Raw genomic sequence first — 56,345 nt, forward strand, 5'->3', positions numbered from 1 at the left:
AAAGTGGTGATGCATTCACCGCCTGAACCTACCACTTGAATAGTTTTGAGATGTGCATGAGGGCAGTCGGCCCCCATCTGGGGCATTGATATAGCGGTGTTCAGTCATGAGCTTGGCTTACGGCCATATTTTAACGACCATTTGGTACCTGTTCATATCGTGAAAAGGCAACTCAAGAATGTGTAAGAAGTATTAAGAGAGAGCCCGTTTGGTGAGTAATCTTCTTCCGAGGAAAACCTGCCAATTCATAGTCGGAAGGCAAACATGAAAATTGTATTTAGAGCAATGCTGGGTGCCGCAATTATTTTTGAAGGAGTTCTTTTCCTTCTTATGAATGTGGTATCTGGTTTGCCGGGTTGGGTATTCCTGTTACCACTTGCCGTGGTGGTTGCGGCTTTTCTCTTACTGTTTGGAGGTATGTGGCAAGACTATCTCAGAAATGGCAGGTCATGGGCTTCTTCGCTGTCCGAGACGTCAAAGAAATTTGGCGTACCTCGAAAAATACTAGCGTTACTCGTTTCGGAAGTTGGTTCGCTGCTAGCTGCTTTCACCTTTTTTAAGCCTCAGAGAAATGTCGACAGTGAAGTCAGATCCTTCACAGCATATAGAAACCTTCGAACTGTTGTTTTTATGATACTGGCGCTGAGCGTTGCAGAAATAAGCATAGTGCATTTTGCTATTTCTAATGCGTTTTGGCGATATTTATTGCTGGTAATTAGTGTTTATGCCGTAGTTCTTTTATCTGGATTTTACGTAACTGTTCGGGATCATCCACATCTAATGACACCGCAAGGACTCGTACTGCGAAATGGGCGAAGGCTTATTTGCGAAATTCCGTGGTCACACTTACGTCATGCGAGCTCCGTAACGGCAGGTGAAGGAGGGGACGTAGCAATTGACGAGCACGGCAATCTCAGGGTGCCTGTTTTGAGTGAAGTGAACGTCAAGTTAGAAGTCGATTCGCAGGTCGTGGCAGAAGATCTTTACAAGGGACCAATGATGGTTTCCTCGATTGAGATTTACTGCGACGACAAAGACACATTCCTGCGTGATCTCGCTGAGGAAAGGAATGCTCATTAAGTGCTTGGCAGCTTCCAGGGCTGGTAATCAACCCCGACCTACCGCCAGAACTTGGTCATCCCGCGCTTGTCCTCGATGTTGAACTCAATCATTTTGGCCAGCAGGTCGAGCGGCATGGACTCGGCCTTGCCATCCTTTGGCCAGGGGAAGCGGACCATCATTTTTCCGTAGGAGAGGCCGCGGGCATCGAACTCGTCGGAGAACTTTTCAATACCTGCGCGGGTCGAAGATGGACGGCCTTTATTGATGAGGATGCCCTGGCGGATTTAGCGATGTAGGTAGGGGCTAGCGCTTAGCGTACTTCTCCAGGTGAGCTGCGAAGCGAGCGGCGAAATGTTCAATTGTCTCGACCTCAGGAAGAAAAGTAATCCGGACATATGTCCCGCCTTTCACATTGAAAGCGCTGCCTTGGACGATGTGAATGTGTTCTGCTTCCAGAAACGAGAGAACGAAGTCCTCATCCTTATCAATTTCGTAAATATTGCCGTCTAGTCGAATGAAAATGTACAGCGCCCCTTGCGGCTCGATGAACGAGATTCCGGGAATCTTGCTGAGTGCTGTAGTGGCAGCAACTTTTTGTTCGAAGAGGCGGCCACCGGGTCGTACTAAATTGTCGATGCTGTGTTCTTTGCCCAGCACGGCAGCAATCGCGTGCTGGGCTGGAATTGAGGCGCACATCCGCATTGAGGCCAGTAGTCGAATTCCTTTAAGCAGGGTGTCCTGTTCGCGAAATCCAGTTGCAGTCACCCATCCAGCTCTCAATCCGGCCAAGCGATGCGTCTTGGAAAGGCCGGAGAACGTTAAGCAGGGGACATCCTGCGCTAGGCAAGCTGTTGGAGTGAACGAGGCTCCAGGGTACACAATGCGGTCGTAGATTTCGTCGGAAAGCAGCACTAGATTGTGCTCACGTGCGAGCTGGGCAATCTGGGAGAGAGTCTCCGGTGAGTAGATGGCGCCTGTGGGATTGTTTGGATTGATGATGACAATCGCCCGAGTTTTGGCTGTGATGGACTCGCGTATGGCATCGACGTCTGGCTGCCAATTATTTTCTTCTAGGCAGGAATAGTGCACGGGGACTCCGCCGGCGAGGGTGGTGGATGCGGTCCAGAGTGGATAGTCGGGTGAGGGGATGAGGATTTCATCACCGTCGTTGATGAGAGCTTGTAGACATAGGTTTACCAGCTCCGAGACACCATTTCCGACAAGAACGTGATTGCTATCGAGGGCGGGGAAGTCCTCATTCTGCGAGTAGTAGTCCACGACAGTCTGACGGGTGTCGCTCAGGCCGAGGGAATTTGAGTATCCAGAAGTTTCCTCGAGGCCACGGTGCATAGCGGAAAGTACCTCTGCAGATGGCCGGAAGCCGAATGGGGCAGGATTTCCGACATTGAGGGGAATGACCTTTACGCCCTGGCGCTGTAGCTCGTCGGCCTTGTCCTGAATTGGTCCGCGCAGGTCATAGAGAACATTATCGAGGTGATGCGAAAAATGGATTGGGCAGGATAGCACTGCGCGCTTCGATACGATAGCGCTACTATGTATATTCATGGTTAACAGTAGCACGTCTATGTTGGTCGGCGAGCTGGAAACGTGGATTGCGCAACACAAAGCCGGAGAAAAGCTGCCATCCAGCCGTGAAATCACACGGTCGTATTCGGTTAGCCCGGTGACAGTGCGAAACGCTATCCACGAACTGGCTACCCGCGGACTGGTAGAAGTGCGAGTCGGCGTGGGGGTATTCGTCAGGCATCGCCAACAACTCCCACGGGCGGACTTTAGCTGGCAAGTCGGAGCGCTGGGACCTCAGCCCAATACCGGAAGGGTTCTGGCCGCCACCCAGAGAGCTTCCACTGATGAGGCAATCAGTCTGCATTCCGGTTATCCGGATGAATCTCTGCTGCCAACGAACTTGGTACGAAGAGCGCTTACCAGAGTCAGTAAATCGTGCGATGCCTATCGACGAGCACCGGTGCGGGGGATGGCAGAACTGCGGCAGTGGTTTGCTTCGCAACTGGTACGGGCAAATGAGCGCGATGTGGTTATTGTTCCGGGCACACAGAGCGGGCTCGGTGCCATTTTTCGTGCCATTTCACCGAAGGAACTCATCATTGAGTCGCCTTCATATTGGGGTGCAATCCTGGCTGCTCGGCAGGCTGGGATTTCTCTACTACCAGTGGAAAGTGATGATGAGGGGCCAATCCCCGAGAGTTTGGAGAGGCTGCTACGAACGAGTTCTGCACGAGCTTTTTATGGTCAACCCACGTTCGGTAACCCTCATGGGAAACGGTGGTCGACAGCTCGTCGTAAAACAATTATTGAAATCATAAGAGCGTTCAACGCTTTCCTCATTGAGGACGATTGGGCACATGATTTCGCATTCGACGCACCTGATGTTCCGATAGCGGCGGATGATGCCGAAGGGCATGTCATCTATCTGCGATCGCTGACAAAGGTGATTTCGCCTGCAGTTCGGGTAGGGGCAGTAATTGCCAAGGGGCCGGTTCTTCAGCGGATACTCGCAGAAGTTTCAGCCGAAGCGTTGTACACCAGTGGAATTTTGCAGGCCGTGGCGCTGGACGTCGTCAAGCAAAGTGCGTACGCGACGCACCTCAAAAATATGCAGGTCGCACTGCGACAGCGACGAAATGATTTGCTTGAAGCTTTATCCAGATATGCGCCGTCGGTGGAAACTCCACACGTGCCTCAAGGAGGACTCAACTTGTGGTGCAGGCTTCCCGATGGCACAGACCCCCAAGAGGTTGCCGAACGTTGCGAAGGACGGGGACTGATAGTTGCGCCAGGACGGGACTGGTTTCCCTCCGAGGAAATCGGCCCGTATTTACGCCTGAACTTCGCGGGTCCCCATCCCGAGAGATTTGTTGATGCTGCGATGATTCTGGACAGCGTGGTTTCGGGCTAGCCACTAAATTCGACGGAGACCTTCCTACCGCCAAAACTTGGTCATCCCGCGCTTGTCCTCGATGTTGAACTCAATCATCTTGGCCAGCAGGTCCAGCGGCATGGACTCGGCTTTGCCATCTTTTGGCCAGGGGAAACGGACCATCATTTTGCCATAGGAGAGGCCGCGGTCATCGAACTCGTCGGAGAACTTCACAATGCCGTCGCGCTCTGGGGCGATGGACATGTGTTTCTTGGCGTAGGAAAAACCGATGATAAAAGTGCCATCGAGCGTGAACATCGGCTGATTCCAGGCAATGCGAACGCCGAGTTCCGGGTACTTTTCATGAACCCATTCCAACACCTCGAGAGCGACAGTGCGCTGCGTGTCATCATCTACCCGCGAGAGGTGATTGGCGAAGAACTCGGCGGTGGTTTCATCGGTCATATGCTGAACAGCCATGGCCTGGATTTTACTGTGCCATCAACTAACACCCGAGCCATCAACTAACATGACTCCGAGTGGCTACAGATTTGAATACTCAGTTTGATCCCAAAAAGGCGTGGCCAGCGCTATGGACCGTTTTGCTCGGCTTCTTCATGATTCTGGTCGACGCCACCATTGTCACTGTTGGCATCAACACCATCCAGCATGAACTGGGCGGTGAGCTCAACCAGGTCATGTGGGTGACCAGTGGTTATCTGCTGGCCTATGCTGTGCCGTTGCTTATTACCGGCAGGCTTGGTGACCTCTGGGGAGTCAAGCACACCTATGTAGCGGGCCTGGTTATCTTCGTGTTGGCGTCGCTGGCGTGTGGGTTGGCGCCGTCGTTAAGCATGCTGATCATTGCCCGTGTGGTGCAGGGACTGGGGGCCGCGCTGCTGACGCCGCAGACGATGGCGCTGATTACGCAGATGTTTCCGCCGGCGCATCGCGGTGCGGCGATGGGCCTGTGGGGTGCGGCGGCCGGAATTGCCTCGCTGACGGGGCCGCTGGCCGGTGGTGTGTTGATTGAGCTGCTGAGTTGGCGCTGGATTTTCCTCATTAATGTGCCGATTGGGCTGATCGGGCTCGTTTTTGCGTTCCGCTATCTGCCGACCTTTGAGACACACCGCAACAAGATTGATTATCTCGGTGTTGTACTCAGCGCGATTGGTATGTTCCTGCTGGTCTTCGGCATTCAGGAGGGGGAGAGTGCCGGCTGGTCCGGTTGGATCTGGGCACTGATTGCCGGTGGCGTGGTGGTTCTTGGACTATTCACCGCGTGGGAGGCCAAGACCACGGCCGAACCGTTGATGCCACTGTCCCTTTTTAAGGATCGCAACTTCACCATCTCCTCGCTGGCGATTGCTGTGACGGGGGCGCTGGTGGTCGCGGTTGGTTTCCCGATCATCCTCTTCGCCCAGAATGCCCGCGACCTATCGACCATCCAAGCCTCACTACTGCTCGTGCCGCAGGCGCTCATTTCCGGTGTCATGGCGCCATGGACTGGGCGAATGCTGGACCGGCTGAAGTTCCGCGAGTTCGCGCTGATCGGTTTTGGGTCCTCGCTGGTGGGCATGCTCGGGTTCCACTGCCTCATCCACGAGGACCTCTCCGTGCTGTGGCTGCTACTGCCGGGCGCCGCATTCGGTGTGGCAAACGCGTTTATTTGGGGCACGCTGTCGACGGCTGCCACCCGCAACATCGACCCGTCCCTCGCCGGTGCCGCCTCCGGTGTGTACAACACCATCCGCCAGATTGGCAGTGTGCTGGGCAGCGCGCTGATTGCTACCGTCATGGCCGCAGCTCTCAGCAGCAACCGTGGCGACTTCACCACCGCCATGAGTGACGCGATGTGGTTGCCGGTGGCACTGTCGGCCCTGGGCGTCGTGGCGGCGCTGGGGCTTAAGAATCCGACGTAAAACGCTCCACCATGTAGTCCGCGATGCCGACCGGATCGGCCAGGAAATCCCTGGTCGCCCGTACCGCGAGGGTGTCTTCGAAGTGGGTGGTGTCGGCGTCGTCAAGCGAAATAATCGTTGCTTCTGGCGTGGCGAGCAGGATGGGGGAATGCGTCGCCATGATGATTTGTGCGCCGGCTTCCGCGAGCGCGCCGAGGCGGCCGAGGAGCTCCAGTTGGCGTAGGACCGACAGTCCCGCCTCGGGTTCGTCAAGGAAAATCAGTGATTCGGGACTGAAGCGGCGTTCGGCCAGCGTCATGATGGATTGGCCGTGGCTCATCTGGGTGAGGTCTGCCATTTCTCTGCCACCTGGTAGCTGCCCAAGCGACTCGTAATAGCGCGCGAGGTTCAGGTGCGCGTCGCCGCGAAAGAAAAACGTATCCGGGGGATTGCGCCTGGTCAGCGCCAGTGGGACCGGGGAGGTACGCTCTTGCGTCTTGTACCGCGAGCCGCCGTCCGTATCGACACCCATCGCCGACGCTAACGCCTCCAGTACCGTCGACTTTCCCTTGCCGTTTTCGCCGGTCAGGATGGTAATCGGCGTGGTGAAGGTCATGGGGAAGGGCAGCGCGAGCTTTACGACGTACGCCGGGAGCTCGGCATCATCGTGAATACGGGCATGGCGGAGGTAGATCATGGTTGCGGCAGCTGGTCAATCTGTTTGAGCAGTTCATAGCCGTCGGCGCCCTCGATGAACGGGACCTCCTTGTTCTCCAGCTTTTCAATTGGCACCGCCGTGCCGTGAGAGAGCACGTGCTCGCTGGGAGTGAGGTTGCGGATTGCGATGGCCGCGACCTTGTCCGGATGCTCCGCCGCGGCCGTGCCGTAGATGAGCGGGTCGTACTGGCCATCATCGCCGACGAGAATCCAGTTGATTTCGGGGAAGTCAATAAACAGGTCGCGAAGTCGCACCTTCTTGTGTTCCTTGCCCGAGCGGAACAGGCCGGTGGGCGTTGGCCCCCAGTCGGTGAGCAGCAGTGGGCCCTTCGGCAGGTTGTTGCGGTGTAGGAACTTTTTTAGTGTGCTGAAGGTGTTCCACGCTCCGGTGGAGAGATAGATGACGGGAACGTCCGTGTCCTCGTCGGTTTTGCTCGCGTAACGACGGCGAAGTTGCGCATAGAACTCGCTGAAGCCAGCGACGGCCTTGCGCTCGTCTGTCTCCTTGACCCAGGAGTTGTAGGCGGCGATGAGGGCGCGCGGCAGCATAGTGACCAAAACGGTGTCATCAATATCGGAGACGATGCCGTATTTGGTCTCCGGGGAGAGGATGAGGACCTCTGCAGGAGTGTCGTTGATGGTGATTTCGTGCCAGCCGGGTTCCAGGCCGTGATTCCTGATTAGTACCTCGATATAGCCGTTGCTATCCGTGGTGGTTTCCACCGTGCGGTCGCCGGCAGTGATGGTGACGGGAAAGTCCGCGAGTTCGACGGTAAAGAACTGCCAAAATCCGCGTTTTTTGTTTCGTTCTTCGTCTCGTTTTTTGGCCGGATCCTTCAGGAGGACACGGCCGAATACGCGCACGCGCTCTGCATTTCCGTACCCGGTGAAACCGATGATTTCCGGTTCCCAACCAGCGTTTTTGGAACGCTTGGCGGCCAGCGCGTTGATCCTTCTCTCGGTCTTGCGGACGACATCTGCCACGGACATGCTTTCCAGGATACGGGTTGACAGGACGGGGGAGGGTGCGCGTAGGTTGGTCGCCCAAGAGAAAAGTCAACCCTTTAGGAGTGTTCTCTTTTTATGCGTTTTTCCGGTAAGTTCATCGCATCCGCCGCTGTGGCAGCAGGCATGATTGCTGCCCCGACCGCGGCCGCTAACGCTGCATCAGTTAGCGCCTGGGATCAGGTTGCGGCTTGTGAGTCCGGCGGAAATTGGCAGACCAATACCGGTAACGGCTACTACGGCGGACTGCAGTTCTCGCAGCAGACCTGGAGCGGCCACGGCGGTGACCAGTACGCACCGACGGCTGACCAGGCCACTAAGGAGCAGCAGATTGAGATTGGCGAGCGCGTGCTTGCCTCCCAGGGTGCTGGCGCATGGCCGAACTGCGGTGGTCCGCTGGGTTAATCCTCCCCATCATCAAAGACCAGATCTGGCACAGCCGCGAATGACAGCCACCACTTCATGTAGTGGTCATGGCGTGCTTTCGTCTTCTGGGTAGCGCGTTTGTCAAAAGTCTGTCGGCCGAACCCGGCTAATGGTCCGGCCGGGACGGTCGCCGCGGTAACGCCGTCGGCAGAGGACCACACCTCTGAGCCGTCCTCATAAGCGGTGATATCCCAGAGCTTGTGGGTTTTCAGGTTGTGGTGCTTCCTGCATAGGCAGTGCAGATTCTGCGTGTCGGTGGGACCACCGGCTTCGGGGTCTTCCTGGTTGTACGGCGCGATATGGTCAATATCGCACTTGTACGCTGGGACTTCGCAGCCGGGGAAGCGACATGTTCCATCGCGACCGTGGACGCGGGCGACCTGCGCTGGAGTTGGGCGGTAACCATTGGTGGCGCTGTCTGCTGAGAGGCGGACATGCGTCACCTTTTGCATCCACTCCTCCGTGACCAGCGCGCCTAGCCAGCCGGCACCGTCCAGCCAGGCGTCATCACTGTGGGGCTCGCGGAAAACATTGAGCACAACTTCCGCATTGGTGCGCTGGTGGATGAGTTCCACAAATGCATCCGCCTGCGTCATTTCCTCATTCGCGCGGAAGACCGTTTCAATTGCGCACATGGCGAAATAGGCGCGGTCCGGCCGCAGTGTGAGAATGATTTGGGAGTAGCTGTCGGGACGTTCCACCAGAGTCACCGATTCCGTGTCGGTGATGGTGGGAATTGTGCCGTCGGCGCGAGCACGGTCATCCAAGTCCGCAGCAATATCACCAATTTTGGTGGTGAGCGTGCGAGGACCAATCATTGCTTGACGACGCTTCCGTGGCGTAACCAATGCCAGAATCTTCTTCTCTGCATCGGGTATTTGATCAGGCTCGATGCCGACTACGCCATGTGCAATGATGCCGAGTTGCCGCATGGATAATGCGCAGCTTTCCCGGGCGTATTCCGCCAACTGTGGCATTTTCTCCAGCAACAGGCCAATGTCACAGATACGCAGTGCTTCACTGCGGGTGATTCCCAGCCGAATGCTGATGCGAGCGGCATGGTTTTCAACGTCATCATCACCTGCAGGGCAGCAGGCTTCAATCAACTCAAGTTGGGCGCGGTTGGTAGCCCGCGCGAGTGCTGAGAGCTCATCTTCAGGATTTTCGTGAGCCCAATATGGTTCGGGTACTTGTTCGGACTTCATTGGATCCCCCTGGTGCTCCAATGGTTGTCAGTTTTCTTTCGAACTTACTTGCTATCATACGGGCATGTTTCTAGTTTGTAAAGAGAAATGAAAAGAAATATTGGGGAGTTCTCGAAGACGATTAGTCGACCATAAAAGCACATGTTACCTGGGTGTTTGTGGGTTGTTCGCGGGGTAGCGTACCAAAATACAAATAAAACACCCGTTCGAAATTGAAAGCTTGGTAATCTCGCTTTCATAAAAGCGGAGTTGTAGAAAACAGCACAGAAACAGCGCAGACAGCGGGGAGCAAAACCATGATCATCCGACAGGCAACGCGGGAGGACGCCGCGGCAATCGCGGAGATCTACAACGAAGCCGTAATCAACACCGTCGCCATCTGGAACGATGACACCGTCAGCGCGGAGAATCGCATCGCATGGCTGGAGGCGCACTGGGACAAGGGCTACCCGGTTTTCGTCGCCACGCTTGACGACGAAGTCGCTGGATATGCCACCTTTAGCGATTTCCGTGACTTCGACGGGTTTCAGTACACGGTGGAAAACTCCATCTACGTGCATCCGAACTTTCAAGGCAGGGGAATTGGAGGCGCACTGTTAAGCGCGACCATCGATGCTGCTCGTGAGGCGAGAAAGCACGTCTTGGTTGCGGCGATTGAAGGCAGTAACGAGGGGTCGACTGCGCTGCACAAAAAGTATGGCTTTCAGCGTGTTGGGCTACTGCCGCAGGTGGGGACGAAGAACGGGCGATGGTTGGACATGCTGTTGATGCAGGTCATGCTGACAGACGGGCAGCCACCCGCTCGGCCGCGCGCTTAGCAAAGGGGCCAACACCCATGATCGTGGCGGCACCGGGGCCAACCCAGTCGCCGTAGCCGACGAACTCGATGAGGTCAGAGTCGATGCTGCGGAAAGGGTCGAGCGCTGGGCGGAAACCGGTGCACCAGATGAGGTGGTCCGCGTGGACGTCGTCAAGCGAAGAAAACATGGGTGTCCAGGTGAGTGCGCCGGAGTCGCGGGCTTTGCGGACGGGCGGTAGGGCAACGATGTCGCCAATGCTGTCGGTGGCGCCCTGGCGGTAGCGTTTGAACAGGACGCGGCCGTCGACGTCGTCGGGCATCCAGCGTGGTTCGTGGCGGGTGAACCAGGTGGTGTCGATGCCGGAAAGCACCAGTTCAGAGGCTATTTGGGCGCCGGAGTTCGCCGCGCCGACAACGGCAACGCGGGAGCCTTCGAATGGCTCGGGACCTGGGTAGTTGGCCGAATGCCACTGTTTCGCGGAGGTCGTGCCGGGGTAATACGGGACGAAGGGCCGGTTGCCGGTGGCGGCGATGAGCTGTCGGGATTCGAAGTCGCCGGCATCGCTGGTGAGCTGGAAGGTGCCGTCATGGGAGACGTGCGTGACGGTGACCGGGCGCTGGACGCGCAGTTCGTAGCGCTTTTCGTAGGAGCTGAGGTAGTCAATCACGTGGGAAGCGGGCGGGAAACCGTCATAATCGGGCATCTGGATGCCCGGAAGGTTGGAAAAGTCCGGGGTGGAAAAGAGCGTCAGTGAGGGCCAGACATTGCGCCAGGAGCCGCCGGGAGCGGGCTGATTGTCCAGAATGAGCGGATCAATGCCGCGTTTGTGCAAGTAATAGGCGGTAGCGAGGGCAGCTTGGCCGCCACCGACGATGATGACATCCTCAAGCATGCTCCCAGCTTAACGACGAGTGCCGCACCTCGAGCTGTACTACCGTGGAGCACCATGAGCTCGCTGTTTGATCTTTCGGACAAGCCTATCGACGAACTACCCGGTTACCAGCGCACATTCGCGCCGGGCCGACTCACGGTAGGGCTGAGTCTGCCCATCGAGCAGGACGCCGAAGCCGAGCCCAGGGACGCGCTGAGCAACCAGATTCGGCTGATTCAGAAAGTCGAACGCGCAGGCATCGCGGCGGTCTGGGCACGCGACATCCCGCTGCGCGTGGAAACATTTGGCGACGTCGGCCAGGTCTACGACCCCTGGATGTACCTCAGCTACATCGCCGCACACACCACCGATATCGCGCTCGGCACCGGTGCAGTCGTCGTGCCCTTCCAGCATCCGCTGGTGATGGCCAAGCGCGCTGCCACACTGGACAGGCTTTCCGACGGCCGTTTCCTCTTTGGCGTTGCCACCGGTGACCGACCCGAGGAGTTCCCCGCCTTTAACCAGGGCAAAGGCAAGCGCGGTGAGCGTTTCCGCGAGCATATCGAGGTCTATGAAAAGGCCCTGAGTACCAGCTACCGGCCTATCCGGTGGTCTGAAGGCAAGATGGGCGGATCCGATGTGGTGCCCAAGCCGCTGGCCCGCCGAGTTCCGCTGTTGGCCACCGGCTCCTGTCAGCAGAGCCTGGAGTGGAAGGCCGCGCATACCGACGGTTGGTTCATGTACCACAAGGGCCTGGAGATGCAGAAGAAAAACATCGCCAACTGGCAGGAAGCGGTGGCGCAGGAGTGTGGCGAGGGCGTGTTCAAGCCATTCCTGGAATCACTGTGGATTGACCTGCATGAAGACCCCGATGCACCCGCACAGGGCGGCCACTTTGGGTACCGACTTGGACGCAACAAGCTCATTGAACTGCTGCAATCCCAGCGACAGCTCGGCATCAACCACGTCAGCATCAACTTCCGCACCTCCAAACGGGATGCGGAAGAGCAGATTGATGAGCTGATTGAATATGTGCTGCCGGCGCTCGATGAGCTCCCTACACAGACTCCGTAGCGCCCTGCCACTGATTAATCCCGCGGTCGACGGCCCACTTGTCGATCTCCGCGAGTTCTTCATCGCTAAACGGCGCAGCCTCCAGGGCGCCGAGGCTGTTCTTCAGCTGCTCCACCGAGGATGCGCCGATCAGGGCGGAGGTCACTTCGTCACGGCGGAGCACCCACGAGATGGCCATCTGTGCCAGGGACTGGCCTCGTCGTGAAGCAATGGCGTTGAGCTCGCGGATGGCGGTGAGCGTGTCGTCGTTGAGGAACCCCGAGTTCATCTTGTGCGCCCCGAGACGCGAGGACTCCGGCACGCCATCCAAGTAGCGGTCGGTGAGAAGCCCCTGCGCAAGCGCGGAAAAGGCGATGACGCCCATGCCTTCGTCGGCGCAGGTTGCCAGCAGCTCGTCCTCGATCCAGCGGTTGAACATGGAGTAGCTCGGCTGGTGAATGGTCAGCGGTGTGCCCAGCTCACGGGCAATTTTCTGCGCGCGGCGAGTGAGCTCAGGGGAGTAGGAGCTCACGCCGACGTAGAGCGCGCGACCCGACCGGACGAGGAAATCGAGGGCGGCGACGGTTTCCTCGATAGGCGTATCCGGGTCGGGGCGGTGGTGGTAGAAAATGTCCACATAATCCAGGCCCATGCGCTTCAGCGAGGCATCGCAACTGGCCACGAGGTACTTCCGCGAGCCGCCGAAGCCGTAGGGACCATCCTGCATGTACCAACCGGCTTTGGAGGAAATGATCATTTCATCGCGGTAAGGAGCGAAATCCTTGGCCATGATGCGACCGAAATTCGCCTCCGCAGAGCCCTGCGGTGGGCCGTAATTGTTGGCGAGGTCGAAGTGCGTGACGCCGTGGTCGAACGCGGTGCGCAGGATTTCACGCTGCGTCTCGAGCGGTCGGTCATCACCAAAGTTATGCCAAAGTCCCAGCGTAATGGCTGGAAGCTTCAGCCCCGTGCTGCCGGAGCGGTTGTACGGCATTGTCTCATAGCGGTTGTCATCGGCGTGGTACACGTCTGGATAAGCCATGTCTACGAGGGTACGCGTGCTTAACGACGGGTAGTTGCGCACAAGGTGGCCGACAACGAGGTGCGTGGCCGAATGGCTACCCCTGGAAGTAATAAAAGTGAGCTTGCTGGGGAACAACTGGGGCAGTTCGTCCGACTAATAAGGCATGACTTCAATAGCCACAGGCGATGCCGCTGGAACGCCAGCCGCAAACCCCGTCGCACAGACTCAGAAAAATGGTGGGCCACGAGCATTACTGCACCGAATCCATGTCGTTGCAGGCATCCTCGTTGCGCCACTACTCGTTATTGCAGCTATCACAGGCGTGGCGTATGCCCTCGCCCCGAGCATAGAAAAGGTGGTTTACCACGAAGAGCTAACCGCAACATCAAGCCTTCCCGCACAACCGCTGGAAAAGCAGGTTGAGGTCGCGCAGCGCGTGCACCCTGACCTGCCGGTGACCGCGGTGCAGGTCCCGGAAAAGCCGGGGCAGACAACGCGAGTCATGTTCAATGATGAGCAGCTGAAGTCGGAGTCCTACCGACATGCGGTGTTCGTCGACCCAGGCGACCTGAGCATCAAGGGTGACCTGGTGCAATACGGTTCCTCGGCGGCGCTGCCACTGCGGGCGTGGATCTCGGAAGGGCACCGCAGACTCTGGATTGATAGCAACTTTGGTCGCCTCTACTCGGAGACGGCAGCATCCTGGATGGGCGCACTGGCCATTGGTGGCCTCTGGCTCTGGTGGGACCGTTCGCGTCGCAAGCGGACACAGGGAACAAGTAAGAGGGCGCATCATATGCGTCGTCACGCGAATGTTGGCGTGGCGGTCAGTGTTGGACTTTTGTTCCTGACCGTCACCGGCCTGACGTGGTCGTGGGTGGCTGGAACGGGCATCGCAAAGCTGCGCGAGACGATGGACTGGTACGCGCCGAAGCCAGCCATAACTGCGACTGCACCAGCGAATTATGACTGGTCAGAGGCGGATAGTGTTATGAACCTCGCACGTGCCGAGGGCCTGTCCGGGAAAGTCGAACTGACACCACCGGAAGCTGGCACGGTGTGGATGGCCAAGGAAGCACGCGAGGAATGGCGGATGGGCATTGAGACCGTCACCGTTGACGGCTCGACCGGAGCGATGGTTGATCGGATTCATTTTGCGGACTGGCCGCTGCCGGCGAAGCTGACCGAATGGCTGATTAACGCGCACATGGGCATCCTGTTCGGGTGGGTGAATCAGCTGGTTCTGGCACTGATCGGTGTCGCTTTGTTGGCGATGATTGTGCGCGGGTACGCCATGTGGTTTGGGCGCGGTCGAGGTGGCCGCCCTGGCAGGCTCCCGGCGCCGACGCGTTGGCGGGACATTCGCCCGGGTGTTGCGGCGGCTGTTGTGGCATTGCTGATTGCCTACTCGGTGGTTGCACCACTGTTTGGTGTGACTCTCGTTGGCTTCGTAATCGTTGATTGGGTCTGGCGGAAGCTGCGGAGAGGTTAGTGTAGGTTCTGTCGCCTTCGGGTTCCCTGTACCTAACGGCGTAGTCACACCCATGAAAAACACTCAGGAGGGTAAACGCATGACAAGGTATTGGGATCACAGCGGCAGTATCTACAAAGATGACGGTCAGGAAGACTGGTGCGTTTACAATCCGTCTTTGCGTGATTGGGAGCGCACCCCGCGCGCTAAGGAAGCCTACGACAAGGCAGGCCAAGACTCGTTCGACCCCATCACCGAGCAACAGGCACTCGCTGAGATCGCAGAGCAGCAGGAACAGCATGACGAAAGGGCGAAGAACAAAGTCAAGGAACTGCGCGCAAGAATGAAAGCTGTCGGCGCGCAGGCCAGGCAGGCTGACGAACAGCCGTATCCAACTTTTTCTCAGCAGTCCGCCGCATACCGTGAGGGCGCGCAGGCCTACAACGAGGGCAAATCTTGGCGCGATAACCCGCATGCCCCCGACTCAGGTCTAGCCACCCCGTGGCGCATGGGTTTCAATATCCGCAAGCAGCAGGTAGCGGAGATTAGGGCACAGCGAGCCGCCGCTGCGCAACAGGAGAACTAGGCCCTGGCCGCAAAAACGCTCAACCAAAGCTCTAAAATTCCTCACAAATTCCCGGTTCCAGCCCCGCGCAATCTGTTACACTTAGCAAAACGAAACCCAGGAGCTTGGTGTGCAGTACTTTTTCACGGTCCATGGTCGCAGAGATATCAACGCGTATGACTCTGATGAGGAAATGCACGCTGCCTTTGAACGGATTGGACGCTTCAATCAGAAGCTTCAGGACGAAGGCCACTGGGTTATGTCCGGCGGGCTGGTTCCACCGGAGGATGCCATGACGGTGCTGCCGGATGGTTCACATAGTGATCTGCCGTACTACAACGCGATGACGTTCCCGTCAGCTTTTTGGATCGTCCAAGTCGCAGACGAGCAAGAGGCCATCAACCTAGCCCACGAAGCCGCGGAGGCGTGTGCGCAGGCCGTTGAAATGCGCGCCGTCGCCGATTAACTCACCGCAGCCCGTGCACCCGGCGCATGATGGTCAACATCGCTTGCGTCGGGATTCGCCGCATGAAGGGCACTGCCACGCGTGCCGACGACCCCCGCGCCACCAGGGCCAAAGGTCGCTCGGCAGCCACTTCGCGCATAACCACTTCAGCAATCTCAGAAGCGGGAATGCCGCCTTTCTCATTGGCGTTCAACTTCGTCAGCATGCGGTGGACATCAGCAGCGTAAACGGAACCGTCATCGCCATACGTCGTCCGACGTGTAGAAATCCCCGTGTTGATGGCACCCGGTTCGACAACCGTCACCCCAATACCGAACTGCGCGACTTCACCGCGCAACGAAAGCCCAAAGCCGCGGATAGCGGCCTTCGTCGCCACATAGGAAGAACGGTAGGACAGCGGCAACCCGCCGAGCATCGAACCAACCAGCACAATTCGGCCACGACCGGCCTCGCGCATGCCGGGCAGCAGCTGCTGTAACAGCTCCACCTGCCCCAGAACATTGACTTGGAAGAGACGCTCAAGTGCCTCGCGGGGTAGCTCCTCGAAAGCGCCCGACTGGCTCTCACCGGCGTTGGCGACGACGACGTCGTAAGGCCCGTGGGCGACCACAGCAGCGATGTCGTCGGCGCTGGACATGTCGAGCGCCACCATCTGCACGCCCTCGGGGTGCGGCGCCTCGGCGCCCCTGCGGGACGTACCAACGACCTCGAAACCGGCCTCGGCCAGTGCCTCCGCGCATGCCCAGCCGATGCCGGAGGAAGCGCCGGTCACTAACGCACGGCCGCCACCTACACTCGGCAGTTTCGGTCCGCGGGTGAGATTCGCAAAAGCACCGGTCAGGCCGCCAATCATCGAGCCTGCACCGCCTCAATGGTCATGCCGCCCGCGCGGAGACGGCGGGACAGGGCGTCGCCAAGCGCGACAGTAGGAGTGAGCACGCCGGTAGCGTCCGGCAGATCGTCGTGGACGAGTGCGAGGGCGGCGCTGGAAATCATGATCGCGGTGCCTGCGTACCCCGGGTCTTCCTCGAGAGACACCTTGGAACGCCAGTGAATGCCGGAGGTATCGACAGTGTAGGCCTCGATGGTGAAGCGACCCTCGGCCTGTTCTTCAGCGCTCGGGCCCTCACCCGGCTTCGGCAGCTTCTTATCAATGAGCTTGGCCGTCGGCCCGAACGCCATCGCCGCCAGCGCCAACCTGCAGACAGCCGCAAAAATATTTGCGCGGACGAAAGCCCTCGGGCCACGGCCGACATTGAGTAGCTCGCGGTAGCGGAAGGAATCACCGTAATCCGCCAGCATCGCCGAGCGCTGAACAATTCGGGTGTTGAACGGCGACATGAAGAAGGGCGCTCGCCAGTGGCGGCGGAAGCGCGCCGGGCGCAGGTCGACGCCGAACTTACCCTGGTCGGGACCCGGCTCAGCCAGGGCGTACTGATCGGCGATGATGCGACGCAGCTTGGGGTCCTTCTTGGCCTGTGCAAGCTGGACGCGGACCGAATCGATAGTGCCGCCGGAGACACCGCCCTTGACGTGCTTGAACAGCAGGGTTGTTTCACCGAGCTTGGTGTGGGCCGCCTCGTGGAGCTCGCGGACAGCGACGTCGGAAGGAATCGAGTCGAAGCCGCAAGAGTGAACAATCTTCGCTCCGGTCTGCTGTGCCACCTCGTGGTTATTCGCGATGGAGTCGTGGACGAACAGCACCTCGCCACACAGGTCGACGTAGTGAGTACCGGCCTTGGCGCACTCGGCCACCAGGGTGCGACCGTACTTCGCATACGGCCCCACAACGGTCAGCACCACCTTTGTACTGGCCGCAAGCTGAGCCACCGCCGGCTGGTCGGCAGCATCCGCAACAATGACCGGCCAGTCCGATACGCCTGCGTTCTCCGCGACGTCGGCAAGCTTCTGGGCGTTCCTGCCTGCGAGCGCCACCTTCGTCTGACCGGCGTGTTTAGCCAGATAGTCCACAATCAAGCGGCCCACGAAACCCGTGGCACCGTAGACGACGATGTCGTACTCGCGGTCGTGGTTGCGACTCTGTGGCTGTGCGGAAGAAGTAGTCATGCCTACGAAACTAATAAAACGAAAGCGATACCGCGGGCGAATTAAAAAGGTTTTCTGAATCCGTGTATTCAGCGAGGGGTTTGGAGGGAGGGCTAACGTAGGACAAGTGACTAGCGCTAACGAAAACCCCGAACAGATCGAAGGACTGCGGCCAGAAGATCCCGGATTCCGTCGCGCGCTTATTGCTGTGCTTTTCGCTGGCCTGGCATCGTTCCAAGCGCTCTACGCAACGCAGGCGCTACTGCCCACGCTTTCCGACGAGCTATCGGTCGACCCCGCCACCGCCGCGCTGACGGTATCCGCCACCACCGGTGGCTTGGCCTGTGCGATTATCCCGGTGTCCATTTTGTCGGAACGCTTTGGGCGCAGGCGCGTCATCGTCATCAGCGCATTTGTGGCAACGCTACTGGGGCTCGTGGTGTCAATCGCGCCGGGCATCGGTTCGATGATTGCGCTGCGCCTGTTGCAGGGCATTGTCATTGCCGGTGTGCCCGCAGTGGCTATGGCGTATGTCAGTGAGGAAGTCCACGCCGACCACGTCAGTCGCGTGATGGGGCTGTATATCTCGGGCACGACGGTCGGTGGCCTGCTCGGCCGTATCATTCCGTCCATTGTGCTGGAGTTCGCCTCCTGGCGGGTGGCGATTGCGGTCTCGGCGACGGTGGCGTTCATCTTCGCCATTCTGACCTGGTACTTCCTGCCGCAACAGCGCAGGTTTAAGCCGAAGAAACTGTCGTTTGCAGGGGAGGGGCAGGCCATTGCGCGACATTTGCGCGACCCGCGCATCCTGGCGCTGTGCGCCCTGGCGTTCCTGTTTATGGGAGCGTTTGTCTCCCTGTACAACTACCTGGGCTTCCGACTGGGCGATAAGTTCGGGCTCTCCCCGGCACTGGCAGGGTTCGTATTTATTCTCTACCTGTCGGGCACGTGGTCGTCGGCACGCGCGGGTGTGTGGGCGAAGACGGTGAGCCGCCGTCGCCTCATCGCCATTGCGACTCTGGCGGCGTGCATGGGCCTGGGGCTGGCGCTGCTGCCGTGGTTGTCCGCGCTGATCGTGGGCGTGCTCGTGTTCACGGCATCGTTCTTCGTGGCCCACTCGCTGTCCTCGTCCGGTGTGGGGCTGGTGGCGCAGCGCGACCGCGCCGAGGCATCATCGATGTATCTGTTCAGCTACTACGCGGGCTCGTCCATTGTCGGTTGGGTATCCGGCATGGTGTTCAGCCGCTTTGAGTGGGCAGGGCTGATTCCGTGGCTGGTGGCGCTGTCCTTCATCGCGGGCGCGTGTGCCGTAGCGGGGTTGAAGCCGCGGCGCTAAGGGTAACGCGGTAGGGGGAAAATCGCCAGCAAGGTACATTTAGACACCAAGAAACGAACCCTTAATGTAAAAAACGGTGATTTTTTACATTAAGGGTTCGTTTTTAGGGCACTATATGTAGAAAGCATCATGTAAAAAGCATTGGAAACAGAAGGGGGAGACTCGCCGTGAAGCACTATCCGCTTAAGAGGATCTTCCACATGTCTGCACACGATGCGGAACAGGCAGTGGAGAGCGAGTACCAGTCACGCAAAGACTCCCCGTCGACGATTCAGTGGCACTTTCCGCTGGGGCAGTGGCCACTCTTTTGCTGCATTACAAGCGATCTCGCAGCCAAGGTTGAAAAGATTCTGTCTCTAGAGCTGCAGATTTCACAGTTGTGGAATCGTCTGCCGGGTGCAGCGCGGACTCACTATCTCTTCAATCTGCTCCTGGCCGAGGTGGTAGCCACCAATGAGATTGAGGGAATCCACTCCACACGGCGAGAAGTCGCCGAAGCGTTGGACAACACTTCGGGAACCCAGCACAAGCGCTTTCATGAGTTCAGTCAGCTCTATTTCCGGCTGGCAAACGATGAGCGGATTGAGTTTCCGACAACGCTCACAGGGATCCGGCAGCAATACGATCAACTTCTCGGCGATGAAATTGGCGCCGAGGACGAGTTAGACGGTGAACTCTTTAGAGCATCAACGGTCACAATTACCGATGGGCAGCGACAGATTCATCGCGGTGTTGAAAGTGAAGCTGCCATTCACCAACTTCTCAATGAATTCCTGGAAACGGTGAATTCCTCAGAGGACAATCGGCTTATTCGAATCCTGGCAAGCCATTTCATGTTCGAGTTCGTTCACCCGTTTTATGACGGCAATGGCCGGATGGGGCGTTTTCTGCTGTCAGTGGCTTTGCGGGAGACACTCTCACCTGCCACAGCGCTGACTATTTCTCGCCAACTCGCTGAGGATAAAGCGAAGTATTACAAGGCTTTTACCACTACGGAAGACCCAATGAACCGGGGCGAAGTCACGTTCTTCGTCGAGGTGATGGCTGATGTCATTCTGAATGCTCAGCAGTATTTGCTGGAAGAGCTGCAGATGAAGTCCCACCAGTGCGAGAAGCTTGAACAGCGGGTAGCTGAGCTAACCAACTCGCCCGAGCAGGCACTATCCGTGTCGCTGACAGACAACGAGATTGGGACGCTGTTTGTCCTGGCACAGGCTCGGTTGTTCGGACCTGATTATGGAATCAAGCTCGAACACGTCGCCGACACCATCGGCAAGGAGAAGCGGACAGCCCGAAAGTATCTCGCCGAGTTAGAGGCTCAAGGGCTGGCAACGCCGACGAGCCGCCGCCCGCTGCGATTCCAGCTGGCACCAGCAGGTATAGACCTTTTAGGCCTTGAACACACCGACCACTAGTCTGCTTCCAGAACCTACTTCTGACCCACAATCAGCTCAGTGCCTTCGGCCGAAAGCGATGCCTGGCCAGCGGGCTTACGCGAGGGGCCAGAAACGACCTGACCAGTGGCGATATCGAACTGAGAGTTGTGGTTCGGGCAAATCATCACACCATTGCTGACCTCAGAAATACGACCATTCTGGTGTGGGCAGGAACTGGAGAAAGCGGCGAACTTTCCCTCTTCCGGCTGCGTGACGACGTAATTGCCGATCACCACACCGCCGCCAACCGGAATGTCGGCAGCGTCAACCTTCTCCACCGCAGACTTTGGTGCACAAGCGGCTACGAGTGCGCCAGCTGCAGTGGCGGCAGTTCCCAGGAGGAAACGACGACGGGAGCACGGGGAGACATCAGAACTCATGGCACTGAGATTACCTTTCTTTCGTTACCTTTATTTCTGATAGGAGCGCTCACCGAAGATGGCGCGTCCCACACGCACGGTGGTCGCCCCCTCGGCGATGGCTTCGCGGTAGTCGCCGGACATACCCATTGACAGTTCGTCGAGGCTGACACCCTCCGGCAAATCCCCGAGCAGACTGTCCCGCAGCTCCCGCAGTTCCGCGAAGGTCTCGCGCACATTCGGATCATTCTGGGCCGCGATGGTCATAAACCCGCGTAGACGCAGGTTCGGGTACTCGCCATCGGGTCCAAACATGCGGACAAACTCCGCCGCGTGGCTCGGCGCCAGACCCGACTTCTGCGGCTCGCGGGAGGCATTGACCTGAATCAGCACATCGAGCGTGCGCTCGGAATCGGCCAAGCGACGCTGCAGTGCTCCTGCCACCTTCGGGCGGTCCAGAGCCTGAAACTCATCGGCACAACTGACCAAGTGGCCAGCCTTATTCGTCTGCAGTGGACCAATGATGGCCATATGCGGTGCCTTGTCGCCGAAGGCCTCCCGGAATGCCTCCGCCTTGGCCACCGCTTCCTGGACGCGGTTTTCCGCCAGGCCAGCGCAGCCGGCTGCTGCGAGCTCCGGCCAGGATTCCACCAGGGCGTCGACAGGCACAGTCTTGCTGACGGGCAGCAGGCGGACCTCGGAGGGCTGGCGCCCAGCTCGTCGGCAAGCGTCGTCGATCTCGGAGCGAACCTTGCGATAGTTTTCCACGAACATACCTCCCACTCTAAGGCCTGAGTAGGAAGAACTGTGCGGTAGTGTCGAATCATGCTCATGGACAGACTCTCGACGCTTTCCGTCATGCAGAGACGGATCTTGGCAATTGTATTTGGGCTGGTGTCGCTGGTCGTTGTCATCGACCTCATCTATCTTGCGGCAACTGCCTACATGATGGACCTCGAGGTCTTCCAAGACGCCGGCTGGGCACTACGACGAGACCAGGATCTCTACTCACCAGAGTTTCCCACCAGATCGGGTTTCCGCTTCATCTACCCACCGTTTGCGGCGCTGCTGTTTTACCCGCTGACCTGGGCGGGGCCGGTGACCCTGCAGATCATCTGGACGTTCGCCACGCTGGCGGTGGTGTGGGCGATGCTGTGGATGGTCTTCACTCGTCTCGGCTCTGAGCGTCCGAAGCTGATGGCTACCTGCGTGCTCGGTGTTGTGATGCTGCTCGACCCGCTGCGCGCCAACGTGCTCTTCGGGCAGATCAACGTCTTCCTCGCGCTGCTGGTGGTCTCCGATGTGCTGGGCTTTTTGCCCAAGAAACTGCGTGGACTGGGCGTGGGTATCGCGGCGGGAATTAAGATCACCCCCGCGGCATATGCGCTGGTGTTCCTCATGCGCCGTGACTTTGCGGCCGTGGCCAAGAGCTTCTGCTGGTTCCTGGTAACCGTCGCCATTGGTTTCGCCGTGCGCTTTAAGGAGTCCATCTACTTCTGGACCGATGAGTTCTTCGCCGGCAACCGCGGTGGCGCCCCGACCTATGAGGCCAACCAGGCGTTCAGTGGTCTGCTCGCCCGCGCCGGGGTGGAGGGTACCGCGCTCGATATTGGCATCTACGGTTTCTTCCTCATCGGTGCCATCGCTGCTGCTTTCGTGGCGTGGATCTACCACCGCAACGGCTATGATGTCGCAGCCCTTGGTTTCGTTGCGCTGGCGGTCAGCTTCGCCGGGCCATACGCGGTCAGCCACCACTGGTCGATCGTCATGGTCTTCGTGCCGCTGGTGCTCTTCGTCCGCGAGATTGGGCACATTATTGTCGGTGTCCTGTTCATGATCGCCCACTGGTGGGCACCGTACAAGGTGTTCGTGGGCAATGACTTCGGCCACGCTGCCAATGTGGGGCAGTGGTTCTACGGCAACATGCAGGGAATCATGGGGGGCGTGCTCTTCTTCACCTGCCTGGGCTACGCAATCTACCTCTGGCGCAAGCCCAGTCGCGTGCGGGCACAGGCAGCTGCTTAACGACGGGCTTGCTTAACGACGACGCTTCGTCCTCGCAGTAGCCTGCTCCTCCCACGGGTTCTCCGGCCACGGGTGCTTGGGGTAACGGCCCCGCATCTCGGAGCGAACCTGTGCGTAGGCGCCATTCCAGAAACTTTCCAAGTCCTGAGTGACCGCGAGTGGTCGCTGAGCCGGTGACAGCAAATGCATTGTCACCGGCTTTTCCAATACCTGCGGGGTCTCCGCCAGGCCGAAGCACTCCTGCAACTTCACGGCGAGCACAATCTTTGCCTCAGGGTTCGTGGGGTCCTCCGGGTACTCCAGGCGAATCTTCGAACCGGAGGGGACCTCTAGGCGTTCGGGCACCAGCCGGTCGAAGTCCGAAGCCTCCGGCCAGGGCAGCAGGCGGCGGAGGTGCTCGGCATCTAGCTTGGGTGGGGTCGGGCGGTCCAGCTCGCCAGCAAAGAGGAGCTCGGCCTGGGCCGCGAGCCCTGCGGGGGAGACATCCGGCCATGGGGCACCGCGATGAGTGTGGAGAAAGGCCATGCGGCGGCGGAGTTGTTCGGTGTCGCGGTCGAGGCTGGGGGAGGCGTCGGCAAGCGCTTTGGCAAGCCAGGCGGAGTTGGCGGCAATGCACTGCTCGGGCGTCGGGGAGACCTGGCGGGAGGACAGCTCGATGGCGCCGAGCAGGTCGCGCTCGCGGGCGCGAACGCGGCCCTGTTCGACGCGCGCCGTGGTTTCCGTGTGGGCGAGGTGGCCGGCGGCGAGCATGGCGATTTCCAGGTCAATTGCCTCGCCGTCGCGGATGAGCGCGCGGCCGTGTGAGAGCCGCGAGATGTCGGCGGCCGCAATCCACTCGTGGCCGCGCAGGTCAGAACCGCGGGCGAGTTCCGCTGCGGTGCCGCCGGTGAAAAGGTACTCGTCGGAACTCGCACTGCGCCGTCGCCCGATGAAATCCGGCCACGCCAGGGCCGTGACCAGCGCGGGGATGTCCGAGGGCAGCAGATTGGCGGGGGCTTCAGTATCCAGCTCAATGCGGCGCACCTGCTTGGCCAAGCCGCGGGCATCGGTGAGTTTCTCCACCGCGCGTGCGACCGCGTCGGCGTGCTGCGGCATCATGGCCGTGGCGGTCAGCAGCGCGCGTCCCATGCGCGGATGCACCGGCAGGGTAGCCAGGGTGCGGCCGAGTTCCGTGATGTCACCGGCCTCATCAACAGCGCCCAGGCCAGCGAGAATGCGGTTTGCAGCCTCGGCGTGGTGGGGTGGTGGGGCGTCGAGAAGCTTCAGTCCCTGCATCCCCGGCGTGCCCCACGCGGCGGCGTCGAGGAGCGCTTGGGTCAGGTCGGCGACCTCGATTTCCGGCGCGGGCCAGGCGGGAAAGGACGCGAATTCCGACTGGGAGACGCAGCGCACCACGATGCCCGGGCCCTCACGTCCCGCTCGGCCAGCGCGCTGGTTCGCGGAGGACTGCGCACACGAGCTGGTGACCAGGCCGGAGAAGCCACGCGCAATGTCGAGTCGCGGTCCGCGCGCGAGGCAGGCGTCGACAACGGCGCGCACGCCCGGCACAGTCACGGATGATTCCGCAATCGCGGTGGACACAATTACGCGTCTACCATCCGCTTGCCGACGGAACACGCGGTCCTGCTCCTCGGAGCTCTGCTGGCCGTGCAGCGTCAGCACCGCCACCTCCGAGGAATCCGCGATATAACCCGCGCAGCGTTCCACCTCGCGGATGCCGGGGAGGAAAACCAGCACATCACCGGCGGCTTCTTCCGTGAGTGTGCTGGCCTGGGCGGCAACGTGCTGCAGGAAGTCGTCGGTCACACCGCGTGCATCCAGCCGTTGCGGAAAGGGCGCGTAGCGGATGTCCAGCGGGAAGATCTCCGCCTCCGCCGCCACAATGGGGGCCGGGGTGGAGCCGCCGAGCAAGGCCGCGAACTTCGGCGCGTCCACCGTTGCCGACATAGCGGCAATGCGCAGGTCATCGCGGATATCCCGCAAGTCGCGCACCATCGCCAACACCAGGTCGGTGTCCAAGCCGCGCTCGTGCACCTCATCGATGAGCACCGCGCTGGCATCCACGTCGCCGTCGCGCAGCAGTCGGCGCAGCAGCACACCGGGAGTGACAAACTCAACGCGGGTGGTGCGGGAAACTTTTGCGTCGCCACGCACCGAGTAGCCAACTTCCTCACCGAGCTTCGTGCCCGACAACTGCGCCAACCGCCGCGCCGCCGAGCGCACCGCCACGCGCCGGGGAGCCGTGACCACAATGCGGCCACCCAGGGTGTTGGCCACCGCCGGTGGAACCAACGTGGTTTTGCCGGTGCCCGGTGGGGCCTGGACTACTACGTCGTGGTCGCGCACGGCGTCGGCAAGCGAGGCGAGCTGCGACGCGAACGGCAGGCCTGCAGAAATGTTCTGCAAATTGAACTGGAAATCGGTGCTCATAGAACTGGTAGTAACTCCGGAAAGGCGGGTAAAGTGCCCGCATATGCAGGACTTATCTCGTTTTGGTTGGCTTTCAGTGGGGGCGGCGGTCGTCACCATCGCGCTGAAGTTTTGGGGCTACACTCTAACCGGATCGGTGGGCCTGCTTTCCGACGCGACGGAGTCGATTGTCAATCTGGTTGCGGCAGTTGTCGCAATTATCGTGCTCAAGGTTATCGCGCGGCCCGCGGACCGCGATCATGAGTTCGGCCATTCCAAGGCAGAGTACTTCTCGGCCGGGCTGGAAGGTGCCATGATCTTCGTGGCGGCGGCGGCCATTATTTATGTCTCCATCGAGCGGTTGGTGAACCCGCAGCCGATTGAGCAGATTGGCCTGGGCCTCGTCGTGACCGTAATTGCCTCGGTGATCAATGGTGCGGTGGCGCTGGTTCTGCTTAAGGCCGGGCGCCACCACAACTCCCTGGCGCTGACCGCCGACGGTAAGCATCTGATGACCGACGTGTGGACCTCCGCCGGCGTTCTGGCGGGTGTGGCTCTGGTGTGGGCTACCGGCCTGTGGTGGCTCGACCCGATTATCGCGCTGGCCGTGGCCGTAAACATCCTGGTCACCGGCTACAAGCTGCTGCGCGATTCCGGTAACGGCCTGATGGACAAGGCCATGGAGGGCGACGACCGCGTGGCGGTGGATGAGATTTTGGCCTCGCACCGTGACCGGAGTCGTGGCATCGACGTCCACGAAATCCGCACTCGCGAGTCGGGGTATCAGAAGTTCATTGAGTTTCATGTGCTGGTGCCGGGCGCGTGGAGCGTGGAGCGCGGTCACGATGTGCTTACCGCGATGGAAGATGAGCTGCGGGAGCGTTTCCCAGGTGTGCATATCTCCTCGCATCTGGAGCCAATTGAGGACGAACGCGCCTATGGGGATGTGCAGTTGTAACGCGTGTGAGGCAAATTCCACGAAAGCGCTGAAAGTGATGAGCCTTACACTTTAAGATTGTGTATACAAAATCATGCACTGTTTAAGTCCACTCGAAGGAACTGCATAAATGACCTCCGAAGCCTCAACCACTTCCACTGGGGATAGCCGTTTTTCCGCGAAGAGCCCGAAGTTGCCGGAGCCGTGCCCTCGGCAGGACATCATTATTCCGGCTAATGACCGCGTCCTGCTGCGCGGAACCATGTTCCGCCCGAAGGAGAACCCAGAGAACATTCCCAACGGCATCATCACCGTTCACTCCGGTACCGGTGTGCCGCAGGGTTTCTACCACCGTTTCGCTGAGACCGTGGCAGAAAAGGGCTACGGCGTTATCACCTATGACTACCGCGGAATTGGCCAGTCCGCTCTGAAGACTGACCAGAACAATGAAGACATCCGGATGTCGGACTGGATCACCAAGGATATTCCGGGTGTGATTGAGTGGGCCAAGGAGACCTACCCGGACGTGCCGCACTTCGCTGTCGGCCACGCGGTTGGTGGTCACGGCATCGTCTACGCCGGCTCCGAGGGCACCTATGACGCAGCGGCGTTGGTCAACTGCCGCGGTATGCGTATTTCCAAGGTGCCGTCAGTGGCGGGCAAGGTCCGCGCATTCTTCATCTTCAATATTCTCGGCCCGATTAGCGGTTTCATTACCGGCCATATTCCGGCGTCGGCGTGGCGTCTGGCTGTTGAGCCGCCGAACGGTGTCATGCGTCAGTGGGCTCGCTGGGCTCGCAAGGAAGGCTACTTCTTCGACGACTCCGAGTTCGACTTCGCTAACCGCTTCTCCAAGGCTCCGCAGCCGTTCCTGTCCATCCGCGTTCCGGATGATTACTGGACTGAGGAGTCCTCGGCAGACCTGATCACCAATGTGATGAGCTCTGCTGAAAAGATTGAAAAGCGCCAGGCTCAGCCGGCTGGCGGCAAGGGCGTGGGCTACGGTGGTTACTTCCGCTCCGGTCACGAGAAGGAGTGGGACGAGCTGCTGGCCTGGTTCCAGGCCAACAAGGGCTAAGTAGGAGGTTTTATGGCGATTTCCCAGGTAGAAACGCCTTTCGGCGTGCTTGGAATCGCCACCTCCGCTCGCGGGGTCGTCGAAGTCAATCTCTTAGGCCCCGTGCTTGACGACGACCCCAGCGCCGCCGACCCCGAAGCGCAAGCGGTGGCGGAACAGGCAGCGCAGCAGTTCCGCGAGTACTTTGCCGGGCAGCGCCGCGAGTTTGCGCTGCCGCTGGACTGCGACATATTCACCCAGGATTCTTTCCGCGCTCGTGCGCTGACCGCACTGCGCGACGTGCCGTATGGCCAGGTTGTGACCTACGGTGAGCTCGCTGAAATGGCCGGATCACCCCGTGCCGCCAGAGCTGCTGGCTCGGCCTGTGCCACCAATCCGCTGGGCATTCTGATTCCCTGTCACCGCGTGGTGCCCGCCAGTGGGGGAGCGGGGTCTTTCGGATCCTATGCCGGCGGCCGCGAAATGAAGCGCTGGCTGCTCGAACTCGAAGGTTGGCAAACAGTTATTCTTTAATGCATGACTTCGCATTCTCCGCGCGACCAGTTCGCCACCGAATTTGAGAACATCATCCGCAACCGCCGTGCCACGCGCGTCTACGCTGACGAACCGCTTGACGACGCTGACGTGCGCCGCCTCCTGGAGCTATCTCTGGAAGCTCCCAGCGCCTTTAACATTCAGTCTCGGGCTATCGTGCGCATCGAGGACCCTGAGGTGCGCCAGCAGGTAGTGGAAGCTGCCGGTGGTCAGAAGCAGGTTGCCAATGCGCCGCTGCTGCTCGCCTTCATTGGTGAGCCGACCGGCTGGAAGCGCGGTATTCCACGCCTGGTTGAGGCCAACAAGGCGACTGGCCTGTGGGACGAAGTTGCCGCTGCCGAGCGGGAAGCCTCGATGACCTCCTTCCATAAGGTCCGCGAGGAAAAGGGTCTCTCCCGCGAGTTCGCAATCCGCGACGCCATGATTGCCGCTTCTTTCGCTATGGTCACTGCCAGCGCCTTTGGTTGGGCTAGCTCCCCGATGACGGGCTTTAGTGAGCAGAAGGTCAAGGAAGCTATCGGTGCCGGTGACACCGATGTGGCGGTAGCGCTGTTGCTGGCCATCGGTGTCCCGGGTGAGTTCCCGGCTCACCCGGGCCGTTTCGAGTTCGAGCAGCGCGCCTACACCGACCGCTACGAGGCGTAGCAGCCCTAGCCCTACAGCGCGAGCGCTACCTCAACGGCCTGGCGGATGGCACGCTTTGCGTCCAGCTCAGCGGCCACGTCCGCGCCGCCGATGATGGTGACATTGGAGTTATCGCCGGTGACGCTCTCGCGATCCTTGCCGCCCAGGCAGTCCAGATTGGATACCTGACCAGTACAGACAATCACGTTGTCAACCGCGATGACCTGTTGCTTTTCATCGATGGTGATGTGCAGGCCCTCGTCATCGATACGGTTGTAGGTGACGCCGGTGTACTGCTTGACACCGGCCTTCTTGATCTCCGCACGGTGAACCCAACCAGTGGTCTTGCCCAGGCCCTTACCGATGCGGGAGGTCTTGCGCTGCAGCAGGTGCACCTCGCGCTCAACCTCAAACTCCTCAGCCGCGCCAGAGACCGTGCCCGGCTTGGTCAGACCCGCGCGGAACTCCGCAGGGTCACCGACGCCCCAGGCGTCCTTCCAGGCTTCGATGGTCTGGTTCGGCTTGCGAGTGAGGTATTCACACACGTCCACACCGATACCGCCAGCACCGATGACGGCCACCTTGTTGCCGGCCTGCTTCGCACCCGAGAGCAGCTCGTCGTAACGAATGACCTTCTCGTGGTCGATACCGTCAATGCCCGGGATACGCGGGGTGACACCCGTGGCCACAATCACGTGGTCAAACTTGGTCTTGAGCTCGTCGACGTCGGCACGCGTGTTCAGGTGAACCGGAACTTCGAGGACCTCCAGGCGACGGGAGAAGTACTTCAGCGTCTCGCCATAGTCCTCCTTGCCCGGAATCTTTGCGGCGAGGTTGAACTGGCCACCAATCTGGTCGGCGGCCTCGAAAATCTCTGGGTGGTGACCGCGCTGAGCTGCGGCTTCCGCGAAAGCGAGTCCAGCCACACCAGCGCCGATGACGGCGATGCGCTTGGCCTTGTCCTTCGCAACCGGCACGGATACCAACTCGGTTTCGTAAGCAGCCTTCGGGTTGACCAAACAGGTGGAGCGCTTGGCCGCGAAGGTGTGGTCCAAGCAGGCCTGGTTACAGGCGATACAGGTGTTAATCTGGTCAGCTCGACCATCGCCCGCCTTGATGGCGAAGTCCGGGTCAGCCAGCAGTGGGCGGGCCATGGAAATCAAGTCCGCATTGCCGTCAGCGAGGATCTTCTCCGCAACCTCGGGGCGGTTGATTCGGTTGGAGGCTGCCACCGGGACGTCGACAAGCGAACGGAGACGACCCGTCAGATCCGTGAATGCGGCGCGCGGCACGGACGTGACGATGGTGGGGACGCGTGCTTCGTGCCAGCCGATACCGGTGTTGAAGACATCGACGCCAGCCTCGACCAGACGCTGCGCGAGTTCAGTGGTCTCGGACCAGGTCTGGCCGTCTTCCACCAGGTCAAGCAGCGAAATGCGGTACTGCAGTAGGAAGTCCTCGCCCACCTCGGCGCGAATGCGGCGGACAATTTCGATGGGCAGGCGCATGCGAGCCTCGGCGCTGCCACCCCAGTTGTCCGAGCGGTGGTTGGTGCGCTCGGCCAGGAACTGGTTGAGCAGGTAACCCTCGGAACCCATAACCTCGATGCCGTCGTAACCGGCGCGCTTTGCGAGCTTCGCGGCGCGGACATAAGCGCCGATAGTGCGTGAGACATCAAAGCCGGTGAGGCGGTGAGCCTTAAACGGGCTAATCGGCGACTGACCGGTATTGGCGGAGCGAGCCAGCGGGCTGTAGCTGTAACGACCGGCGTGCAGCACCTGCAGCACGATGTGGCTGCCGTGGGAGTGCACGAGGTCAGTAACGCGGCGGTGATTGTCCGCCATGCGCTTCGACGCCATCATCGAACCGGCCGGAGTCAGCCAACCCTCGATGTTGGGAGCATAACCGCCGGTGACGATGAGCCCCACGCCACCTTCGGCGCGCCGACCCAGGTAGGCAGCCAGCTTGGGGATATCACGGGTGCGATCTTCCAGGCCGGAGTGCATTGAGCCCATGATGATGCGATTGCGCAGAGTTAGAGGACCGACGTCGAGAGGGGAGAGAAGATGTGGGAAGTGAGGCTGGTCAGACATGCAACCAGTATCGCGGTTTTAGCGGCTGTGTATGAGGTGAATCGGAAAAATTCCGGCACAGTTTTATATACGTTTCACGTGGAACATCAGGTGTAAAGCACGCGCAGTCTTCGGCGCAGGAGGGTGTCGTATGACTACAGTCGGGAATATTAGTAGACGCATGTAGCAAGGAGTTGAGCCCCCATGACCTCTGAAACTTCAACTAATGGCAAGAAAGTAGCTGTAGTTACCGGTGCTTCTTCCGGTATTGGTGCAGCCACTGCCAAGCAGTTCGCAGCTGAAGGTTTCCGCGTTGTGCTGGGAGCCCGCCGCGAGGACAAGCTGGAGGCTGTCGCGGAGGAGATTCGCGCTGCCGGTGGTGAAGCGACGGTCTACAAGGTTGACGTCACCTCTGACGCCGATGTGGCGGCGCTGGCTAAGGCCGAACCGCGCGTCGACGTGCTGGTTAACAACGCCGGTGGCGCCTGGGGCATGGAATCGGTTGAAGGCGCTGTCGAGGAAAAGTGGCGCTGGATGTACGAGGTCAACGTGCTGGGCACCCTGCGCGTCACCCGCGCGCTGCTGCCCGCATTGAAGTCCACTAGCGGCATTGTGCTCACCGTCGGCTCGATTGCCGGCCGTCAGGTCTACACCGGCGGCGCCGGTTACAACGCAGCCAAGCACGCTGAGCGCGCGCTGGTGGAAGTCCTGCGTCAAGAGGTTGCTGCCGATGGCGTGCGCGTCACCGAAATCGATCCGGGGCGCGTCCACACCGACTTCTCACTCGTGCGTTTCGACGGCGACGAGACCAAGGCCGCAGCGGTCTACGATGGCGTTGAGTCGCTGACCGCCGATGATGTTGCCGACATCATTGTGTTCGCGGCCACCCGTCCGAAGCGCGTCAACATTGACTTCCTGCAGGTGACCCCCATCGACCAGGTGGGCGGCGCGAAGCCGAAGAAGTAAACCGACTACATAGAGGAGCCGTACATGAGCATCGATATTGCCGCTGACACCAAGATTGCCCTGGTCACGGGTGCAAGCCGTGGTATTGGCCTGGCGGTCGCCAAGGATCTCTCCCGTGACCACCATGTCATTGTGGGCGCTACCAGTGCTGAGTCTGCCGAGAAGGTGGCGTCGCAGTTGCCGTCGGCAAGCGTATTCGTTGCTGATCTGGGTGATACCGACGCCGTAAACGCGGAAGTGGCAAAGCTGTTGGAGGCGCTCGGTGGGCGCGGGCTGGATGTGCTCGTGCACTCGGCGGGCGTGTACGTCGATGGGGACGTGGCGGAGGTTTCGCGTGCGGACTGGTCGCGAATTATGGACATCAACGTCGTCGCCGTCGCCGACCTGACACGCCAGCTGCTGCCAGCGCTGCGCAAGGCGGAGGGCACGCTGGTAACCATCAACTCGGGCTCGGGATTCCGCGCTTCAGCTGGTACTTCACCGTATGCAGCGTCGAAGTTCGCGCTGCGGGCCTTCACCGATGCGCTGCGCGAGGAAGAGCGTGGCGCGGTACGAGTCAGCTCCGTGCACCCTGGGCGCGTCGATACCGATATGCAGGTTCAGCTGCAGTCGAATTGGCACCGCGATGATGCGGATTGGCGTTACGACGGAACGAAGTTCATGCGGCCTGAATCGATCGCAGCCGCAGTACGTCTGGCCGTTGATACCGGAGCGGATGCCAACGTGGATGAAATCCAGGTGCGCCCGCGCGGATAGCCGTGTAAAAGGTAGCGAAGATAAGCAAAAAGTGTGCCCACCAGGCGGATAGCCGGTGGGCACACTTTCGTGTGCAGGCTTCTTACTGAGCGTCCAGGTTCAGGCGCTCGTGCATTGCTTTGACCTCGCGCGGGACAACCTTGCCGATGGCGTTGCGCGGCAGGGAGTCGACGAAGAAGACGCGGTCCGGAGTGGAGTGCTCGGCCAGAGTTTCGCGGACGTACTCGCGCAGCATGTCCTCGGTGAGGTTCTTGCCGGCCTCATTGTCCTCGCGGACAACGTAGAGGAACAGGTCAGCGAAAATCTCGTCGTTTTCGTTGCTGCCGTGGCAGAAGACATCGGCGATGCCCGGCACCGGGCCCAGAATTTCTTCGACCTCGCGTGGGAAGACGTTCTCGCCGCCCTTGATCACCATGTCGTCGGAGCGACCACAGATGTACAGGTAGCCGTCCTGGTCGATACGGCCGAGGTCACCAATCTGGAACAGGCCATCGACGGTGGTGAACTTGTCCTTCTTGTTCAGGTAACCGATGAAGGAGAGCTCCTGAGCGGTGTGGATCATGCCAACCTCACCCGGCTCGACTTCCTTGCCGTCGTCACCCAGGATGCGAACCTTGGCGCCAATTGCCGGGCGACCTGCGGAGTCCGGGCGGGCTGCGAGGTCCGCGCCGGATGCGATGGAGCACAGGCCGGCCTCGGTGGAGCCGTAGAAGTTACAGATAACCGGACCGAAGCGGTGAGTCAGCGCGGAGACGAGCCAGCCCGGGATGGCGTTACCAGAGGAGACAATGAAGCGGAACGGGCCAATCTTGCGGTTCGGCTCCTCATCCAGAACATCCTTGATCTGGCGCAGGAAGAAGGCCGCGGAAATCATGCCGTTACAGCCGTACTGTTCACACTGGTCAACAGCCTTCTTCGGGTCGAAGACACGCATGGTGACAATGGTGGAGCCGGTAGCCATGCCAATCAGCACATTTGCCCAGCCCCAGGCGTGGAACATGGATGCGGACTGGTGAATGACCATGTTGCGGCGCCACGGAATACGATCGGCGATTGCACCCACAGTTGCCGGTGTCTTCGGCTCATTGCGCAGGACACCCTTCGGGATGCCGGTGGTGCCGGAGGACATGATGATGATGCGTCCCTGCTCCGGCTTCGGATCTAGCTTGGCGTTCGATGTACGACCTTCTTCAATGAGGTCTTCCATGAACACGAAGTTCTTGCCCGCGTTCTTGCGGGTCTCCGGCTTGGTCACGGAGGTAATAACGACGGTGACATCGTCGAGGTCTTCTGGCAGGTTGCCCAGGAACTCGTCATCGACGAACAGGAACTTGGCCTTATTCTGGTCAACGACACCGCGAATCTGAGTCGGGCCGGAGCCGATGTTCATCAGCATAATTTCGGAGCCGATGAATCCCTTGATGGCCATCGGCAGGATGATGCCGCGGCCGTTGCGTGCGATAACGCCGAAGCTGGACTTCTGGGTCATGCCACGGTCCATCAAGGCGCGAGCCAGGGCGTGGGCGTTGTCAAGCAGCTGAGAATAGGTGAGTTCGCCGTCATCGTCGACAAGGGCGAGGCGATCCGGGTAGCGCAGCGCACTCATGGAAATCAGGCTGGCGACGGAGAACTTCAGGCGACGCAGGTAATCGAGAATCTTCGGCGCCGTCTTCGGAGTCATGTACAGGGCACCAGTACGCAGGAGTGGTGGAATCGACTGGGCAAAAGCCTTGATTTGGAGCCCAAGTGGTACTTCCGGAGCCTTCATTTCAGCTGCCATGGGTGAGAATCCTCCAAGATGATGGACAAGCGATTAATAGCGCCAAGCGACTCTTTAGTCACACTGACACCATCAGTCACGGTAGTGCGATTTTGTAACAACCAGACTTTAACAAACCTGTGCCGCGTCAAAAAGTAGTTTCCACGAAGAAAAGTAAAAAATACGCAGTCGGCGTGCGCAATGCTTTACGACGGATACCTTTTCGCGTACGGGCTCGAGGATACAGTGTTATCAAACAGTTATAAACCGACAGGAAGCAGTGAATATAACGAAAGGATAACACTGCGGTAACGAATTCAATTCTGATATTGACGTATATAACTCTATGAACCCAGGGGTTTTCGGTTGGTTTGTTTGACGGGGCGGGCAGTAGCTGAATGGCGGTCGCCCCCAGAAATTAGGGGGCTAGGAATCTTCTGAAAAATAGAAATGTTCGAGACTAGGAGGGGCGGAGGTTGCGAGTGCGTAGCTGAATAGGTGGCATATTCGCTGGCTTGAGCCTCGGTGTGCGGCATCGGTGAGCGTCGGAGGAAGTTGCCCTAATTCAGGGTTAGGGCGGCAAGTGTGGGCTCATCCTCTGGTGTGCAGGTAGAGAGCCAACGGTCGATGGCATCGTACTCCGCCTGTGTGAGCCACAGGTGGTATTTCTGTTTTACTGCCACCTGGCGAGCGACATACTGGCAGCGAAATGGCTTATTGGCGGGTACCCAGGATGCGGCATCGCTATCCCGCTTCTGTTGATTGGCGGGGCCATCGACGGCCAAGAGGTTGAGGGGGTCATTGGCAAAGTCCTGCCGAACCTCGGGCGGGAGTTGCTGTGCCCCCTTTTGCCAGGCGTCGCTTAAGGCTACGACATGGTCGATTTGAACGGCAGAAGAGGTATCGCGGCCACGCTGGAACTCAATCATCGTGCCGGTATAGGGATCCAGTAATTGCCCTGAAAGCACGACGCAATCGTGGCTATTTGGTTTGTACTCCTTATTAATAAGGTCACGATTCAAAATATCGTTTCGCGTGTCACATCCGTTGTGCCCAAACTCGGCAGAGACGTCGTCGCTCCAACGTTGCCCGAACTCATCGCGCGCATAGCCGGTTTTCGGTGCGCGCCCTTTTACCTCCAGCTGGTTGAGGGCGCTACGGATGCCGTCGATAGGCGATGTGCCGGGCGCTGGGGTGTCCGGGGCGGCGGGGGCGTGGGGCACTTCGGGAATCTCGGGCGCGGGTTCCTCTGGCTCGGGCGTAAATGCGGGTGCCGGTGCCGGGCTGTATGACTGGCTCTCTGGAGTGGGGGCTGTGGGAGCCGTGCAGCCGCTGAGGATTGTCGCTGCGCCGATAAGGAGGGCGAGGCCCTGCAGTGGCGAGCGGAAACGACGGTTGGCGAGCATGGAGCTAACCATAGCGGTGGGGGCGGATTGGGTATGGAGAGAGGTGTGCTAAAGAATCGAACAATTGTGCGTAGTTAGCGGGGGTGGTAGCTCGATTAGGGGGTTATGGCGTTAAAGCGGGTAGTAAAAGCCCGGTTTTAGTCGAACGGGAAGGGTGTTCTAGCTCCTTCGGGGGTGGGTAAATATAGCTAGTTCCCTAAATACGTATTGCAATACGCCTAGGTGAAAGTGCATTGTTAAAACAGTTGGAAATATAGATAACCCGTGTCCCCCAATTGGCACATTGCACCTACAAGGGGAAAACAGCCATGACAGCTAAGACAGCCATGACTCTGACCGAAACAGCGACCACATTGCCTCGTGGTCCTCAGAGGGAAGGTCTCTACCACCCGTCGAACGAACATGATGCGTGTGGCGTGGCCTTTGTTGCCGACATTTACGGTCGCCAGACTCATGACATTGTCGAAAAGGGCATTCAGGCACTGGTCAACCTCGACCACCGCGGTGCCGCCGGCGCTGAGAAGACCACCGGCGACGGTGCCGGCATTCTCATTCAGGTTCCGGATGCCTACTACCGTGCTGAGCTGAGCAAGGAAGGCGTCATTTTGCCGCCGGCTGGCACCTATGCCACCGGTATTGCATTCCTGCCGCAGTCGCGCATGGCCACCCTCGATGCCATCCGGGCTATTGAAGACATCTGCGCCGAAGAGGGCATCGAGATCTTGGCATGGCGCGATGTGCCGATTAACGCTGACGGGCTTGGCCAGATGGCTCGCCAGGCTATGCCGGTGCTGCGTCAGCTCTTCGTTACCGCGAAGAACTACGAGGGTCGCCAGCTCAGCAATATCGATCTCGACCGCAAGATGTTCTTCCTGCGTAAGCGCTGCGAGCGTGAGCTGGGTGAACAGGGCGCCGGCGAGGGCTCTGGTGGCGACACCGTGTATTTCCCGTCGCTGTCCAGCCGCACGATCGTCTACAAGGGCATGCTGACTACTCCGCAGCTGAAGGATTTCTACCTTGACCTGCAGCAGAAGGAAGTCACTTCCGCGCTCGCCATCGTGCACTCGCGCTTTTCCACGAACACTTTCCCGTCCTGGCCGCTGGCACATCCGTACCGCTACGTCGCTCACAATGGCGAAATCAACACCGTGCGCGGCAACGAGAACTGGATGCGCGCCCGCGAGTCGCTGATTCGCTCTGGCAAGCTGGGCAACATCGACCGCGCGCTGCCGGTGTGCGACCCCAACGGTTCTGACACTGCGCGTTTCGACGAGGCCCTGGAGTTACTGCATCTCGGTGGTCGTAGTCTCCCGCATGCGGTCATGATGATGGTTCCGCAGGCCTGGGAGCACGACGACAATCTCAGCCCGCAGGTTCGCGCGTTCTACGAGTACCACGCCTGCCTGATGGAGCCGTGGGACGGCCCCGCTGCCATCTGCTTTACCGACGGCCAGGTCATCGGTGCCACCCTGGATCGCAATGGTCTGCGCCCGGGGCGCATCTGGGTGACCGACGAGGGCCTGGTGGTGATGGCCTCCGAAGCTGGTGTCCTGGATATCCCGCCGGAGCAGATTGTGCAGCGCACGCGCGTGCAGCCGGGGCGCATGTTCCTGGTGGACATGAAGGCCGGTCGCATTATTGAGGACAAGGAGATTAAGTCCACGCTGGCCGCCACCGGTCCATACGAGGAATGGATCAAAGAGGGCCTGGTCGACATCACCGACCTGCCACGAGAGCGCTACCAGTACATGCCGCATGCCCGCGCGGTGTTGCGGCAGCGCGTCTTCGGCATCACCGAGGAAGACGTTGACCTAATCATCCGCCCGATGGCACTCACCGGCGCGGAGGGCCTGGGTTCGATGGGCTCAGACACGCCGATTGCGGCACTGTCCAACCGCCCTCGCATGCTGTTCGACTTCTTCTCGCAGCGGTTCGCGCAGGTTACCAACCCGCCGTTGGACTCGCTGCGCGAAAAGTCCATCACCAGCATGAATACGTTGCTGGGTGCAGAGACCAACATCCTGGAGCCCACCGCCGATGCCGCCCGTCGCATCCGGCTTGAGCATCCAATCCTGGACAACCACGACTTTGTCACCCTGTGCCAGGCGGGCAAGAACGAGGAGTACTCCGAGTTCCGTGCCGAGGTCATCTCTGGCCTGTACCCGGTCGCCCGCGGTGGCCGTGGCCTGCGCAACGCTATCCGTCGTGTTCGCCGTGAGGTCTCTGAGGCCATTGACCGTGGTGCCCGACTGATTGTGCTGTCTGACCGTGAGTCCAACGAGCGCTTTGCCCCCATCCCGTCGCTGCTGCTGACCTCCGCGGTCCACCACCACCTGGTGGAGGAGCGCACTCGCACGCGCGCCAGCCTCATCATTGAGGCTGGCGACGCCCGCGAGGTGCACCACATGGCCATGCTGCTGGGCTTTGGCGCCGATGCCATTAACCCGTACATGGCTTTCGAAACCATCGATGAGCTGCGCATGAAGGACCAGCTCGGAGCTCTGACGTTGGATCAGGCCTGCTCGAACTACTGCAAGGCTGCCTCCAAGGGCGTGCTGAAGGTCATGTCCAAGATGGGTATCGCCTCACTGCAGTCCTACCGTGGCGCTCAGCTGGCCGACACCGTCGGTCTGTCGCAGGAGTTCCTGGACGAGTACTTCACCGGCGCTGTTTCTCCGCTGGAAGGTATTGGTCTCGACGAGGTCGCAGAAGATGTTGCCGCGCGCCACCGCAGCGCATTCCTGCCGCGCCCGGAAGAGCAGGCACACCGCGAGCTGGATCTCGGGGGCGAGTACAAGTGGCGTCGCGAAGGCGAGTACCACCTGTTCAACCCGGAGACCATCTACACGCTGCAGCATGCCACCCGCACTGGTCAGTACGCGGTCTTCCGCGACTACACCAACAAGGTCGATGCGCAGACCAAGCAGCTGGCAACTCTGCGCGGCATGCTCGAGTTCGCCTCGGACCGCGAGCCAATCGACATTGAAGAGGTCGAACCGGTCTCGAGCATCGTCAAGCGTTTCTCCACCGGCGCAATGAGCTATGGCTCCATCTCTGCGGAGGCACACGAGACGCTGGCCATCGCTATGAATCGCCTGGGTGCGATGTCCAACTCCGGCGAGGGCGGCGAGGACCCAGACCGTTTCGAAATGGAGGCCAACGGCGACTGGAAACGCTCTGCCATCAAGCAGGTCGCATCGGGCCGCTTCGGTGTGACCAGCCACTACCTGTCCAACTGCACCGACATCCAGATCAAGATGGCCCAGGGTGCAAAGCCCGGCGAGGGTGGCCAGTTGCCACCGAACAAGGTCTACCCGTGGATCGCGGAGGTCCGCATCACCACCCCGGGCGTGGGGCTAATCTCGCCGCCACCGCACCACGACATCTACTCAATCGAGGATCTGGCACAGCTCATCTACGACCTCAAGAACGCCAATCCGCGCGCCCGCATTCACGTCAAGCTCGTCTCCGAGCAGGGCGTGGGTACCGTCGCCGCTGGTGTCTCGAAGGCGCATGCCGACGTCGTGCTGATCTCCGGCCACGATGGCGGCACTGGTGCCTCGCCACTGACCAGCCTCAAGCACGCCGGCGGTCCGTGGGAGCTGGGGCTCGCTGAAACCCAGCAGACCCTGATGCTCAACGGGCTGCGCGACCGCATCCGCGTGCAGTGCGATGGCCAGCTCAAGACCGGTCGTGATGTCGTGGTCGCGATGTTGCTGGGTGCTGAGGAGTTTGGTTTTGCTACCGCTCCGCTGGTGGTTGAGGGCTGCGTCATGATGCGCGTCTGCCACCTGGACACCTGTCCAGTTGGTATTGCCACCCAGAATCCGAAGTTGCGGAGCAAGTTCACCGGCCGTGCCGAGCACGTGGTCAACTTCTTCACCTTCATCGCCCAGCAGGTCCGTGAATACCTCGCTGAGCTGGGTTTCCGCACCATCGATGAAGCGGTCGGACATGCCGAGTGCCTGCGTCCGCGCAAGGATCTCGACAACCTTCCGCGCGTCGCAAAGCTTGACCTGGAGCGAATCCTGCACGTTGCCGAAAGCCCCTTCTTTGCGGACCAGGATTCCTACTGCACGAAGGCGCAGGACCACGGCCTTGAGGGCGCGTTGGATGAGCGCCTCATCGACGAAGCGCAGCCCGCGCTGCGTACGGCGCGCGCGAATGGGCTGGCGCCGACACCGGTATCGCTGCACCACGCCATCAGCAATGTGAACCGTTCCGTGGGCACGCGCCTGGGGTATGAAGTCACCAAAGTCGCAGGTAAGCAGGGGCTTGCCGACGACTCCATCGTCGTCAACCTGCTCGGTTCCGCCGGTAACTCGCTGGGTGCGTTCCTGCCGGCCGGTGTGACCATCAAGCTGGAGGGCGATGCCAACGACTTCGTCGGCAAGGGCCTGTGCGGTGGCAAGATTGTGGTTCGACCTTCACGTTCGGCCCCGCCGACCGCGGATGTGGCTACCGACACCATTGCCGGCAATGTCATTGGTTTTGGTGCCACCAGCGGTGAGATCTTCGTCCGCGGCACTGTCGGTGAGCGCTTCTGCGTGCGTAACTCCGGTGCTACGGCCGTGGTCGAGGGCATCGGTAACCACGGTTGCGAGTACATGACCGGTGGCCGCGTCGTAGTGGCGGGCCCGGTCGGTCACAACTTCGGCGCCGGTATGAGTGGCGGTATCGCTTACCTGCTGGATAACGAGGCGACGCGGGCGAACATCAACACCGAGCTGGTCGATATTGTGCCGCTCGATGATGAGGACATCAGCTGGTTGGAGGCCACGCTGTCGAAGCACCGCAAGCTCACGGGTTCTAAGACTCGGTTCCCGGCTGCACAGTTCATCAAAATCATGCCGCGTGATTACGCCCGAATTCTCGACGTAGTCGCGAAGGCAAAGGACAACGACGCTGACATCAACGAAGCAATCATGGAGGCAGTAACCAATGGCTGATCCGAAGGGGTTCATGAAATTCCAGCGCGAAGAGCCTGCTCATCGCCCGGTTCCGCTGCGTCTGATGGACTGGAAAGAGGTCTATGAGGAGGCTAGCAACGAGCAGGTGCAACAGCAGGCGACCCGCTGTATGGACTGTGGTGTGCCGTTTTGTCACTCGGCCTGCCCGCTGGGCAACATCATTCCGGAGTGGAATGACCTGGTTCGTCAGAACCGCTGGCACGAGGCTTTCGAGCGCTTGCACGCCACCAACAACTTCCCGGAGTGGACGGGCCGCCTGTGCCCGGCACCGTGTGAGGGCGGTTGTGTGCTCGGCATCAATGATGATGCCGTGACCATTAAGAACATCGAGCTGGCCATCGTTGAACGCGGCTTCGATGAGGGCTGGGTGCAGCCGATTGTGCCGACTTTCGACACCGGCCAACACATCGCTGTCATCGGCTCCGGGCCGGCGGGCCTTGCTGCAGCACAGCAGCTGACTCGCGCCGGGCATGATGTCACGGTCTTCGAGCGCGACGACAAGATTGGTGGTCTGATGCGCTACGGCGTGCCGGACTACAAGATGGAGCAGCGTTTCCTCGACCGTCGTCTCGAGCAGATGGAAATCGAGGGCACTGAGTTCCGCACCAACATCTCACCGACGGCTGCTGACCTGGCCGAATTCGATGCAGTGGTCCTAGCTACCGGCGCGTCACTGGCCCGCGACCTGCCTGTCGATGGCCGTGATTTGGAGGGTATTCACCAGGCTATGGAGTACCTGCCGGGTGCCAACCGCGTTGCCGCAGGCGAGCTCGACACCCCGCCGATTGATGCGAAGGGCAAGAAGGTCGTTGTCATTGGCGGCGGTGACACCGGCATTGACTGCTTCGGTACCGCGCTGCGCCAGGGAGCGGCGTCCGTCACGCAGTTCGATATTCGCCCGCGTGCGCCGAAGTCCCGTGCGGCGTCGACTCCGTGGCCGATGTATCCGCTGGTCTGGCGTGTGGCGACTGCCCACGAAGAGGGCGAGTACACCATCACCGGTTCCGAACCACCAGAGGTTACCGAGGCACTCGGCTTCAACGCTCGCGTCACCGGCGAGACCCTGGGCAAGCGCGTCTTCAACGTCAACACCGTCTCCTTCCACGGCGAGGACGGTCACGTGACCGGCCTGTCCGCCAACGAGGTCGAGGTCATCGATGGCAAGCGTGTGCCCATGGAGGATACGGATTTCGAGCTCGACGCCGACCTAGTTCTCATCGCGCTGGGCTTCTCCGGTCCGGAGCGCGGCGGTCTGCCCCATGAACTGGGGATTCAGTTCAACGATCGCGGTGTGATGATGCGTGACGACGACTACCTCGCCGTGCGCAGCGACATCGAGCAGAACTTCGACGGTCCGGTGTTCGTGGCCGGTGACAATGGCCGCGGGGCCAGCCTGATTGTGTGGGCTATCGCCGAAGGTCGCGCCTGCGCCGAGGCCGTGGACCAGTACTTGATGGGCGAGTCCAATCTGCCGCGCGCTGTCGAGCCGGAGGATGCTCCAATTAAGTTGTAAACCCTGGTTTAGTTCACCACTATGTTGCCGCGTGCCCCCATTTCGGCATGCACCATCTGGTGGTCGACAAAGCGGTACGTGCCAGGCTCCGGGAATTCGGCCTCAACATAACCACCCTGCGCGGCACCGAGGTCAAGGGCTTGGGCACCGCCCACGCCGTCGTCAAGCAAAAGCGCGCCCTCCTTGTACACGCGATGGAACTGCGTGCCGACGATATGGAAGCTCGTGCCCTTGTTGGGGCCGGCGGCAAGTACCCAGAAACGTACCGTCTCACCTGCGCGAATGCGAATTGGGTGGGTGAGATACTGGTCGGGGTAGCCGTTGAACTTGTAGATATCGGGGTCCTCGGCCATGGTCTTGTCGGCGTCGGGGCCGTCCTCGCCCCAGTAGCTTTCCGACTGCACCAGAAGAACCTCGTGGTCAACATCAGTGAGATTCGGTGGGTCGATGATGACGGCACCGTGCATACCGGCAGCGATGTGCATGGACATGGGCATGGTTGCGCAGTGGTACATCCAGATGCCCGCGCGGTCAGCACGGAAGCGGTACTCAAGCTTCTCACCAGGGGCGATGTCGCGCATTGGCTCGTCCGGCGAAACAATGCCGGCGTGAAAGTCGATGGAGTGACTCATGGTGCCGTCATTAATGAGCGTGACGACGAACTCGTCGCCCACCTTGCCGCGCAAAGTTGGCCCCAGCGGTTTGCCGTTGAATACCCAATGCTGCTGCTCGACGCCAGGGGCAGCGTAGCCGGTGAATTCGCTGGCCCGCAGCGTGACGTGGTGAACCGTGGCGTCCTCGGCGGGCTCTAACATCGGGTTGATGGTGGGGGAGTCCGGACCGGGCTGTTCGCCGACATTCCCGAGTGCGCCTGGCGTTGCGTGGTCGGAGTGGCCGCTGTTCCCGGTGCGGTGTGAATGATTCGAGCCACCTGCATTGACCGTGAGCGTCATGCCCATCTGGCGGTGACCAGCAATGGTGCACCAGCCGTCAATGTCACCGGGAACAACCGGCACTTCAATGGTGGCGGAGTTGCCAGGGGCGACACGTCCGGTGTCCTCGCCGGTGGCCAAGCGCAGATCGTGGACCTGGGAATCAGCGTTGACCATGGTGATGACCAGTCGGTCGCCGGGGTTCGCCTCTATAACGTTCGGGGTATAGGTCATATCGTTGGCAGTAACCGTCACCTCGACGGTATCTCCGGTGGACGCAACATCACCGGTGGTTTCAATGCTTCCTGTACCGCCACCGCCACCGCTCAGCGCAACGCCGACGGTTACTACCAGGCCCAATACAGCCAGAGCAGCGGTCGTTTGAGCACCGAGTCGACGTGCAGTTGCATGCAGTTCGACCGGTTTCGGCGGTGCTTCCTTGTTCGCCCGTGCCTTCTGACTCTCTTTTAACGCACCAATCTGAGCCTTCGCGGCACGGCCGACAAGTGGCAGATAAGACACCAAGGCAAGGGAGACCATTGCGGAGACCGCCACTTTGGTCCAGGAAGGCAGCGGCATTAGCCACAGTGCCAGACCAATATTGATGGTTGACCAGCGGAATGCGCCCGCGCGGTCAAGTTCCTTCATACCGGCAGAGACTGGGCCAGCACCTCCGCCGATGGTGGCGGGCAAGAGTTGGCTCATCATGCCGATAAGCAACTGGGCGCCGAAACCGATTACCAGCGGCAGCGTGAGGGATGAGATTACGAAGCCGTCGTCAAGCGCCTTGACTGTGGCGACTGCGAGTGTGCCGATTAGCCAGACGACTGCAGCTGCAGCAGACAACGCCGGGTAGCTGAGGCGGTCGCGCGGGTCTTTAGCGACAGTCATGACGTTGTGTGCCCACGGGATGGCGGCTATGACCCAGCCGATAGTGATAATGCCAAGGCCGACGGAGTCCAACCAGTTGAAGCTGGTCAGTGCACCGATCGCAGTAATTGCGATACCTATGAGCTGTACTGCTAGTGCCAGCTTCGGGCGGGAATGCGGCGACATCCGGGTTCGCCACAGCGCTGGGAACATGGTGATGAGCGTGCCGCAGGCCGCGAGCCCGAGGAAGCCAATGAGGTTGACGGTTTCGTGTGCCAGTAGGAGGTCGTCGTGAAGCGCTTTGCCCTTAGGAGATGCGAGGATGGCGCCGAGTGCAGCGCCGATGGGCAGTAGGCATGCCGACGCGACGTAGTGTGCAACGGAGATGGCGAATGGCCGATCGCGCTTCGCTACCAGGTCGCGTCCGAGGGAAAACGCATGCCATGCGACGGCGACGCCGACGACCGTCGCGCCGGTGGTGGTCACTGGCCACCAGTCACCGAGCTTGCCGACGACCGTCGCGACAATACCTACGTTGAGCAGGTAAATATTTGCCAACTGAATCTTCCGATTGCCAACGGGCACGTCGATTTTCAGTAGCTTTTCGGTGAAGTGGCGGCCCCAGATGAGGATGGAGTTGGTGACGGCGCCGAGGGTAAAGAGATGCACCAACAGCCAACGGCCATCGGCGACGAAAGGGTGAATGAGTGCTGCCACAATGATGGAGGCGAACCACCAGCGCACTGGCATACCGGCCTTGCGATGCCAGGACATGCGGCGCTTCTTGCCAGGCTTAGTAGGCGGTTTGGTTGTGGGGGATTGGGGTTCTGGTGTGGCGTGCGACGACATATATCAATAATACGCATACTGGGTGCGCATTTAATATGGGCGCATGTAAGAGTGCTTTTATTTGGTCGGGTCTTCGCCGTTTTTGTGGGCCTGCCAGAACTGTGTGGTCTTCTGTGTCTGACCCATCCGGTTTTGAATCAGCATCAGGGTAGTAAGGAAGGGCTTCCGGGTGATGAAAGCGCGTGCCCGACGCGTTGATGATGTGCTCACGGGGAAGTGTAACCCTTTTGTCAAAAACGATTGTTTGAGTATTCACGCAAATACTTCCTTGAATAAACATCTCAATAAAGAGGTGATCGTGCATTAATTGCAATCGTCAGGAAGTGGTTACGTTAGAAGCTAGTTTGTACAGCTAGTTAGATGAATGTAAACAGATTGAAGCTTCAGTAAACAGTTGGTGAAACGTTGTTTTACCAGGGAGAATGATGAGTGGTAAAGGTGGCTTTTTGGCTACCCGAACGATGGGGTAGCCCTTTGTAGTAGGGGGCTGTAAATGTAGTTCATATCGCATAGTATGCCAAGCCTGTGGAACGCATTGTGCGTAAGAAAATTTAACCAGCAGTAAAAGGCATAAGAATGTTTATCCGAGACTGGAAGCAGCTCGCCTGGTGCGTATTTGACGTACTCGCCTGGCTGATTGCGCTGTCCGCCGCTAACGGAATCGTCCGCGGTGAATTGGTATCTTTCTCTGAAATATCAGGCACTAATTTTTTGGTTGTCGCTGTCGCCGTGGCCGTCATCGTCCTGCTCGGCCTGCTGCTCGGGGAGTACACCAACCCGCAACGCGTATGGCCCGGCAGTCGAACTGAAGATATTGTTCTGCTGAGCATCAGCATGGGCGGTGCTACCGCAGCCACTGGCTTGGCTCAAATCCTGAAGACCTTCCCGGAAATTGCGTGGTACGTTCCGTTCGCCGGTGGCTGTGTCGCAACTTTGGCAAGTATCTATACCCGAACTCTCGCTCGCTGGATTACCAACAACTTTGGCTCCCGTCAGACGGATGACCGCTTGATCGTTCTCGGTGCAGGCCGTCGAGCCAAGTTCTTTATTAACAGCCTTACGGATTCCGGTATCTCCCGTGAGAACCGCTTCCACTTGGTTGGAATCGTCGATCCCAAAGAAAGCCGCGAGAACCATATTTCTCGTATCCATGGTCTCCGCGTGATTCGTGGAATTGATCAGCTGGGTGAGCTCGCATCGCGCACTTCGGCGCAGTCGGTCATCATTGCTACTGATGAGCCACTGTCCACTGAGTGCATCAACGTCCTCAACCACATTTGTGAGGAATCGTCCCTGCGCCTGCTCATTCTGCCGCCGGTGGAGGAGTATTCGCGCCACCGTGGTGCTGTCGCTACCTCGCAGGTGCGCGAAATTAACATCGCCGACCTCATTGGCCGTCAGCCTCTGCACCTGGATGAATCCAAGGTCGCTTCCATAATCCGCGGTAAGAAGGTGCTGGTCACCGGCGCTGGAGGTTCTATCGGTTCCGAAATCTGCCGACAGGTTCACCGCTTTGAGCCGGCAGAACTGATTATGCTGGATCGCGATGAGGGCGGCTTGCATGCCACGCAGCTGTCGCTGACGGGTTCGGCGCTTCTCGACGGCTCCGATACCGTCCTGGCTGATATCCGTGACGCGGAAATGCTGACGCAAATCTTCACCGAGCGCAAGCCCGATGTTGTCTACCATGCTGCAGCTCTCAAGCACCTGCCGCTGCTGGAGAGCTACCCTGCAGAAGCAGTTCAAACCAATGTCATCGGAACTCAGAACGTCCTGGATGCAGCGGCTGGGGCCAACGTTTCAACCGTTATTAATATTTCCACGGACAAGGCTGCGAACCCGGCCTCGATTCTGGGTGAATCCAAGCGCGCTGCGGAACGTCTGACTGCGCACATGGGGAAAACTCACGAAGGTGTCTGGGCATCTGTCCGCTTCGGTAACGTGTTTGGCTCGCGCGGTTCAGTCATTACGACTTTCCAGCGTCAGATTGAAGAGGGCGGCCCGGTGACGGTGACGCATCCTGACGTTCAGCGCTACTTCATGACCATTCCGGAGGCATCGCAGCTGGTGCTGCAGGCTACCGTTATTGCAGAGTCCGGTGAGACTCTGGTGCTGGAGATGGGTAAGCCGGTCAAGATTGCTGAGCTGGCGGAGAACTTGATCAGGCTCCATGACGCAGACGTAGAGATTGTCTACACGGGCCTTCGCGAAGGTGAGAAAATCTCCGAAGACTTGGTTGATGACCGCGAGGTTCCCAAGATCGGTGATCGTCATCCGCTAATCACTGAGGTACGTGTTGAGCCGGAACGGCTGAATTCGCGGATTCTCCCGTGCACACATAATCACGATGCTGCACGTCGTTGGCTTGCAGAGCACGGTGGGGCGCAAAGCAGTATTGAGGCGCATCCCACCGGTGCACAATCACTTGCAACCGTTAGTGCGAAAGCAAAAAAGTTAGGATGACTCCCCACCGTGACAACTACCAGCTCCTCTAACTCCGGGCAGCTGGCGCAAAGAGTTCGAACAGTTGCGACGATTTCGGCAGCTTCAGCGCTCGCCGCAGTCGTCGCCTTTGTGGTCAGTATTCTTTCCGCGCGAGTGCTGGGGCCCGCTGGTCGAGGCGAGGTCGCTACCGTTTTGCAGTTCGCCTATATTGTGGCGCCATTCGTCGGCTTTGGGGCCGATCGGCTTTTGCTGCGCCGCGATGATTACGACCACGGTCTCATTCCGAGTGGTTACGCCATGACCGTGGTCGCTCTGATTGCCTGCGCCATCGCAGGAGTCGTCTACGGACCGTGGACGGCAATGGCCGGCATTGTCGCCTTGGTTACCGTGTCATTTTCCATGGTTCGTGCGATGGCCATCAGCCGCCATCGAGTGTCCTTCTTCGTCGCAGTATTCGTCGGCTTCCAGGGCTCAGTGCTGCTGATTAGCACTGCGCTGTATTTCGCTGGAGTCGAGGACTGGCGCTGGTGGGCTGCGGCCTACATCTTCCCGGCGCTGCCCCTGGCAATCTGGTCGCTGGCGAAGTCACGCGAGCATACCGATTCCCGTGTCGGCGGAGTGGTAGAGACGGCTCGTACAAATGCCCCGTTCATCGCATCGGGTCTCGGACCGCTGACGACCACACGCTTGGGGCGCGTTTTACTGCCGGCGCTGGCCTCGCCGGCGTCGTTAGGCCTTTTCGTGGTCGTGGCGACGGCGACAGAGCCGCTGTACTGGGTCGCGCAGTCAGTCGCCGATCAGCGCACCAGCGACCAGAGGGGTCGCGAACTCACCCCGTCTCGTGTGCTCCGACACCTTGGCATAGTCACTGCAGCGTACGGCGCGCTTGGTGCGCTCGGTGGTATGGCACTCTACTTCCTCATCGTGCCGGTATTCGGCCATGAGTTTGAGCCTGCTCGGGAGTTGGTGCTGCCACTGACTATCGCGGCCGTGGTGCTCGGCTGCTACCGACACCTGTGCGGTGAAATTCTCGGCAGCGACAATCCCCGTCGAATTGGCCGAGTGGAGCTCATTTCCGCCGTTATCGCTGTCATTTGTTACCCGATTGGCATTCTTCTCGGAGACGCCCTCGGTCTCGCGTGGACCAGCGCAGTTGTCTACTTTGCAGCAGCCGTTGTTGCCGCAGTGGCGTTGATGCAGCCGAGCAGAGGCCCGAAAAATCCATCAACCACCAACGAAGAACTTCCCGTCGACGTAATCGAGGAAAGCTAAACAATGCGAATCACTTATATCCACCAGCACTTTGTTCTCCCCGGTGAGCCGGGTGGTTCCCGACCCTACGAGTTTGCCCGCCGAATGGCCGCTGCAGGCCACGAGGTGACAATGATCTGTGGTCGCGATGAGGCCATGGATAAAACGGTCGATGGCATCCACGTGCGTCGTTTAGCGATTCCGTACCGCAATGAAATGTCGAAGCGCGAGCGCATCGTCAGTTTCTTCAACTTCCTGGTGCGCGCCTCCGCGGTTGCTGCCCGTGTGCCTGCCGACGTGATTTACGCGTCCTCGACTCCGCTGACTGTGGCGGTTCCGGGAATTGTGGCGAAGTTTACCCAGCGTGCGCCGTTGGTGGCGGAGATCCGTGACCTGTGGCCAGAGGTGCCAATCAAGTTGGGCTACCTCAATAATCCGGTGGCGATTTTCCTGGCCAAGCAACTGGAGAAGGCATTTTATGCGGCATCGAGCGAGGTCGTGGCGCTGTCGCCGTCGATGGCCGATGGCGTCAAAGAGGTAGCTCCGAAGAAGTGCGTGACTGTCATTCCGAATGCGTCGGACTTTGAGCGTTTTGATGTCCCGGTCGAGCAGCGTGCAGCTTTCCGTAAGGAGCAGGGCTGGGGCGATGACGTGGTGGCGGTCTACGCTGGTGGTTTTGGCATGTCCTACCAGCTGGAGTGGCTTGTGGATTTGGCGGCGCAGCTGCGTCGTGATGGCGTGGAGAATGTGCGCTTTGTCCTGCTGGGGCAGGGAAGCGACTCGGATGCGTTGTACCAGCGCGCTGAGAACGCTGGCCTCGATGCCGATGCGATGTTCCTCGGCCGTCAGCCGAAGGAAGATGTCGCCAAGTACGTGTCTGCCGCCGATATCGCGCTATCGCCGCTGCGTGATGACCCCTGCCTGGAGGGCAATTCCCTGAACAAGGTCTTCGATGCCATGGCCGCATCGCGTCCGGTGGTGTTCAACCACGGTGGCTGGCTGGAGGAAGCCGCAACCGAGCACGATGCCGGCTGGCGTCTCTCGCGCGATATTCCGACTGCGGCCAAGCGATTCGCTGAGATCATCTCCGACCGCGATGAGATGCGCGCAGCGGGACAGCGAAACCGCGAACTGGGTGAGAAGCGTTTTGCTCGTGACAGCCTGTACAACCAGCTCATCGAGGTACTCAACCGCGTTCGAAAGGTTCAGAAGTAATGACTAACGCCGACACTAACAAGCCCAATGAGCGGATCTTTCTTTCGCTCGCGACAGTCACCGAAGCAGAAGAACAGGCCGTCGTTCGTGCACTCCACTCTGGTTGGGTGGCTCCGTTGGGTCCCGAGGTAGACGCGTTTGAAGCGGAGATTGCCAAGCGCTGCGGTGTTGAGCACGCGCTCGCGCTGTCGTCTGGAACTGCTGGCCTGCACTTGGCGCTGCTCGCGCTGGGGATTGGTGAAGGTGACTACATTCCGGTTTCCACCATGACCTTCGCGGCCACGACCAACGCCATTGCTTACGTTGGTGCTACGCCGGTGTTCGTCGATGCCGCAGAGGACGGAAACATCGACCCTGAGCTGCTGCTCGGCACCGTCGATGAGCTGCTTGCCGAGGGCAAGAGCGTTCCCGCCGTGATGATTGTGGACCTCTTTGGCCGCTGCGCCGATTACCCGGCCTTCGCGCCACGCCTGGAAGAACTCGGCATCGCGCTCATCGAGGACGCCGCCGAGGCGCTCGGTGCCAGCGTCCATGGTCAGCCGGCCGGCAGTTTCGGCCGTGCCGCCGCGCTGTCTTTCAACGGCAACAAAATCATGACCACCTCCGGCGGTGGCATGCTGCTGTCCGATGATGCCGATCTCATCGCCCGCGCGCGCTACCTCTCCACGCAGGCGCGTCAGCCCGTCGCTTGGTACGAGCACACCGAAATCGGCTACAACTACCGCCTGTCCAATCTGCTCGCCGCACTGGGGCGGGCGCAGCACTCGCGTCTGGACGACATGATCGCTCGCCGCCGCCAGATTCGCGATGCGTACATCGATTTGCTCGCCTCGCTTGACGACGATGCCCCTGGTAAAGGTACCCGCTTGCTCTCTGACTCCGACGAGCGTTTCACCGAGAACTGCTGGCTGACCTCAATTGTGCTGCCACAGGAGGCCGTCGATAAGGGCGTCCTGAGCCCAGACAGCGTGATTGCAGCACTGGGTGAGGCCAACATTGAGGCTCGTCACCTGTGGAAGCCCATGCACCTACAGCCGGTGTATGAAGGCGCGCGAGCGACCATCAACGGCACCGCTGAGAATCTTTTCTCCCGCGGCATTACTCTTCCTAGTGGTCCGGCGCTGGACGATGACGACGTCGCGCGGGTGATAGGTGTTTTGAAGGAAGTGCTGGGATGACTCCTACAGAGGTAGCTGGAGAAACTGTAAAACAGCGAAAACCAATACTGCAGTCGCTGTTTATTGTGGTGGCCGCAGGAATGTTTGCTGGTGTCCTCTACGTTGGCGACACGACGATGAAGGACGTCTCTTCGGCGCTTCCTGATCTCTCTCTTGCATTGCCGATTTTGGTGGTTGTTGCAATCCTTACCGCCTTCGGCACCCCAGAAGCGCAGCGCCAGAGTTGGCTGAATGCGATGAAAGGCGCTGGCAATGTAAAGCAGTGGCCGATGGCCGTGTGGGCATTAGTGGCTTTCTATGCCTGGTTGTTCTGGATGATGCTGTCCGGACTGTGGGCCCCCGAAGCTGCCGAAGTTGCTCCTGTCGTTACTGCGTTGATAACGCTTGGGCTCATCGCCACGATGTCAGCAATACTGTTCTATTTGCATCCTCAGGCACTGGTATGGCTGTGGTTAGCAGTAGCCATTTGCTCGCTTATTTTTCTCTACGGTGGCATTACTGGTCCGAAATATGTCGGGCGCATGACGGCGTTCGGCGGTGGACCGAATGTCTTTGCCCGTTTCATGCTGTACGGCATCGCGGCAGCTGTGTTTTTCATGCTGTGGCGTAAGTTCATGTGGGCAGTTCTCTTGTTTGCTGCACCATTTGCTTACGGTCTCGTTGCGTCGGGAAGCCGCGGTGTACTGGTTGCTACCACCGTGGTAGTCCTCTTTACCGCAATAGCTGTGTTTTTTCACTGGGGTTGGAAGTGGGCGACTGTTTTTTACGTCGCAGTCGCCGCAGCGGTCGCGTACGGATACTCGCGGTTCATCGCAGGTACCGAGATTGAAGAATACTTTAAGACGCGCTTTATCCAATTGACCTTCGAAAAAGAACATGATTCCGGACGCGGTTATCTCCATGATGAAGCTTTCCGAATCATGAGTGAACACCGCATCTTTGGTGGAGGCCTGCATAGCTTCGTTGTGCTGTCGACACCGAGGTCTTCACATCCACTGGAGCATCCGCACAATATCTTCTACACAGTCGGATCTGAAGCGGGTGTCATAGGTATCGGTCTGTTTGTGATTGTGCTGGTTGTGTTGGCAATCGCCTGTCGCCACCTATTCAAGTTTCTTCAAGCTGGTCTGACCGCAGCCGTGGCATTCTCGGTTCTTGTGGCACAGGTTTTTTCCGGCTACTACTACGATTCCCGTTCGCTATGGCTATTTGGCTTTGCAGCAGCATTTGCGATGCTGAGCCTACGGCGCAAGGACGCAGCATCGGCAGAACCAGAGCTGGAGCCGCAACCAGAACCCGCAGCCGAGCCCGAACCAGTCATGGTCACCGATACCGCGGGGCCGGTTGTGCCGGAGCCGGAGCCAGCGGTGGCCGTCGTCAAGCAAAGTGCGCCTGACAACAAGAATGACAACAGGAAGCTGCGCGTTGCGGCAGCGTCGTTTGCCGCGGCCGGTGTAGTGGGTGCGGTTGGTTGGCTGGTCAGGAACCGTTCCAATGAGGAAGTCGATGCGCGTGCCGAAAAGCTTCTGCGCGAAATGTTCAACGAAAAGTAGGAGATGACCAATGGATTCACTGAGCATCCGCGCGCAACGGGTAATTAAGCGCGGCATCGACATCGCGGCATCTGCAGCGGGCTTGATTGTGCTGTCGCCAGTTATGGGCGCTACGGCTCTGGCAGTGCGACTTTCCATGGGAAAGCCAGTCCTGTTCCGTCAGGAACGTCCGGGGCAGGATGGTAAGCCGTTTAATATCCTCAAGTTCCGGACGATGCATCACGTCAATCCGGCAAAGGGGCTTGTCGACGATGCGTCCCGCCTCACCGAGGTGGGAAAATTCCTTCGGTCCACAAGCTTGGATGAGCTCCCGGAGCTCATCAATGTACTGCGTGGAGACATGAGCCTCGTTGGTCCGCGCCCGCTGCGCATGAAGTACCTAGAGCGCTATTCGCCGCGCCAAGCACGCCGCCATGAGGTGCCACCGGGAATTACGGGGCTTGCCCAGGTCTCGGGCCGCAATGGCATCACCTGGGAAGAACGTTTCGAGTACGACGTGCAGTACGTGGATAATTGGTCGCTACTGCTCGATGCAAAGATTCTGCTCGACACTATCTTGGTGGTGCTCAAGCGTGAAGGGATCTCGGAAGAGGGGCAAGTGACCATGACCGAGTTCACCGGTTCGTCGGATGAGAATTCGTCGGATAAGGACGATTCGGCTAACGCAGGTTCTTAATCACGCCTGCGGGAACACCGGCGACAACGGTGTAGTCATCGACGTTTCTGGTAACTGCGGCTCCGGATCCGATGTACGCTCCCTCACCAACGGTGAGGCCGGGGTTGATTACGGAGTTGGCTCCTAGCGTGCAGGCTTCGCCAAGCGTGACAAAGCCCGACACGGCATTGAGCGGGAAGATTGTGCAGTAGTCCCGCAGCACCGCATCGTGGCCAATCGTGACATTCATATTGATTTGGGCGTGCTTGCCTACCTCAATATTGCAGGTCAGGCGCGCTCCGGGGCAGATGACCGTGCCCTCGCCGAGCGAGACCAGCGCGCCAATGCTGGTGTCTGGGTGGACCAGAGTCGCAGGCACGAGCCCTTCGGTATCTGCGCGTTGCGCAATCGAACGTCGAGCAGCGCCGCTGCCGATTGCGACTGTGTAGTAGACCCCCTCGGGTAAGTCCGCGAGGATTTCGGTTTTGCCCAAGAGTTGCACACCCATTTTGTGGAAAAAGGTCATATCTGGGGTGCCATCATCAATAATGCCTAGGATTTCCCACTGCGGTGGTAGGCCGTTGGCTGCTGCGTAGTCGTTGATGTCCTTGATGAAGCTGACCACGTTTCGCCCAAAACCACCAGCGCCGACGATGACAATCTTTTCGGTCGTCGTGTTGTTAATCCACTGCTTTAGCATGAGTGTCATTATCCCACTGATAGCCGTATTCAGCCGGAGTGCGTGACCCCGAATCCACCTACCACCAGTATGTGGGATAGCGGAGGCCGCGCAGTCGATTTGCGAGGATGCCAAGCATCACGATCATGATCGACGAAGCGAAAATGAAGCCTATGAAGCGGAAATCGTTGGCGAGCCCATGACCGTGTGGCATCAGCACAGTGACCATAGCGGTAGCGGTGGCAGGGGAGTGCGCCGCGCGAGCAAGAAGCATGAGCGCGAAGGCGACGCCGGCGGCAACCGCTGCAGCAATGATGGTCGAACCCAACATGTGCAGAATTGCGATGCCAGTCGTGCAGCCGATGAGGTGTCCGACCACGACATTTCGTGGCTGAGCCAGAGGCAAGTTGGGCGCACCGACAATAAGCGCCATGGCAGCGCCAATAGGAGGCAGAAATAGCAGGTCAGAGACAGAAGTTGAGATGAGTGCCAGGGTCATCAGCGGCAGGCTCACGGCTACCGAGGCGGCGATAACATGGCGTAGCGGAGGGCGAGGTGGCGCTTCGCTGGCGATCCGGGGCCACTTCGGAGACCGTGAATTAGACATGAGAACGATGTTAGGGTGTGCTGCCTCATCCGCGTCGCGGTTCGAGGTTTTTATTGAAATAGAAGTTTAAATGGGGTGGCTCCCAGGTCTCCCAAGCCTACAAAGCCGAACCAGACCCGAACCAACCCCCGACCATTTTCACCGGATATGACACACTTAAGGGCATGGAGCCTATCGATGTCGCAATCCGGGATGAGTCCATCCGTCTCGGGCAATTCCTGAAGTTGGCAAACCTGGTGGAAACGGGCGGTCTGGCCAAGGAACTCATTGCCGAGGGCCAGGTCAGCGTGAACGGTGAGGTCGACACTCGCCGTGGCAAGGTGCTGCGTCCAGGGGACGTCGTCTCTGTTGCCGGTATGTCGGCACGCGTGGCCACCGCCGATGAAGTCGATGATGACTACTTTGATGAGGCCACCGCCGACGATGACTTTGATCCTGAAAAGTGGAGGAACTTGTAACTCATGCCCGCATTTCCCGCCGAATTTGGCATGCCCCTGCGCGTAGATCTGCTCTCCGCCGCACCGCGTAAGACCGAGCGCTTCTACCGCGGCGTTCTTGGGTGGGCTTATCGCAATACCGCGCCAATCCATGAGGATGCCCGCGAGGCATCCGCTGGTCGCCGCGTTGCCATGCTGTCCGGAATGCCGGTGTCGGTGCTGCTTGAGGCCGATAAGGACGCTGAGGATGCCTTCGTCAACCAGTGGCGCGTGAATTTCCATGTCGACTCCGCCGCTGGTGCCGTCGAGAAGGCGCGTGAGCTCGGCGCCGAGGTCTTCCAGGAACCGACCCCGCTTGTCGACGGATCCACGATGGCCGTCGTTTCCGACCCCGCCGGTGGCCTCATTGGACTTTTGGAACAGCCGGGTGAGCAGGCCTTCATTGCAGCGGGCGAGCCCGGCACCCCGGTGTGGTTCGAGCTGGTCGCAGGCCCAGAGGAGACCTTTGAGCAGGTCGCGGACTTCTACCACAACTTCTTTGGCTGGGAAATCGCAGTGCGCAACAAGAACGAGCACGGCACTTTCGCAGTTGCGATGGAAGACGGGGCGCCGTTCGCTGGCTTGGTAGCCAGCTCGGTTGCTGCACAGACCGATGCGGCAGATAAGAGCTTCGTTGGCTGGCTGGCCTACCTTGGCGTGGAGAACATCGACACCGCTGTCGCCAAGGCTGAGGAACTGGGCGGTTCCGTGCTCGTTGCCCCGCAGGCCACCGAGTTCGGCCCGCTGGCAACTGTGCAGGATCCGTGTGGTGCGGCAGTTGTACTCTGCGAGGTGCCGCTGCCACCGGAGGAGGACATCCGCGAGTCCGACCCGCTGGAAGGCATTGACCTCAGCCAGTTCCAGTAGGCGCTAGAGCTCTTCTTCGTCGTCCTCAGGGTCCTGTTTTCCGGTGTAGTTAACGTGTAAAGGATTGTCTTCGTTTTTAGCCAATGCAGCGAAGAAGTCATTGGTCCAGGTAAAAAGTTCACTTTTACCAAGGTTGACTTGCTGCTGGAGCAATGGGTGATAAACAACCCGCTGTGACGGTGGGCAGCCGTAGTAAAAGATTCGGTACAGTCCAGCGCGCGATTCACGTATATGGCGATGGCAGTACTTGACCAGTTCATCAGCGCGATCCTCTGCGGTCTTATGACCAAACAGTGTTGCCGCGCGTTTGCGGTAAAAGCCACCATCAACAAGCACTGCTGTAGTGATCTCGCGTAAAGGCACAGCTCGCGCAGCACTATATCTGTTTCTACTCATATTTCTTGGCCCTCCCCCTATGAGTAATCCCAGTCATCGGCGCTCTCCTTATCGGCGGAGGGTCAACGGCTGGGATTGATAGCAACCACTTTAATTGCGCTTCGTAATCGAGTCAATGCCTACAACCCCAGCTCCGCCCGCACCGCAGCCACAAACTCGCTGGTAGTCGCGGTTCCGCCGAGGTCTGGCGTCGCGGCAGTGCGTGTCGCGGCGTAGACGGCCTCGCGCAGCTTGGCAGCCGGCGCAAGTTCCGAGGTCGGATGCCCAAGATGCTCCGCGCACATTGCTGCAGAGAGCAAAAACGCAGCCGGGTTGGCGATGCCGCGCCCGGCAATGTCCGGTGCCGAACCATGCACGGGCTCGAAAACCGCAAAGTCGTCGCCAACATTCGCCGACGCCGCCAGCCCCAGCCCGCCAATCAGTCCTGCACCAATGTCACTGAGGATGTCGCCGATAAGGTTTTCCGCGATGATGACATCAAAGCGCGCCGGGTCGGTCACCAGCTGCATTGCCACGGCATCCGCATTGGCAAAATCGAATGCGACCTGCGAATACTCCTCCGCCACCTCTTCAACTGCCCCGCGAATCACACGCGCAGAGTCCCGCAGGATATTCGGCTTGTCCGCCACCGTCACCGTCGGCGTGGCCTCCGAATCGGGGTTTGCCGCCTGCCGCGCGAGA

50 protein-coding genes (1 of these 50 running past the window's edge) are annotated in these 56,345 nt (G+C 59.6%); 28 read left to right on the plus strand and 22 right to left on the minus strand.

The genetic code is table 11. The features are described 5' to 3' along the window. Positions 1-264 precede the first annotated feature (264 nt). Complete coding sequence (locus HMPREF2681_RS09850) at positions 265-1,080, plus strand: hypothetical protein (protein WP_049172588.1); 816 nt, start codon at positions 265-267, stop codon at positions 1,078-1,080. 38 nt (positions 1,081-1,118) lie between these two features. On the opposite strand, the gene HMPREF2681_RS11290 is transcribed toward HMPREF2681_RS09850, so the two are convergent. Next, the gene (locus HMPREF2681_RS11290; RefSeq protein WP_255351592.1) at positions 1,119-1,241 is read right to left on the minus strand and encodes a hypothetical protein; all 123 of its coding nucleotides are present in this window, start codon (positions 1,239-1,241) and stop codon (positions 1,119-1,121) included. Between the two features lie 124 nt (positions 1,242-1,365). Beyond that, the gene (locus HMPREF2681_RS09860; RefSeq protein WP_070546983.1) at positions 1,366-2,628 is read right to left on the minus strand and encodes an aminotransferase class I/II-fold pyridoxal phosphate-dependent enzyme; all 1,263 of its coding nucleotides are present in this window, start codon (positions 2,626-2,628) and stop codon (positions 1,366-1,368) included. Here HMPREF2681_RS09860 and HMPREF2681_RS09865 point away from each other — a divergent pair. Further along, on the plus strand, positions 2,627-4,000 hold the full coding sequence (locus HMPREF2681_RS09865) for an aminotransferase-like domain-containing protein (RefSeq protein ID WP_070546985.1): 1,374 nt from the start codon (positions 2,627-2,629) through the stop codon (positions 3,998-4,000). The two genes, HMPREF2681_RS09860 and HMPREF2681_RS09865, sit on opposite strands and share 2 nt — an antisense overlap. A 24-nt stretch (positions 4,001-4,024) precedes the next feature. On the opposite strand, the gene HMPREF2681_RS09870 is transcribed toward HMPREF2681_RS09865, so the two are convergent. After that, complete coding sequence (locus HMPREF2681_RS09870; protein ID WP_070546987.1) at positions 4,025-4,441, minus strand: iron chaperone; 417 nt, start codon at positions 4,439-4,441, stop codon at positions 4,025-4,027. A gap of 59 nt (positions 4,442-4,500) precedes the next feature. Between HMPREF2681_RS09870 and HMPREF2681_RS09875 the strand changes: the two genes are divergently transcribed. Then, positions 4,501-5,883 carry a DHA2 family efflux MFS transporter permease subunit gene (locus HMPREF2681_RS09875; RefSeq protein ID WP_070546988.1) on the plus strand — a complete coding sequence of 461 codons (1,383 nt, stop codon included), beginning with the start codon at positions 4,501-4,503 and terminating at the stop codon, positions 5,881-5,883. Here HMPREF2681_RS09875 and HMPREF2681_RS09880 read toward each other — a convergent pair. Together HMPREF2681_RS09880 and HMPREF2681_RS09885 are read right to left on the minus strand one after the other, a co-directional pair. Further along, a complete protein-coding gene (locus HMPREF2681_RS09880; RefSeq protein ID WP_070546990.1) occupies positions 5,867-6,559 on the minus strand; it encodes an AAA family ATPase in 693 nt (230 codons plus the stop codon). The genes HMPREF2681_RS09875 and HMPREF2681_RS09880 overlap by 17 nt on opposite strands. Then, the gene (locus HMPREF2681_RS09885) at positions 6,556-7,569 is read right to left on the minus strand and encodes an App1 family protein (protein ID WP_070546991.1); all 1,014 of its coding nucleotides are present in this window, start codon (positions 7,567-7,569) and stop codon (positions 6,556-6,558) included. Before HMPREF2681_RS09885 ends, HMPREF2681_RS09880 begins: the two co-directional genes overlap by 4 nt. 93 nt (positions 7,570-7,662) lie before the next feature. On the opposite strand from HMPREF2681_RS09885, the gene HMPREF2681_RS09890 reads away from it, so the two are divergent. Continuing rightward, positions 7,663-7,989 carry a transglycosylase family protein gene (locus HMPREF2681_RS09890; RefSeq protein WP_005511827.1) on the plus strand — a complete coding sequence of 109 codons (327 nt, stop codon included), beginning with the start codon at positions 7,663-7,665 and terminating at the stop codon, positions 7,987-7,989. Here HMPREF2681_RS09890 and HMPREF2681_RS09895 read toward each other — a convergent pair. Continuing rightward, positions 7,986-9,215 carry an HNH endonuclease signature motif containing protein gene (locus tag HMPREF2681_RS09895; RefSeq protein ID WP_070546993.1) on the minus strand — a complete coding sequence of 410 codons (1,230 nt, stop codon included), beginning with the start codon at positions 9,213-9,215 and terminating at the stop codon, positions 7,986-7,988. The two genes, HMPREF2681_RS09890 and HMPREF2681_RS09895, sit on opposite strands and share 4 nt — an antisense overlap. 296 nt (positions 9,216-9,511) lie before the next feature. On the opposite strand from HMPREF2681_RS09895, the gene HMPREF2681_RS09900 reads away from it, so the two are divergent. Continuing rightward, complete coding sequence (locus HMPREF2681_RS09900) at positions 9,512-10,033, plus strand: GNAT family N-acetyltransferase (protein WP_070429080.1); 522 nt, start codon at positions 9,512-9,514, stop codon at positions 10,031-10,033. Here the strand turns inward: HMPREF2681_RS09900 and HMPREF2681_RS09905 are convergent. After that, positions 9,990-10,907 (minus strand): FAD-dependent oxidoreductase, encoded by a 918-nt coding sequence (locus HMPREF2681_RS09905; RefSeq protein WP_049172575.1) that lies wholly within the window; start codon positions 10,905-10,907, stop codon positions 9,990-9,992. The genes HMPREF2681_RS09900 and HMPREF2681_RS09905 overlap by 44 nt on opposite strands. A gap of 54 nt (positions 10,908-10,961) precedes the next feature. Here HMPREF2681_RS09905 and HMPREF2681_RS09910 point away from each other — a divergent pair, with 54 nt between their 5' ends. Next, positions 10,962-11,960 (plus strand): LLM class oxidoreductase, encoded by a 999-nt coding sequence (locus tag HMPREF2681_RS09910; RefSeq protein WP_070546996.1) that lies wholly within the window; start codon positions 10,962-10,964, stop codon positions 11,958-11,960. On the opposite strand, the gene HMPREF2681_RS09915 is transcribed toward HMPREF2681_RS09910, so the two are convergent. Further along, positions 11,944-12,981, minus strand: a complete 1,038-nt coding sequence (locus HMPREF2681_RS09915; RefSeq protein ID WP_070439259.1) for an aldo/keto reductase — start codon at positions 12,979-12,981, stop codon at positions 11,944-11,946. The two genes, HMPREF2681_RS09910 and HMPREF2681_RS09915, sit on opposite strands and share 17 nt — an antisense overlap. Positions 12,982-13,126: 145 nt before the next feature. On the opposite strand from HMPREF2681_RS09915, the gene HMPREF2681_RS09920 reads away from it, so the two are divergent. The 3 genes from HMPREF2681_RS09920 to HMPREF2681_RS09930 all read left to right on the plus strand — a co-directional run bounded on the left by HMPREF2681_RS09920 (position 13,127) and on the right by HMPREF2681_RS09930 (position 15,465). Then, entirely contained in the window at positions 13,127-14,455 is a 1,329-nt protein-coding gene (locus tag HMPREF2681_RS09920) for a PepSY-associated TM helix domain-containing protein (RefSeq protein ID WP_070546998.1), read from the plus strand. Positions 14,456-14,534: 79 nt separating this feature from the next. Beyond that, complete coding sequence (locus HMPREF2681_RS09925) at positions 14,535-15,020, plus strand: hypothetical protein (protein ID WP_070547000.1); 486 nt, start codon at positions 14,535-14,537, stop codon at positions 15,018-15,020. A 109-nt stretch (positions 15,021-15,129) separates the two neighbouring features. Continuing rightward, entirely contained in the window at positions 15,130-15,465 is a 336-nt protein-coding gene (locus HMPREF2681_RS09930; RefSeq protein WP_049189837.1) for a YciI family protein, read from the plus strand. A gap of 1 nt (position 15,466) precedes the next feature. On the opposite strand, the gene HMPREF2681_RS09935 is transcribed toward HMPREF2681_RS09930, so the two are convergent. After that, entirely contained in the window at positions 15,467-16,318 is an 852-nt protein-coding gene (locus HMPREF2681_RS09935; RefSeq protein ID WP_070547002.1) for an SDR family NAD(P)-dependent oxidoreductase, read from the minus strand. Continuing rightward, positions 16,315-17,532 carry a saccharopine dehydrogenase family protein gene (locus HMPREF2681_RS09940; RefSeq protein WP_070547004.1) on the minus strand — a complete coding sequence of 406 codons (1,218 nt, stop codon included), beginning with the start codon at positions 17,530-17,532 and terminating at the stop codon, positions 16,315-16,317. Before HMPREF2681_RS09940 ends, HMPREF2681_RS09935 begins: the two co-directional genes overlap by 4 nt. A gap of 106 nt (positions 17,533-17,638) precedes the next feature. On the opposite strand from HMPREF2681_RS09940, the gene HMPREF2681_RS09945 reads away from it, so the two are divergent. Beyond that, positions 17,639-18,847, plus strand: a complete 1,209-nt coding sequence (locus HMPREF2681_RS09945; protein WP_049172559.1) for an MFS transporter — start codon at positions 17,639-17,641, stop codon at positions 18,845-18,847. Between the two features lie 200 nt (positions 18,848-19,047). Then, the gene (locus HMPREF2681_RS09950) at positions 19,048-20,262 is read left to right on the plus strand and encodes a Fic family protein (protein WP_070547061.1); all 1,215 of its coding nucleotides are present in this window, start codon (positions 19,048-19,050) and stop codon (positions 20,260-20,262) included. Between the two features lie 14 nt (positions 20,263-20,276). On the opposite strand, the gene HMPREF2681_RS09955 is transcribed toward HMPREF2681_RS09950, so the two are convergent. Continuing rightward, a complete protein-coding gene (locus HMPREF2681_RS09955; RefSeq protein WP_070547005.1) occupies positions 20,277-20,663 on the minus strand; it encodes a Rieske (2Fe-2S) protein in 387 nt (128 codons plus the stop codon). 30 nt (positions 20,664-20,693) lie between these two features. Beyond that, entirely contained in the window at positions 20,694-21,416 is a 723-nt protein-coding gene (locus HMPREF2681_RS09960; RefSeq protein ID WP_070429089.1) for a YggS family pyridoxal phosphate-dependent enzyme, read from the minus strand. A gap of 84 nt (positions 21,417-21,500) precedes the next feature. Between HMPREF2681_RS09960 and HMPREF2681_RS09965 the strand changes: the two genes are divergently transcribed. After that, positions 21,501-22,667 (plus strand): glycosyltransferase 87 family protein, encoded by a 1,167-nt coding sequence (locus tag HMPREF2681_RS09965; RefSeq protein ID WP_224783797.1) that lies wholly within the window; start codon positions 21,501-21,503, stop codon positions 22,665-22,667. 12 nt (positions 22,668-22,679) lie between these two features. Here the strand turns inward: HMPREF2681_RS09965 and HMPREF2681_RS09970 are convergent, their stop codons facing one another. Further along, positions 22,680-25,097 carry an ATP-dependent RNA helicase gene (locus HMPREF2681_RS09970; protein ID WP_070547009.1) on the minus strand — a complete coding sequence of 806 codons (2,418 nt, stop codon included), beginning with the start codon at positions 25,095-25,097 and terminating at the stop codon, positions 22,680-22,682. A gap of 43 nt (positions 25,098-25,140) precedes the next feature. Between HMPREF2681_RS09970 and HMPREF2681_RS09975 the strand changes: the two genes are divergently transcribed. From HMPREF2681_RS09975 to HMPREF2681_RS09990, 4 genes are all read left to right on the plus strand, one after another. Then, positions 25,141-26,034 carry a cation diffusion facilitator family transporter gene (locus HMPREF2681_RS09975; RefSeq protein WP_049189821.1) on the plus strand — a complete coding sequence of 298 codons (894 nt, stop codon included), beginning with the start codon at positions 25,141-25,143 and terminating at the stop codon, positions 26,032-26,034. Between the two features lie 109 nt (positions 26,035-26,143). Further along, a complete protein-coding gene (locus HMPREF2681_RS09980; protein ID WP_049189819.1) occupies positions 26,144-27,091 on the plus strand; it encodes an alpha/beta hydrolase family protein in 948 nt (315 codons plus the stop codon). 12 nt (positions 27,092-27,103) lie between these two features. Continuing rightward, the gene (locus tag HMPREF2681_RS09985; RefSeq protein ID WP_049172545.1) at positions 27,104-27,604 is read left to right on the plus strand and encodes a methylated-DNA--[protein]-cysteine S-methyltransferase; all 501 of its coding nucleotides are present in this window, start codon (positions 27,104-27,106) and stop codon (positions 27,602-27,604) included. Positions 27,605-27,607: 3 nt separating this feature from the next. Continuing rightward, a complete protein-coding gene (locus HMPREF2681_RS09990) occupies positions 27,608-28,270 on the plus strand; it encodes a nitroreductase family protein (protein ID WP_049172542.1) in 663 nt (220 codons plus the stop codon). Positions 28,271-28,281: 11 nt separating this feature from the next. Here HMPREF2681_RS09990 and HMPREF2681_RS09995 read toward each other — a convergent pair whose 3' ends face one another. Next, positions 28,282-30,342 carry an oxidoreductase gene (locus HMPREF2681_RS09995; RefSeq protein ID WP_049189818.1) on the minus strand — a complete coding sequence of 687 codons (2,061 nt, stop codon included), beginning with the start codon at positions 30,340-30,342 and terminating at the stop codon, positions 28,282-28,284. Between the two features lie 183 nt (positions 30,343-30,525). Between HMPREF2681_RS09995 and HMPREF2681_RS10000 the strand changes: the two genes are divergently transcribed. Further along, positions 30,526-31,287: an SDR family oxidoreductase gene (locus HMPREF2681_RS10000; RefSeq protein WP_049193380.1), complete on the plus strand. Its 762-nt coding sequence runs from the start codon at positions 30,526-30,528 to the stop codon at positions 31,285-31,287. Between the two features lie 24 nt (positions 31,288-31,311). After that, positions 31,312-32,043, plus strand: a complete 732-nt coding sequence (locus HMPREF2681_RS10005; RefSeq protein WP_016421787.1) for an SDR family oxidoreductase — start codon at positions 31,312-31,314, stop codon at positions 32,041-32,043. An 82-nt stretch (positions 32,044-32,125) separates the two neighbouring features. Here HMPREF2681_RS10005 and HMPREF2681_RS10010 read toward each other — a convergent pair whose 3' ends face one another. Further along, positions 32,126-33,823, minus strand: coding sequence for an AMP-binding protein (locus HMPREF2681_RS10010; protein WP_049193377.1), 1,698 nt, complete (start codon positions 33,821-33,823; stop codon positions 32,126-32,128). A 539-nt stretch (positions 33,824-34,362) separates the two neighbouring features. Further along, positions 34,363-35,208, minus strand: coding sequence for an HNH endonuclease family protein (locus HMPREF2681_RS10015; RefSeq protein ID WP_070547011.1), 846 nt, complete (start codon positions 35,206-35,208; stop codon positions 34,363-34,365). Between the two features lie 326 nt (positions 35,209-35,534). Here HMPREF2681_RS10015 and gltB point away from each other — a divergent pair, with 326 nt between their 5' ends. Together gltB and HMPREF2681_RS10025 are read left to right on the plus strand one after the other, a co-directional pair. After that, on the plus strand, positions 35,535-40,157 hold the full coding sequence (gltB, locus tag HMPREF2681_RS10020; RefSeq protein ID WP_070547063.1) for a glutamate synthase large subunit: 4,623 nt from the start codon (positions 35,535-35,537) through the stop codon (positions 40,155-40,157). Beyond that, complete coding sequence (locus HMPREF2681_RS10025; protein ID WP_070547013.1) at positions 40,150-41,691, plus strand: glutamate synthase subunit beta; 1,542 nt, start codon at positions 40,150-40,152, stop codon at positions 41,689-41,691. The genes gltB and HMPREF2681_RS10025 overlap by 8 nt, the downstream gene beginning before the upstream one ends. 8 nt (positions 41,692-41,699) lie before the next feature. On the opposite strand, the gene HMPREF2681_RS10030 is transcribed toward HMPREF2681_RS10025, so the two are convergent. After that, entirely contained in the window at positions 41,700-44,267 is a 2,568-nt protein-coding gene (locus tag HMPREF2681_RS10030; RefSeq protein ID WP_070547015.1) for a multicopper oxidase domain-containing protein, read from the minus strand. A 132-nt stretch (positions 44,268-44,399) separates the two neighbouring features. Further along, the gene (locus tag HMPREF2681_RS11150; protein ID WP_155877870.1) at positions 44,400-44,552 is read right to left on the minus strand and encodes a hypothetical protein; all 153 of its coding nucleotides are present in this window, start codon (positions 44,550-44,552) and stop codon (positions 44,400-44,402) included. 366 nt (positions 44,553-44,918) lie between these two features. Here HMPREF2681_RS11150 and HMPREF2681_RS10035 point away from each other — a divergent pair, with 366 nt between their 5' ends. Genes HMPREF2681_RS10035 through HMPREF2681_RS10060 form a run of 6 tightly spaced genes read left to right on the plus strand, consistent with a single transcriptional unit; the run spans position 44,919 to position 52,660 of the window. Then, a complete protein-coding gene (locus tag HMPREF2681_RS10035) occupies positions 44,919-46,805 on the plus strand; it encodes a polysaccharide biosynthesis protein (protein WP_070547016.1) in 1,887 nt (628 codons plus the stop codon). Between the two features lie 9 nt (positions 46,806-46,814). Then, positions 46,815-48,059: a lipopolysaccharide biosynthesis protein gene (locus HMPREF2681_RS10040; protein ID WP_070547017.1), complete on the plus strand. Its 1,245-nt coding sequence runs from the start codon at positions 46,815-46,817 to the stop codon at positions 48,057-48,059. Positions 48,060-48,062: 3 nt separating this feature from the next. Continuing rightward, positions 48,063-49,253: a glycosyltransferase family 4 protein gene (locus HMPREF2681_RS10045; protein ID WP_070547019.1), complete on the plus strand. Its 1,191-nt coding sequence runs from the start codon at positions 48,063-48,065 to the stop codon at positions 49,251-49,253. Continuing rightward, the gene (locus HMPREF2681_RS10050; RefSeq protein ID WP_070547022.1) at positions 49,253-50,431 is read left to right on the plus strand and encodes a DegT/DnrJ/EryC1/StrS family aminotransferase; all 1,179 of its coding nucleotides are present in this window, start codon (positions 49,253-49,255) and stop codon (positions 50,429-50,431) included. The genes HMPREF2681_RS10045 and HMPREF2681_RS10050 overlap by 1 nt, the downstream gene beginning before the upstream one ends. Then, the gene (locus HMPREF2681_RS10055; RefSeq protein ID WP_070547023.1) at positions 50,428-51,984 is read left to right on the plus strand and encodes an O-antigen ligase family protein; all 1,557 of its coding nucleotides are present in this window, start codon (positions 50,428-50,430) and stop codon (positions 51,982-51,984) included. The genes HMPREF2681_RS10050 and HMPREF2681_RS10055 overlap by 4 nt, the downstream gene beginning before the upstream one ends. A gap of 10 nt (positions 51,985-51,994) precedes the next feature. Continuing rightward, positions 51,995-52,660, plus strand: coding sequence for a sugar transferase (locus tag HMPREF2681_RS10060; RefSeq protein ID WP_070547025.1), 666 nt, complete (start codon positions 51,995-51,997; stop codon positions 52,658-52,660). Here HMPREF2681_RS10060 and HMPREF2681_RS10065 read toward each other — a convergent pair. Then, entirely contained in the window at positions 52,644-53,348 is a 705-nt protein-coding gene (locus HMPREF2681_RS10065; protein ID WP_224783751.1) for an acetyltransferase, read from the minus strand. The two genes, HMPREF2681_RS10060 and HMPREF2681_RS10065, sit on opposite strands and share 17 nt — an antisense overlap. A gap of 49 nt (positions 53,349-53,397) precedes the next feature. Next, positions 53,398-53,925: an HPP family protein gene (locus HMPREF2681_RS10070; RefSeq protein WP_049189801.1), complete on the minus strand. Its 528-nt coding sequence runs from the start codon at positions 53,923-53,925 to the stop codon at positions 53,398-53,400. Between the two features lie 164 nt (positions 53,926-54,089). Here HMPREF2681_RS10070 and HMPREF2681_RS10075 point away from each other — a divergent pair, with 164 nt between their 5' ends. Beyond that, a complete protein-coding gene (locus HMPREF2681_RS10075) occupies positions 54,090-54,383 on the plus strand; it encodes an RNA-binding S4 domain-containing protein (RefSeq protein ID WP_005510922.1) in 294 nt (97 codons plus the stop codon). 3 nt (positions 54,384-54,386) lie between these two features. Further along, the gene (locus tag HMPREF2681_RS10080; protein ID WP_005510913.1) at positions 54,387-55,268 is read left to right on the plus strand and encodes a VOC family protein; all 882 of its coding nucleotides are present in this window, start codon (positions 54,387-54,389) and stop codon (positions 55,266-55,268) included. Between the two features lie 3 nt (positions 55,269-55,271). Here the strand turns inward: HMPREF2681_RS10080 and HMPREF2681_RS10085 are convergent, their stop codons facing one another. Together HMPREF2681_RS10085 and HMPREF2681_RS10090 are read right to left on the minus strand one after the other, a co-directional pair. Next, entirely contained in the window at positions 55,272-55,664 is a 393-nt protein-coding gene (locus tag HMPREF2681_RS10085) for a PIN domain-containing protein (protein WP_187405454.1), read from the minus strand. A 119-nt stretch (positions 55,665-55,783) separates the two neighbouring features. Then, on the minus strand, positions 55,784-56,345 hold the 3' end of the coding sequence (locus HMPREF2681_RS10090) for an isocitrate/isopropylmalate dehydrogenase family protein (RefSeq protein ID WP_049193910.1). 623 nt of this gene lie beyond the right edge of the window; the window shows 562 of its 1,185 coding nt (coding positions 624-1,185); its start codon lies off the right edge, out of view; its stop codon occupies positions 55,784-55,786.

Source organism: Corynebacterium sp. HMSC064H12 (genome assembly GCF_001809925.1).
Lineage (GTDB): Bacteria > Actinomycetota > Actinomycetes > Mycobacteriales > Mycobacteriaceae > Corynebacterium > Corynebacterium jeikeium_D.

Excerpts from the sequence above, each read along its gene's own strand:
- gltB (WP_070547063.1), top strand. The coding sequence starts at position 35,535 with ATGACTCTGACCGAAACAGCGACCACATTGCCTCGTGGTCCTCAGAGG.
- HMPREF2681_RS09850 (WP_049172588.1), top strand. The coding sequence starts at position 265 with ATGAAAATTGTATTTAGAGCAATGCTGGGTGCCGCAATTATTTTTGAA.
- HMPREF2681_RS09925 (WP_070547000.1), top strand. The coding sequence starts at position 14,535 with ATGACAAGGTATTGGGATCACAGCGGCAGTATCTACAAAGATGACGGT.
- HMPREF2681_RS09905 (WP_049172575.1), bottom strand. The coding sequence starts at position 10,907 with ATGCTTGAGGATGTCATCATCGTCGGTGGCGGCCAAGCTGCCCTCGCT.
- HMPREF2681_RS10080 (WP_005510913.1), top strand. The coding sequence starts at position 54,387 with ATGCCCGCATTTCCCGCCGAATTTGGCATGCCCCTGCGCGTAGATCTG.
- HMPREF2681_RS11290 (WP_255351592.1), bottom strand. The coding sequence starts at position 1,241 with ATGATGGTCCGCTTCCCCTGGCCAAAGGATGGCAAGGCCGAGTCCATG.
- HMPREF2681_RS10065 (WP_224783751.1), bottom strand. The coding sequence starts at position 53,348 with ATGACACTCATGCTAAAGCAGTGGATTAACAACACGACGACCGAAAAG.
- HMPREF2681_RS09955 (WP_070547005.1), bottom strand. The coding sequence starts at position 20,663 with ATGAGTTCTGATGTCTCCCCGTGCTCCCGTCGTCGTTTCCTCCTGGGA.
- HMPREF2681_RS09965 (WP_224783797.1), top strand. The coding sequence starts at position 21,501 with ATGCAGAGACGGATCTTGGCAATTGTATTTGGGCTGGTGTCGCTGGTC.
- HMPREF2681_RS09865 (WP_070546985.1), top strand. The coding sequence starts at position 2,627 with ATGGTTAACAGTAGCACGTCTATGTTGGTCGGCGAGCTGGAAACGTGG.
- HMPREF2681_RS10000 (WP_049193380.1), top strand. The coding sequence starts at position 30,526 with ATGACCTCTGAAACTTCAACTAATGGCAAGAAAGTAGCTGTAGTTACC.
- HMPREF2681_RS09860 (WP_070546983.1), bottom strand. The coding sequence starts at position 2,628 with ATGAATATACATAGTAGCGCTATCGTATCGAAGCGCGCAGTGCTATCC.
- HMPREF2681_RS09940 (WP_070547004.1), bottom strand. The coding sequence starts at position 17,532 with ATGACTACTTCTTCCGCACAGCCACAGAGTCGCAACCACGACCGCGAG.
- HMPREF2681_RS10010 (WP_049193377.1), bottom strand. The coding sequence starts at position 33,823 with ATGGCAGCTGAAATGAAGGCTCCGGAAGTACCACTTGGGCTCCAAATC.
- HMPREF2681_RS09900 (WP_070429080.1), top strand. The coding sequence starts at position 9,512 with ATGATCATCCGACAGGCAACGCGGGAGGACGCCGCGGCAATCGCGGAG.
- HMPREF2681_RS10030 (WP_070547015.1), bottom strand. The coding sequence starts at position 44,267 with ATGTCCTGGCATCGCAAGGCCGGTATGCCAGTGCGCTGGTGGTTCGCC.
- HMPREF2681_RS10055 (WP_070547023.1), top strand. The coding sequence starts at position 50,428 with ATGACTCCTACAGAGGTAGCTGGAGAAACTGTAAAACAGCGAAAACCA.
- HMPREF2681_RS10075 (WP_005510922.1), top strand. The coding sequence starts at position 54,090 with ATGGAGCCTATCGATGTCGCAATCCGGGATGAGTCCATCCGTCTCGGG.
- HMPREF2681_RS09920 (WP_070546998.1), top strand. The coding sequence starts at position 13,127 with ATGACTTCAATAGCCACAGGCGATGCCGCTGGAACGCCAGCCGCAAAC.
- HMPREF2681_RS09890 (WP_005511827.1), top strand. The coding sequence starts at position 7,663 with ATGCGTTTTTCCGGTAAGTTCATCGCATCCGCCGCTGTGGCAGCAGGC.
- HMPREF2681_RS09910 (WP_070546996.1), top strand. The coding sequence starts at position 10,962 with ATGAGCTCGCTGTTTGATCTTTCGGACAAGCCTATCGACGAACTACCC.
- HMPREF2681_RS10060 (WP_070547025.1), top strand. The coding sequence starts at position 51,995 with ATGGATTCACTGAGCATCCGCGCGCAACGGGTAATTAAGCGCGGCATC.
- HMPREF2681_RS09960 (WP_070429089.1), bottom strand. The coding sequence starts at position 21,416 with ATGTTCGTGGAAAACTATCGCAAGGTTCGCTCCGAGATCGACGACGCT.
- HMPREF2681_RS09980 (WP_049189819.1), top strand. The coding sequence starts at position 26,144 with ATGACCTCCGAAGCCTCAACCACTTCCACTGGGGATAGCCGTTTTTCC.
- HMPREF2681_RS09970 (WP_070547009.1), bottom strand. The coding sequence starts at position 25,097 with ATGAGCACCGATTTCCAGTTCAATTTGCAGAACATTTCTGCAGGCCTG.
- HMPREF2681_RS10005 (WP_016421787.1), top strand. The coding sequence starts at position 31,312 with ATGAGCATCGATATTGCCGCTGACACCAAGATTGCCCTGGTCACGGGT.
- HMPREF2681_RS10025 (WP_070547013.1), top strand. The coding sequence starts at position 40,150 with ATGGCTGATCCGAAGGGGTTCATGAAATTCCAGCGCGAAGAGCCTGCT.
- HMPREF2681_RS10045 (WP_070547019.1), top strand. The coding sequence starts at position 48,063 with ATGCGAATCACTTATATCCACCAGCACTTTGTTCTCCCCGGTGAGCCG.
- HMPREF2681_RS09895 (WP_070546993.1), bottom strand. The coding sequence starts at position 9,215 with ATGAAGTCCGAACAAGTACCCGAACCATATTGGGCTCACGAAAATCCT.
- HMPREF2681_RS09915 (WP_070439259.1), bottom strand. The coding sequence starts at position 12,981 with ATGGCTTATCCAGACGTGTACCACGCCGATGACAACCGCTATGAGACA.
- HMPREF2681_RS09975 (WP_049189821.1), top strand. The coding sequence starts at position 25,141 with ATGCAGGACTTATCTCGTTTTGGTTGGCTTTCAGTGGGGGCGGCGGTC.
- HMPREF2681_RS09995 (WP_049189818.1), bottom strand. The coding sequence starts at position 30,342 with ATGTCTGACCAGCCTCACTTCCCACATCTTCTCTCCCCTCTCGACGTC.
- HMPREF2681_RS09885 (WP_070546991.1), bottom strand. The coding sequence starts at position 7,569 with ATGTCCGTGGCAGATGTCGTCCGCAAGACCGAGAGAAGGATCAACGCG.
- HMPREF2681_RS10070 (WP_049189801.1), bottom strand. The coding sequence starts at position 53,925 with ATGTCTAATTCACGGTCTCCGAAGTGGCCCCGGATCGCCAGCGAAGCG.
- HMPREF2681_RS09990 (WP_049172542.1), top strand. The coding sequence starts at position 27,608 with ATGACTTCGCATTCTCCGCGCGACCAGTTCGCCACCGAATTTGAGAAC.
- HMPREF2681_RS09950 (WP_070547061.1), top strand. The coding sequence starts at position 19,048 with ATGTCTGCACACGATGCGGAACAGGCAGTGGAGAGCGAGTACCAGTCA.
- HMPREF2681_RS09935 (WP_070547002.1), bottom strand. The coding sequence starts at position 16,318 with ATGATTGGCGGCCTGACCGGTGCTTTTGCGAATCTCACCCGCGGACCG.
- HMPREF2681_RS09870 (WP_070546987.1), bottom strand. The coding sequence starts at position 4,441 with ATGGCTGTTCAGCATATGACCGATGAAACCACCGCCGAGTTCTTCGCC.
- HMPREF2681_RS09880 (WP_070546990.1), bottom strand. The coding sequence starts at position 6,559 with ATGATCTACCTCCGCCATGCCCGTATTCACGATGATGCCGAGCTCCCG.
- HMPREF2681_RS10035 (WP_070547016.1), top strand. The coding sequence starts at position 44,919 with ATGTTTATCCGAGACTGGAAGCAGCTCGCCTGGTGCGTATTTGACGTA.
- HMPREF2681_RS10015 (WP_070547011.1), bottom strand. The coding sequence starts at position 35,208 with ATGCTCGCCAACCGTCGTTTCCGCTCGCCACTGCAGGGCCTCGCCCTC.
- HMPREF2681_RS10050 (WP_070547022.1), top strand. The coding sequence starts at position 49,253 with ATGACTAACGCCGACACTAACAAGCCCAATGAGCGGATCTTTCTTTCG.
- HMPREF2681_RS09985 (WP_049172545.1), top strand. The coding sequence starts at position 27,104 with ATGGCGATTTCCCAGGTAGAAACGCCTTTCGGCGTGCTTGGAATCGCC.
- HMPREF2681_RS10085 (WP_187405454.1), bottom strand. The coding sequence starts at position 55,664 with ATGAGTAGAAACAGATATAGTGCTGCGCGAGCTGTGCCTTTACGCGAG.